Below are 57,671 nucleotides of genomic sequence, written 5' to 3'. Positions count from 1 at the left end.
TTTGGTATCCAATCATTGTGTTGCTTTTAAGCAATATATCTAAAGAACCAAAAATCATGGGATGATAGCGATCGCTTGTCAAGGTAACAATCAGACAGACCAGCAGTTTTTGAGGTTGAAAAATCTCGCTGAATGTGAAGCTAGCCGGAGTGATGAGGCAAATCCTTAGGAAATGAAAAAGTACAAAGTAGTCTTCAAAATCATACTTGCAATAGGCATGGTAGTTGTTGGTGCTTTGCATTTTACCCAACCAGGGGGATTTGAGAAAATTGCACCAAATCAGCTATTTTTATAGATGCAGATACTAATGCACCTTACCGCTTGCATTTTTTTGAAGTTCAGGTAGCGGGACAGCATCGCCAAGGTAAGGATATCGTTATCAAAGCCCAACTATGTACCCTTAAAGAAACAGCAACTGGGGAACTTGCACTCGTCTCCTCAGATTCCTTGCACGATCTAGCACCTTGCTTGGAATCACTACCAGCCCTTGCCATTCAACCACCCACACCCCAAGAACAACAACAGGTAGAAGACTGGCTGAAGGTCAAAGTTCAGTTTCCCTTAATAAAGCAAGAGCAGCAAAATCGGCAAAGAGAATTGCAGATCCGGCAGGATAATCTGAAACTTGCCCTGGAATCAAAGATTCGGGAAGAACAAAGCAAACAAATGAAGCTTGCAGCAAAGGTTGCAGCAGGAGATGAAACCTATCGAGTTGCTAGCTCAGACACGCTTGGATATCCTCGACACATATTTTCTGAAAAATAGTGACTTTTTATACAATTTTTATAACCAAAACAGCAATTGTGAATTCTTATTTCACCAAAACGCCAATATTTAAAATAAGATTTTAAAATTAAAGCCTTATTTCAGCAAAATGAAATAAGGCTTCGCTCCATTTGGTTATATTATGCGAACTGGTAAATACATAAAACAAGTTGAAGGGTACAGCGCATTTATTCCAGCCCCCTTGCCTCCCGATCCGCCTATAGAAATGGATACGGAGCTTTGGCGTATACTATCTGAGGCTGACCGGGCTTTAGGGAGACTTGATGGTGCTGCCTCCACTCTACCCAATCCTAACTTATTTGTAGCAATGTACGTTCGGCAACAAGCTGTACTTAGTTCTCAGATAGTAGAACAATTTGTGGAACTGGGTCTTTTACAAGAAATTACAGGTTGGCAACGCAACCGTATATATCGTTATGAACCATACTTAGCCCTTTTTACGCCACTTCAACCAGCTACTATAGATGAAGTTCAGAGGAACCATTAGTACGTCAAACTTGGCTGTGTAAAAAGAAAGGTAAATACGTTGCACTGAAGGCAATTCCCAATCATAAAACTAAGCAAGTTGAATTTGAAGTGGTGGAAGCTACAACGGAACAAGGTTGAGGTTTCGCTCCTGCTGTTGGTAGTTCACGGGTAAATTAATTCTGTCTGTCGACATTATCGTACAACAGTTGATGTTAACTATGTGAAAAAAGAAGGTGTAGCAGGTCGTATTCATCAGCAATTGATGTCAATTGTCTGTAAAACTCCTAGTAGAGAAGGCAACAATTATTTGACTGGAGAACAATATTCTCACTATATCCCCAATGAGACTAAGATAAAAAACAGTATACAAAAGCTATGTGAAGAATTGAAATTAACAACTCCAAATGAGCCTTTACCAAATGATGGTGTTCTTGGTTTTCGTGTACTACAGCCAACTTACGACCATCACTATAGTTCCTTTGATAAGATATTTCAATGATTACAATTGCCTACCTCTATACCAGATTGGATTCTATTAAAAAATAGAATTTTGTTGCTAGGAAATCTTTCAAAAATCTTAGAGACGCTGAAGGAGCGTTGGAGAAACAACGCTAATACAAACGGACTTGATATAAGTGAAAAGCCTTGATGATAGATTGCTCAGCCAACAGGGAAAACTGTTGATATGGTCACGCGCAGTTTGCTCTGAAAACGAAAAATGACGAACGAAACAATCTACTTACCGGGGTATCATATCACCGAGCAACTCTATGTTGGTTCTCGAACAATAGTCTATCGGGGAGTGCGAGAGTCAGATCGGCGTCCGGTTGTCCTCAAGTTGCTGCGAAATGAGTATCCCAGTTTTGGAGAGTTGGTGCAGTTTCGCAATCAGTATGTAATTGCCAAAAATCTGGAAATATCTGGAGTTATCCAACCTCTTGCTTTAGAAGTTAATTGCAATGGATACGTCCTAGTTATGGAGGACATTGGGGGAATTGCTTTGGCAAACTATTTGAAAGGACTAAGCACGAGTTGCTTGCCGATAACTGATTTCTTAGAAATCGCCCTCCAACTTACCAACATTCTAAGTAGATTGTATCGCGATCGCGTCATTCACAAAGACCTCAAGCCTGCCAACATTCTCATCTGCCCAAACACAAAACAAGTAAAGCTGATTGACTTTAGCATTGCTTCCCTCTTACCAAGAGAAACCCAAGAGATTCAAAATCCCAATTTCCTAGAAGGTACCCTTGCCTACATTTCGCCAGAACAGACTGGGCGGATGAACCGAGGCATTGATTACCGCACTGATTTCTATGCCCTAGGTGTCACCTTCTATCAGCTGCTGACCGGACAACTCCCGTTCCCAGTCGATGACCCTATGGAATTGCTGCATTGCCACCTTGCCAAACAACCAAATCTACCGCACCAAATCAATTCAGAAATTCCACCTATTCTCTCTCAGCTTGTCCTAAAACTGATGGCGAAGAATGCTGAAGACCGCTATCAAAGTGCATTAGGCTTGAAGCACGATCTAGAGCAATGCTTGCATCAGTGGACGCAGAAAGGAAAGATTGAGTGCTTTGAGTTAGGACAACAAGACATTACAGACCGCTTCTTGATTCCCGAAAAACTTTATGGTCGTCAAGCAGAAGTGCTGTTACTACTAGAAGCTTTCCATCGTGTCACCACCGGTAGTACTGAGATGATGCTAGTTGCGGGTTTTTCTGGTATTGGCAAAACAGCGGTAGTCAATGAAGTGCATAAGCCAATTGTTCGGCAGAGAGGTTATTTCATCAAGGGCAAATACGATCAGTTTCAGCGCAATATTCCATTTGTTGCATTTGTTCAAGCTTTCCGTGACCTGATGGGACAACTGCTAAGTGAAAGCGATGCACAACTGACAGAGTGGAAACACAAAATTTTAAAAGCTTTAGGGGAAAACGGACAGGTTATTGTTGAGGTCATTCCAGAACTAGAGCGCATCATTGGACAACAACCACCTGTACTTGAATTGTCAGGAAGTGCGGCACAGAATCGCTTTAATTTATTATTTCAGAAGTTTGTGCGAGTCTTTGCAAGCGCAGAACATCCATTGGTAGTGTTTTTGGATGATTTGCAATGGGCGGACTCTGCTTCTTTGAAGTTGCTACAGGTATTGATGACCGATACCAGATATTTACTGATAATTGGAGCTTATCGCGATAATGAAGTAGAGACGAGAGGTGGCGCTGCTCTACATCCCTTTGTATTGACGGTGGATGAACTGCAAAAAGCAGGGGTAAAAGTTCAGACAATCACATTAAAGCCGCTGCTTCAATCACATATTAACCAATTGGTAGCAGATACTCTAAGTTGTCATGAAAATGTAGCTCAACCACTAACAGAGTTATTATATCAAAAAACAAAAGGTAATCCCTTCTTCACCACCCAATTTCTCAAATTGCTCTATGAAAATGGCTCAATTTTCTTTGATTATGAGGTCAGGCAGTGGCAGTGCGATCTCTCCAAAGTGCGATCGCTTGCTCTTACCGATGATGTGGTTGATTTTATGGCAATACAACTCCAGAAACTACCACTCAAAACTCAACAAATGTTGAAATTAGCAGCGTGTATTGGCGCTCATTTTGATTTGAAGACACTAGCAATTGTCAGCAAGCAATCGCCTGAAGAAACAGCATCTGCTCTATGGAAAGCATTACAGGAAGGTTTCATTCTACCAACTAGTAAAATTTACAAGTTCTTTCAAAAGGAGTCTAGATTCAACACTCAAGAATATTTGGAGACTGAACTGAGGGCTTTAGACTCTGGGTTATTAGCTATTAATTATAAGTTTTTGCACGATCGCGTCCAACAAGCTGCCTATTTCCTGATTCCAGAAACCGAAAAAAGAAGCACTCATTTTCAAATTGGGCAACTGTTGCTGCAAAATCTTTTACCTGAAGCACAAGAAGAGCACATTTTTGAATTGGTCAATCAGTTGAACTGGGGAACAACATTGATAACGGAGCAATCAGAAAGGGATGAACTGGCTCGACTCAATCTTCTTGCTAGCCGTAAAGCAAAAAATGAAACTGCTTACAGTGTAGCTGGTGACTATGCTGCTCTTGGAATTCAACTCTTAGGAACAGATGGTTGGCACCGACATTATGAAATGATGCTAAACCTGCATGATTTGGCAGCCGAGGTAGCCTATTTATGTGGTGATTTGGAACGGATGAAACAGTTTATTGATGCAGTTATTCAGTTTGCCAATAATTTATTCGATCGCGTCAAGGTTTATGAAATTCAACTTCTGGCTTATGCATCTCAAAATCAATTTTTAGAAGCGATCGCAACTGCTTGTCAGACCTTACAGATGTTTGGGGTAGAACTTCCTCAAGAACCGAAATCTGAAGATATCCAACAGGCGCTTCTAGAAGTAACCGAACTCATTCAAGACAAAAAAATTGAGGAGTTAATTCATCTGCCTGTGATGACAGATGCAGAAGCCCTCATTATTATGCAAATTGCAGCCAGTACAATTCCTGCCGTTTATTTGTCAGGTTCTCCCCTATTTGCTTTAATTGTTGCCTTACAAATTAAGCTATCAATTCAGTATGGTAACACCCCACTTTCTGCCTACAGTTATGCTTGCTATGGTATACTTGTAAATAATATCCTGAAAGATACTCCATCAGCCGCTCAATTTGGTCAATTAGCATTGAAAACAATTGCCAAATTTGATGATAAAAGCATCAAGCCAGAGACATTTGTTACACTAGGAACTGGTATCATCCATTGTACATTTCATCTCCAAGAAGCAGTATCTCTTTTACAGGAAGGCTACCAAACTGCTATAGAAACAGGCAATTTAGATTATGCAGGATACAACGGACATATGTTGTGTCTCTGTTCTTATTGGTTGGGGCAGCCACTAGACGCATTAGAGCCAAAATTCCGCTTTTATTCTAAGGAATTGCTAAATCTTAAGCAAGTGACAACATCAAATTATTGTCGTATTTATTGGCAGACAGCATTAAACTTGCTAAATCGGAGAGAAGCTCCTTTCTCTCTATCAGGAGAAGCCTTAAATGAAGCAACCTTCCTGCCCCAACTGTTAGCTTCTAAAGATTTTTTTGGTTTACATTTCTTTTATCTCCACAAACTTCATCTTTGTATTTTGTTAGGAGATATTGTTCAAGCCTTGGAAAATGCAGAACAGGCAAAGCAGTATTTAATGGCAGGTGGAGGAACTATTGGCGAACCAACACTGTACTTTTACGAGTCTTTGGCGATTTTGGCAAACGAGCAACTTCAGTGTGTAGAAGAAAATCAAGCCAAGCTAGAGCGATGGGCGCACCAAGCACCAATGAATTTTTTACACAAGTACTGTTTGGTTGAGGCGGAACGACATCGCGTTTTGGGAAATAAAGCTGCAGCAATTGACTACTACGATCGCGCTATTGCACTTGCCAAAAAAAACAATTATCTCAATGAAGAAGCCCTTGCTAACGAACTTACTGCCAAGTTTTACTTAAATTGGAGTAAAGAAAAAGTTGCTCGGTCATACATGATTGAAGCTTACTATTGCTATGCTCGCTGGGGAGCTAAAGCCAAAGTTATGGATTTGGAAAAACATTATCCTCAACTCCTAGCACCCATCCTGCAAAAACCCTTGGCTTTACTCACTACAACGGAATCCTGGAGTAAATCTCTCCAAACGCTGACCTCTATCACCCATATATTAGAAAGTACTAGCGCCAATACTAGCGTTTCCGACTTGCTGGATTTGGCATCCGTTATCAAAGCCGCCCAAACTCTCTACAGCGAAATTCAACTGGAACGATTGCTAGAGACATTAATGCAATTGGTGATTGAAAATGCTGGCGCTGACAAAGCCGCTTTGATTTTTAATACAGACGGTGAACTGAAAATTGCAGCACAATACGTTGATGGTTCTGCTTGTAGCCCCAGTGCTACTTCGATCAACGAGTGTCAGGATTTACCTCTCAGCATAATTTATTTTGTGAAGAACACACAAGAAACAGTAATTTCAACTCCGAGTTCTGACCCTTACCTGGAGGAACATCAACCTCAGAGTTTTTTATGTACGCCAATTCTCAATCAAGGCAAGTTGATAGGAATATTATACTTAGAAAATTCAGTAATTCATGGCGCTTTTACCAGCGATCGCGTCGAACTTCTCAAGCTTTTGTGTTCTCAAGCTGCCATTTCTCTAGAAAACGCTCACCTTTACCAACAATCTCAGAACTATGCCCAGCAGCTTGAAGTGACTCTAGAAGAACTCAAACAAGCTCAACTACAAACAATTCAAAGCGAGAAAATGTCTGCGTTGGGGAACTTAGTTGCTGGTGTCGCTCACGAAATTAATAATCCGATTGGCTTTTTGGCTGGTAATATTCAACCCGCTCAAGACGGGCTGAGGGACTTGTTTGGTTTAATCGATCTTTATCAGCAGGAGTATCCCAATCCCAGTACAATTATTCAGGATGAAATTGAGGCAATTGACTTGGGGTATCTGCGGGAAGACTTACCCAAACTCTTTGATTCCATGAAAGAAGGGGTCAACCGCATTCGCTATATCAGTCACAGTCTGCGAACATTCTCACGTGCTGATAGCGATCGCCCTACTGCCTTTAATATTCATGAAGGGCTTGATAGTACTATTATGATTCTCAAGCATCGCCTTAAAGCCAACGAGTCTCGACCCGCAATTGAAGTCGTTAAAAACTACGGTCAGCTTCCGCAAGTGGAGTGCTATGCGGGACAACTCAATCAGGTGTTTATGAACCTGCTAGCAAATGCCATTGATGCTCTCGAAGAAGCCAATCAAGGGCTAAGTTTTGATGAGATTAAAGCAAATCCGAATCGCATTATTGTAATTACTGAATTATCAAGCGATGGTCAACAGGTACGGGTGCGGATTCAAGATAATGGTATTGGCATGAGCGACCTGGTAAAGGAAAAAATCTTTGACCGCTTGTACACAACCAAAGGTGTAGGCAAAGGAACGGGATTGGGATTGGCAATCGCCCGTCAAATCATTGTTGAAAAACATAATGGAACTATTCATGTCAACTCGTCTCCAAAACGGGGAGCAGAGTTTGCGATCGCAATTCCGATTAAGGCGAGTTAAGGGAAAACTTCTTAAGTCTGAGAATACGCAGCATGAATAAACCGAAAAAACTGCTGATAGCCGTTGCTATCCATAAGTCATGGGCGATAGCTTTTGAACGATCCATTGCCCAACCTCCTACTATTGGACCCACAAAATAGCCGATTGACCAACATTGATAGCCAATCGCAAGATAAACTGCTCGCAATGATTTTGGCGCTAACTCAGCTATCAGTGCTGGAGCAAAGGGTTTGTAAATGACACTCGCGATGGACAATACAGAGAATGCTGCAATCGTTCCGGCGAGCGCAATTGATGGCATCAGATGAGTTGCCCAGACTAAAATGAATCCAGCACACCAAAATAACATGGAGATTGTCAGAACCCGAACATTCAAAAGTGAAGCTAACAGTTGTACTAGCGGTAACTGCAACACCGAACCGATGCCCACATAGCACCATGTAAACAAATTTGCAACACTCACCAATGAAGAGCCTGTATCTGAAGTTGATTGTGAAATTCCGGTTAAAACAAAGTTTGTAAAATACAGCGGTAATGTACTGCTAACCAAAGCAATATAGGTTGTAAAAAGAACATTAGTTAACATAAAGACTTGCAGCGAGCTGTCTTTCAATGCCAAATTAAATCCCTCTAGCGGATTGGAATGTTCCGGGGCTTCTTGATGAGAGTCGGCGATCGCAAATTGGACTATGACTAAAAACATTAACAGAATCAGCCCTGCGATTGGAAAGAGCATTTGTGGTTGCGTGACTAAAGAAAGTAGGATTCCACCACCCATGATTCCCAGCCCACTGCCAAGACTATCTGCCAGTACCAGAACGGCAAATGCTTTTTGGTGTTCTTTTGGAGGCGTGACATCGATAACCGCAGCATCAGCGGCTGTCCAGTAACACCCAGCACTCAACCCCATGACCAAATTTGCGACAATCAGCATTGGTAAATTGGGGAGGAATGCTAATGCGATCGCAGCTATAATTGATAGACCAGCTGAAAATAACAGTGTTCGTTTGCGACCGTACCTGGGAGAATCAGCTAAATAACCTCCCAAGAAATGTCCCACGACTCCAGCAAGGGAGCCACAGCCCATCGCAATTCCAACCACCGTAGCCGAAAATTGCAATTGATTGACAAAAATTAATGGAATAAAGAATTGGATAGTTCCATATCCAGCTTGATAGAGAAATCGAGCAATTGCCTGCGCCCAAACCTGATAACTTGATGGTTGGAGCAAGAAGGGTTTAGGATTTGCAAGACTTTGATTTTCCACAGAGACCTCATAAATAACGAGTGTGGCTGAATCGGTATGTAAAGACTGGCTGTTTGAAGCGTCTCTACATTATCAATTTTTATCATCCTTTTCGTAAAATGATATAACTACTAACTTGAAGCTTGAGGATTCAAACCAATGGTAATGCAAGCTAACGAGAAAAAAAACTATACAAGCGAAGAATATTTAGAATTAGAGATTAACTCAGAACAACGTCATGAATACATTAACGGTGAAATTATTCCTATGACTGGTGGGACACCAAATCACAATCAAATTGCGCTTAACTTTTCTGCTGCACTAAATTTTGCTCTCAAACGTCAACCCTATCGAGTTTTTGTCACCGACCAACGGTTGTGGATTCCTAAAAAACGAATTTACACCTATCCTGATGTTATGGTAGTTCAGGGCGAATTGCAATTACAAGAAGGGAGACGAGATACTATTACTAATCCATTAATCATTGCTGAAGTCCTATCAGCCGCAACTAGAGGTTATGACAAAGATGAGAAATTTTTAGCTTATCGGACTATTCCAACTTTTCAGGAATATTTGTTAATTGACCAATATAAAGTACATATAGAACATTTTTTTAAAACAGATAATAAACGCTGGTCTTTTCTTGAATATGATGAAATTCATGAAACATTATCTCTCAATTCTATTTCTTTTGAAATCAGCCTTACAGATATTTATGACAAAGTTGACTTTGAAATTCTATAGCAATTCTAAATTATTCATAAAAATTTAGCTCCCCGATTTCTCAAAGAAGTCCGGTATATGGACAATCCTCCCTTTGCACTTTAAAATTACCAATTTTTGTAGGGTGGGCACTGCCCACCATCATCGAACTAAGCTTTTAGATAATCCTCTGGCAAGAAGGCAGTATGAAGTAAAAGCCTGCTTAGTGGAAGGAGTTTTGAAACAGCAATTTCAGCAATGAGACTGTAAATTTATTTGATTTCTACACAATCAAAATAGTCATGAAAAAGAGATAATTAGTAGCAGGGTGCAATTAAATAGAATACTTTCTGTAGTTCTCCTGGATAAGAGAAACGGTGACAAGTTGGAGTTCTATGTTCAGTGTAATTCTTAAAGAAACAAACCTGGGTCCACGTGAAAAAACTCTCCCAAAGCATTCGCTTGAGCTTTACTGATTTCTCGCTTTCCATTTACGACTTCAGACACTACGCCTTTAGAACCAATCACCCCCACCAAATCAGCTTGTTTTATTCCTTGCTGCTCCATCAAAAAACTTAATATAGAATGAGGGGTTGAGCCTTCTTCAGGTGAGTAATATTCTCGCTCAAACTTTTCAATTAAAACAATCAGCATCTCATAAATTTCATCCTCTTCCAAGGTTCGATTCGGACAATGCATTAATTCTTCAACAACTTTCAGAGCTTTTTCATTCTCTTCTTCAGTTCTGATAATTTTAGGTTGATATTTGTTTAATAAATTTCTATATTTTTCCGGATCAAAAGTAAGGGTCATTTTTCCAGTTCTCCTTGTCATACTCTGCATATGTTAAAATATATTTTATATAAATTAATTGCTTTTCATAATCCACGCTCACGATTAACCGATATCTATTCCCCTTAATATTAAAGACGGTAAAGTTGTTTACTGCTTCAGCTGTTGGAAAAACTGATTGAACCTCTACCAAGTTCGACCAAGTCGCCTTATTTGCAACCTTGTACCAATCATTGACAGCGTCACGGCAATCAGCGTGTTTTTCTGCGAATTCCCGCAAACGTCTATAGCTAATGATATGCATTAAAAAAATCTATATTTTGAACTCGACTGTGGTTCTCATTTTGAGAACTATGATAGCACATCACAATTACGCTTTCAAAGCAAGCGGATGAGACAATAATTGCCCACCCTACCCTCTAAAATTTTAGAATTGAAAAATCAATTGAAGAATTACACAGTTGACCATGACCGTAAACCTTGCGATCGCACAAGATATCACGGCTTTTCGTCAAGTTCAGGAGAAATTGGGCTTAACGCTCACTGAGGATAGCCAGTTTTTTACAGAATGGATGACTGATTTACCTGTACTGAGCGAGGTAGAGTCTGCAAGGTTAGAGCAAGTACGGCAAAACTATCTCTACCAAATTTCTGAAGGAATTCTTATGGAAGAAACTATAAAAATGGTAGTGCTTTCGCCGTTACTTGAGTTAGCAGGTTTTTATCAAGCACCTTATAAGTTTCAAATAGAAGTGTCCGTTAAGATTGAAGCCCAAGGTGATAACGATGAAGTTCTCAGTGGACGGATCGATGCATTGGTATTGCAAGGTAAATTATGGATTGTCCTCATCGAGGCAAAAAAAACAACTTTTGATTTAGAGGTCGCCATTCCCCAAACATTAGCTTACATGGCGGCTCATCCTCAAACCGAAAAACCTTTGTATGGTATGGTCACAAACAAAAGTAGTTATTTGTTTGTGAAAACTTTAGGCAATCAATACGGTATTTCTGACTTGTTTACAACTCGTTCACAGTATCGGAATAATCTTTATGAAGTTTTAAGGATTCTTAAGTATTTGGGACGAATTATTGCTTAGGTCAGTATCAAAAAATGCAAGTGAAGGTCGTCCTTAGTCATTTGTTATTCGTCATTAGTAAAGCTTGCCGACATATCTACATTTTGTAATAGACATCTGGTGGAAATTAACTATGCAATACACGAAAGTCTTGGTAGGGGCGCAAAGCCTTGCAAAAACCAAACGATGTCACAAAAAGTAAAATCTCTAAACTTGGCTCGTAGTAGCGCTTTAGCGCATGCATCGCAACTACTAATCAGTAACAAAATTTACATTAAATTACTTATTTAGATGATTACTGTTCGTCAATTGCTTTTCAAGGAGTAGCTATCAATGAGTTTACAAGGTGATCGGAAAAAGGAAATTCTAAAAGCACTCAAGTCTGCTTTTCCTAACCGTCAGGAGTTGGTGATGATGCTAAGTCTAGAACTTGATATCAAAGAATCAGAAGTCCCTGACGATTCCAGCTATAATTTTGTTGTCTTTAAATTAGTCGAACAACTTGAAAGCCAAAATCGCATCCAAGAGTTGATTGAGGGTGCTTGTAGGGCAAATCCTGGTAATCCCGCTTTGCAGCAAGTAGCTAAAACAATGAAGACTCCATCTAAAATATTACCTGAAAGTCAAGCTAACGAGAAGAATAATTCTGCTGCGCCTACTTTGAGTGGGGTTGCTGCTATCAAAAGAGATGCTTTAACAAAACGCCTAATAAATCTGCAGGAAGAATATAATGCGGTCAATAAACAAATAGATACAGAAATTGATGAGCGTAATCGTCTTATCCTAGAGAGAAGAGCATCTCATTTATTGGAAGACATGGAAAAAATCGAGAATGAAATCAGACTACTCAATTAATTAAAACAAATGATAATAATGGTATGAGATATAGAGTGACTATACAAGGGGCTAATTTAGAAACAAATATGGAGGAAGAATGGAGCCTGGTGCTATCAAAAGAGATGCTTTAATGAAACGCCTGAAAAATCTTCAGGAAGAATATAACATAGTGAATAAACAAATAGATACAGAAATTGATGAGCGTAATCGTCTTATCCTAGAGAGAAGAGCATCTAATTTATCGGAAGAAATAGATAAAATTGACCGGGAAATACGACTATTTGATAATAACACATTTGGAAATAAGAATCCAGCCACATCAACTTCTTCTCAATTGCAGGTATTCAAATTTGAAATCGTTAAGGTACAGATAGAGAACACTAACGACAGTAGCCCAGAAATTAAAATTAACCGCCGCTCAGGTCAAGCTAGATTTTTTGTCGAAAAATTGCCTTTTGATGTGAACTTGGAGATGGTAGAGATTCCTGGGGGTACATTTAGAATGGGTGCTTCTGAAACTGAAGAAGGTAGTCTTGATTATGAACGCCCTCGACATCAAGTCACAGTTCAACCCTTCTTTATGGGAAAATATGCTGTGACGCAGGAACAATGGGAAAAAGTAGCTGATTTCTTGCCTAAAGTCAATAGAGAGCTAAAACCACATCCTTCTTATTTTAAAGGAGAAAACCGACCAGTTGAGTGCGTTTCCTGGTATGATGTAGAAGAGTTTTGTGCAAGGTTGTCAAAACATACGGGAAAAGAGTATCGGCTACCGAGCGAAGCCGAGTGGGAATATGCTTGTCGGGCGGGGACAGCAACACCATTTCATTTTGGAGAGACGATAACGACTCAGTTAGCAAATTATGATGGAAATTATACTTATGGCAGTGGGCTGAAAGGAGAGTATCGAGAACAATCAACACCAGTAGGAAGTTTTCCACCCAATGCCTTTGGGTTATATGATATGCATGGCAATGTGTGGGAATGGTGTGCTGATAGTTGGCATGATAGTTATGAGGGTGCGCCAGCTGATGGAAGAGTCTGGCTAAATAATAATGATAATAATCGGCTGCTGCGCGGTGGTTCGTGGTACAACCTTCCTGTAATCTGTCGTTCTGCGTCTCGCGACAACCCCCCGAAGCTCGGCAGCAGCTACGTCATCGGGTTTCGAGTAGTTTGTGGTGTTGCGCCGAGGACTTAATTTCCCTATGCACTCGATCGCTTTTTCCCTTTTCTCTTCTTATCTTAGCACTTTTTTGCGAGCGAAGCGAGCCGATTTTTTTTCAAAAATAGGGGTGGGGATTGAGTGAGTTCTATCAAAGGTGTCTATCCACAATAACATAGAATTTTTATGATGTAAACCAATTGACTTACTAAACTGCACGCACTAACACACAACCACGCTGGCTCAAATTGGCTTTTTACTGACTTGGTAGAGAATCGGGATCGACGCCAATTGAACGTAAATACTGTGCTAACTGTTCTGCTCGTTCTTCTGCTGTTAAATAACGATCGCCTTTGTTGTCATACCAGGACAATAGTTGTTGTTGAATACCAGCAACGGTAGCTTGGTATCGTCCAATCCCCAAACCTACTTCTGGCATCCAGTAGGGTTCACCAATTTGCAATCGATAATTACCATCTATCAACTTATACACTTCAAAAGGTTGATGTTGGTCGCGTTGCCAATATTCTGGGTTGTAAATCACATAGTACAACACACCAAGTTTAGCGTAGATAGCTAGTTTCTCATCGTATTCACCCCCTGGTGTTTGGGATACTATCTCCAAAGTCAAAATGGGAACTATCTCCTTTTCTTCCCAAACTGCATAACTTCTGCGAGATTTCCCCCCCTTTTTACGTTCCACTCCCAAACTCAAAAAGCCATCAGGTACCACAGGGACTCTAGAATTGGCTCCTGTCGTGTGATATATTGCCATATCTACACCAAAAAACCAATCCAGACGCTTTGCCCAAATTGAGTTCAGCAAAAACAGTAAGACATTGGGCAAGAAATTTTGGTCTTCGTTATCCACAGGTGTATCGTCTGAGCAAGCTAGTCGATCGGTGCTTGGTAAGGCAACAGAGATTTCAGGTGACAGCATAACTGTTGTCAGGTGTGGCGTTAAGTTCTTCTATTATAGGTGGAGCGCACTATGGAGAGTGCAAAAATTCAAAACAAGTGTACTATAAAAAACAAAGCTGCTGTGTGTTAGATGACATCGAAAGGTAAGGTGCTATGCCTAAACGCCTTCTAGTGGTCGAATCCCCCGGTAAAGTTAAAAAACTCAGTCAAATCCTGGGAAGTGAATGGATTGTTCGTGCTAGTTGCGGTCACATTCGCGAACTCAGCGATGAAGGTGAGGATTCTTTGGGATTTATGATGGAAGGTAGCAGCGTGCAGTGTAAGTACGTACCCCGCAATCAACAGGCAAAGGAAACAATTCAGCAGCTCAAGACTGCGGTCAAGCAGGTAAAAGAAGTTGTCCTAGCAACAGACCCAGATCGGGAAGGAGAAACCATCGCTTGGCATCTTAAAGAAGCATTGGGACTCAAAGACCCAAAACGGGTAGTTTATACAGAGATTACGGAGTCTGCGGTTCGGTCTGCCATTGCCAATCCCAGAGACATTGATTTTAACTTGGTAGGAGCGGGATTGTGTCGAGATTGTCTGGATAAGTTAGTCGGTTACAAGGGAAGCCCGTTAGTTTGGGCGTTGAATAATGGGGCTAAGAGTGTTGGGCGAGTCCAAAGCGCAACTCTACACTTGATTTGCCAGCGCGAGAGGGAAATTGAGTCGTTTGTTCCCCAAGATTATTGGAGTGTCTGGGTGGACTATGCTGAAGGATTCCGCGCTTTCTACAAAGGAACGGTTAGCGATCGCACAGATGCTGTAGAATCGGAAACGGAAGCCCATGACGACGCAGCAAGTAACACCAAGGAATCTCCAGAGTCTACTCGCGTTCTTACGGAAGCAGAAGCAGATCGTTTGGTGGAGGAAGCACGACGTCATCCCCACCAAGTTATCCAATTTGAGGGGAAGATTGCCAGCCGCCAACCACCTCCACCCTTTATCACCTCTACCCTACAGCAAGCTGCTGGTTCAAGGTTGCGATTTACTCCTGACAGAACCATGCTTTTGGCTCAAAAGTTGTATGAGGCGGGGTTAATTACTTATATGCGGACGGACTCTGTCATGCTCAGCCCTGAGTTCTGCGCCGACGCCCGAAAGTGGTTGGAAGAACATGACCCGAAGAACGTACCGCAGAAAGTTGCCAGACACCGCAGTAACAAAACCGCTCAGGAAGCCCATGAGGCAATCCGTCCGACCAATGTGTTTCGTCCCTCAGTGGAGTTGCGGGTGGAACTGCCTGAAGATGAGTTTAACCTGTACGTGATGATTTGGAAACGGGCGATCGCATCCCAATGTCGCCCAGCCCAACTGCGTAAAACTCTGGTTATTACCCAGTCCGGTCAAATCCTTTGGCAAGCGAGAGGACAAGTCGTAGAGTTTTTAGGTTATGCTCGATATTGGCCAAACCTCAGCAAAGATACAATTCTGCCAAACTTGCAGCAGGGGCACATGTTGACTTTGGAAAATGCAGGTCATGAAAAGAAACAGACCCAGCCACCACCCCGCTACAGCGAACCCAAATTAGTCCAATTAATGGAACGCAAAGGGATTGGTCGTCCGAGTACCTATTCTCCCACCATTGCAACCTTGAAGAAACGGGGTTATGTGCAGTTAGCAAAAGACAGCCTACAGCCGACAACCTTAGGTTTGGAAGTAGATGCGTTTTTATTGAAAGCATTACCGGATTTGCTACAGACAGAATTTACCGCAAAGATGGAGGATGCTTTAGATGCAATTGCTTCCGGGAAACAGCCTTGGCAGCACTACCTCACAAATTGGAATCAGAATTACTTTGCACCAGCGCTGGCTAAAGCAAAAACTGTCGTTGTCAGTCCATCAAATGGGACAAAAGCACCTCCTGTAGCTGAAGGCAAATTCGAGACTTCCAGGACTCGTTGCCCTCAGTGCAACAACCACTTAGCTAAAATTAAGAGCAATAAAGTTAAAAAGAAATACTTTCTTAAATGTGTCAGTGGCTGTGAAAACGTGGTTCTTTTTTGGAGCGAATACAGCAAAACATGGGAAGCGCCGCGCTCAAAAGCTGCTAAAGAAGAAAGCCCCCAAAAACCTCCAGCCCAGATAACAAAATATCCCTGTCCGGTATGTCAGAAACCTTTGGAAGAGTATAGTTATATCAAGGAAGGGATGAGTAAGAAAATGCTACGCTGTTCCGATCCCAAATCCCGAAACGACCAGAAACATAAAGAAGTGGCTTATTTTACTACCCAAAAAGGTTGGTGGAGCCCTAAATTTGGAGAATTGAAGTAGGGGCGAACGGCTGTTCGCCCTTACAATAGGGGCTGTTCGCCCTTATAATAGGGTGCTCGCATTTAAAATTTGAAGAATCAGACATTAATGGGAGCGGATTTATCTTGCTTGATAATTTAATAGCCTTTGTCAATGCAATATTCACTCTTTTCTACATGGCAATAGTCAGAAAGCGTTTGTAGCAGCTGTGGTTTCCGATTGGCGATCGCTCCTTTGAGTCCCGGTACCTTATTTATGAGGGCAGCGATTAACTTTGGTAGGTGTGGAATAAAGTCCCCAGTGTTGCGGAATCTGTAAAGTGGTGTATTTAAGATTAACTCCTGAGTGCTGACTGGTGGTGAGCGATCGCTACCTTATGCGGTGAGTTTTTCAACAAATGAATATTAAATAGCTTTTGGCAGCTTAACGTATTTGGTGGCTAGCTTATTTTTAAATAATGCAAAAAGTTATAGATTATGTTATTAACGATCTACTTTATCAAGCTGAGAAAACTAACGAACTTTCAAAGATAGCAGAGAAAGCTGTAGAAATTTTAGATACAGTTCCTGGTATATCTCCGTGTCATGATAGAGACTTTAAGTGGTCTAAACCTGTATTTGTTTTAAAAGATGGAACTGTAGTAAAAACTTGCCAAAATATCATTGCGCTTAAGCACATATTTCTAGCTGATAGTTATGGAAAACTAATTTATGGTGCTTTTGCAGACTGGTTTCATACTAAAGATTTAGAACAAGCAATAAACAGGATTCGGAAAGAATTAACATAAAGCCATAGAACTCACATTTTTCAATAAAACTTGATGTAATTTAAACTTGTTGAAAAAGAACAATTATGTCGTTGTCTTATATTACTAGAACTTACGCATTGACAAATTAGACGAAAGATGATGTAGGATAAATCAGGAAAAAACAGGCGATCGCTAGTCCCTAGGGGACTGAAAAGATGGATAATTTACCCTGTCTCGATTGAGGGTATGGGGTATCAGAGCAATTACCAATGAAACAGCTTTACCAGAAGTGATATTTGAGAATTTAAAAATTGAAGATGAGCCTAGACAAGACTCTCAGCTAAAATCAAAACAAGCGATAAATATTACCTACGGATACTCACGAGATCATAGACCAGATTTAAAACAGTTTTTAATAGAATTAATATGTACAGGGGATGGTGATATCCCATTGTTCTTTAAATCTGCATCTGGAAATAGAGTGGATTCTTCGTACTTTGGAGAAATTGCAGTTGAATATAAAAAGCAGATAGAAGTAGATAGTTTAATAGTTGCAGATTGTGCTTTATATACATACAAAAGCAAATCTTCAACTTATGTCAGAGATGAAATGGTTATGTAGAGTCCCTTTAAGCTTAAAATCAGCACAATTATTAGTATCAACTTTACCAGAATCAGAATTTACTGAAAGTGCTCTAGAAGGATACTCATTTGTAGCTCAAATAAGTGACTATGGTGGAATAGAGCAGAGATGGTTAGTTGTACAAAGTCAAGAAAGAAAAGAAGCGGATTTACGAAAACTTTCTCAAAAAATTCTCAAAGCTGAAGAAAAAATATTTTCATGAAGATGATGGCTAATATTACCACATCTTGGACAAATTGCTGTCTTTTTCTCCACTTTTACGGATAAGATTAATGTTCCTTCTATTTCTTTACTATCTTCTACTATGACTCCAGGCAAATTTAATAACTTAGTCATTAAACTCTTCATCATGTATAAAACATTAGTAATTTTTAGGTTATTACTAATATTTTAGCCCACTAAGTACGGAAGAGCCACAATTTTCAAGCCACATCATTTATAAATACCTATGAAGCACCACTGTATTAATTATACCAGACATTTAAGTATAATAACGCAAGCACCGTAAAATTGTATTATAACGATACAATAATACAAATTATTGACATTTATTATTTATCCTACTTAGTTGGAACCAATTTGTACAGTGCGTAAGTCCTAATTACTTATTCTGTAGTATTAAAGTAATTAAATAGTTGCATTGTAAGAAACGGAAAGACAGGCGATCGACAACGCTGTTTGCACCTAGTTTCCATACAGTTTTTCCTGCTTGAGTTTGGATATGGTCTTAAGCAAGCTAGGACGGTGTTTGGCAACAATCATCCATTTGGGTAGGCGGCTGAACAAACTTTGGTTATGCCACCCATACTGAGGAACCGATTTTGAGCCACGCAACGAACTGGCTATATATTGTTCTAGCAGCAGTAGATGGCGATCGTTGTATGCCCACAATACGCACTGGCGATATCTAGTTTGTAAGTACAGTGGTAGTTTAAAGTAAGGATCGCGCATGGGGTCTGCATACCAATCGTATCCAACACTTTGACTTGCCCAATCTTGACTCAATCCACATCCCCTACAGACAAGACGCCGTGCTTGAAAGTACGTTGCAACGGACGAGGTGTTATCACAAACAGATGTAATATGTGCCAGCGCTTGACACCGGGGACAAACTACTAAAATTTCGTCCATCAAGTCATAGATGGTTATGTTTTTTTCTTCACGCTGTGGTTGTATGCAGTCCATAGCACAATCGGACTCTTAATTTTTATGCAAAAAATTCATATTTATTGGCAGTAAATCACAGAAACGCTTCAAACTCTCCATTACTCCGAACACAGTTGTTAAACTTTGCCTTATGGGGTGGACGATGGAAGTGGACAGACTTCCATAGCTTGAATCAAGCCGTGCTCAAAGGTGAATCGATGACCCACCTGTTCCGAGGCTTGAACTGCTCCTGCCAAGTCACGCACGACCTGATGCACCGAGACCAAAATGCGCCTGTCCTCCTCCAAGTAAAAGGTTTGCGGCTCGACATGCGGATCGATCTCGCTCCATTGCTCCGTCCAGTAAGCGCGAACTTCTTCAGGTCCACGGGCAAAACCGCCTTTGAACGCTTTCGGCCAAACCACGTCCGGAGTCATGAGGGCAAGGGCAGCATCAATGTTTCGTGCGTTGAAGGCTGCGTATGCCGCACGGAGCAGTTCGATTAGGAGTGCTCTTTGCTCTGACATTTTCTTGGTATGGTGAAGGAGATGCAGCAGAAGCTAACAATTTATTGTACCGTTAAAGCCAAGTATTGTTATCTTTAGAAAAATTGTCTGGCATCCAACGATTCAGCAATATAATATAAAGTTATATTACGCATTTGAAGTGCGATCGCATAATAAATTCATCCCACTGCTATTCCATCAAATCGCGTCGAACGGCTTCTGAAATTATCCGCCGTAAATAAGTAACTCTCTGTTCTGAAGGTAGATTCTCCAGTACGTCATGCACGTCTTGTGGCAGTTTAATACTTATTGGTTTTTTAGAAAGGGCAATGTTGCCTACTTCTCCGTAAGCGCGAAATCGCTTTTCCTTAAATTGAGTGGATTGGACTGGATTTCGATTCCCTTTAGACATACATAACAATAACTCAACATTTTCATAATGCCATAATTCCCTGTATACAGGGATAAACAATGCTTATACGTCTGCGTGGGTCTGCGGCAAAAATTTCATAGCTAATTCGTTTTTATCCCGGTATACAAGGATAAAATGAAACTATGAGAACAGTAAAACTCCTAGTTTTCATAAGGAGGTGATTGAATGACTCAAGCAAATGGCGGAAATGGACATTCATCCGATGTCAACGCCAATGATATCGACACTTACGAAAAAATCCCAAACGAAAACCCGCTCACTGAAGAACAAACTTGGCTCAAGGAAAACCTTGGAACAGGTGAACGGGAAATCGTTTTCGAGACTCCTGAACAGTTAAAGGATGAGGGTGATGAACCCAAGAAAAATTAACTTTCAGGCTAAATTTTAGTTAAAGCCCTCTACCCCAATAGGGGGCTTTTCTTGATTCTCTAGTTCAAGTTTAGCTTATGGACACCATTGTTTATCCAGATTATTACCGCATACTCGAATGTCGCGCAGGTCGCTGGTTCGTCAAAAATGCTGATGTCTTCTACCGCTCCAACAACTCTAATGTCAACTACGATGACTTTGTTGCACTGTATGGTGTGACCGAGCAACAAGTTGTTGTGGAATTATTCCGCATTAATGGTGGGAAAACGGGTTATTATCTGGTTAACTTGAGAGATAAAAAATATTACTACTGTGGTACTCAGCGAGACGATCTCAAACGCAAACTCCTTGAATTGGGTATTGGTCGGGAAGAACCGCAATGAATACTTCCTCGTGTTGTTTGCAGATCGCTTTATGAATTCTCATGCGGAAACGCGCTACTCAAAACCTATCCAAACTTAAGCATTAATGTGCTTAATGCCAGCTTCATCAGTCAAACTCAATCGCTCGTGCCATTGAGCGCCGCAAGTGATATATAAGTTTACATAGTTTGGTTTTTTCACGCCGACCTACTTAAGACTCATAAATAGTAGCAGCGATCGCCCAATCATGAGAATATATGCCGATGACACTTAAAGACTTAGAAGAACACCTTCTTGCCCTCAGCCCTAATGAAAAAGTTCGGGCTATTCAGTTACTTGCTCAAAGTCTCGGGAGCAATTGGCAAGGAATTGAGAAAACCCCTAGAGTTTGTGGTGGAGAGGTAGCTTAAAGGTTGAACAATGACCAAGGCAGGTGACAGATTCCACGTGCAAGCTGCACTACGCACTGTATGTGAAGTTGCTCAACAGCAAAGATTGACATTTGATACAGCAATAGTTCTGGCAGACCGCAGTAATTTGCTGGTGCATTTGCGCCCAACCCCTGTGGTAGCAAGGGTAGCAACGACGACAGGTACAGTCCGCAAAGGTGATGCGTGGTTGAAACGAGAAATTGCGGTTGCAAGTCATCTGGCGGCGGCTGGCGCACCTGTTGTACCTCCAAGTACGGTGGTGTCACCCGGACCCTATCACCATAACGGTTTGGTGTTGAGTTTTTGGGAGTTTGTGCAAGAATTAGATGCGCCAGTAGACCCAATTGCTGCGGGTTGGGCGTTGCGCCAGTGCCATGAAGCACTTGTTGACTTCAAGGATGAGCTTCCTGTCCTTGATGCACTATCGGAGTCCGAGAGGATTTTCTGCCAACTCCAAAGCGAAAGAGTCTTCAGCCCTGCAGATGCAGATATGCTGCAACAAGTGCAGGAACGAATAAAAACAAAGTTCCAGCAACTAGAGTTACCAATGCAACCCGTTCACGGCGACTCAAACCTATCGAATGTCTTAAATACCACACGCGGGGTGCTATGGGCGGACTGGGAGGATACGTTTATCGCCCCCACCCTTTGGGATATTGCGTGTCTTGCTGCTTCATCACGTGTCTTTGGTAGCGATACGGAGAGAGTCAATGCGGCACTCAAAGGTTACGGTTTGAGGATTGATGATGAAATATTGGATTTGTTTATTGAAGCACGAACTTTTCAAACAGTTCTCTGGAACTATATTATTGGGCAGCAGCACCCCGACCATCTAGAACGGTTTGAGGGTCGTTTGCAATGGTTTCGCCAGCGTGAAGGTACAGTATAAGCGATTGCTAATTTCGCAAGTCCATCACCTTTAACTTGCATCTCAGTAATTATCCAGTAGCACCTTATATTTTTTTGTGCTACATTAAGTAGTAAGGTAGTAATACACGAGTAAAGCAATGGTTGGGGTTCTGTATGCCCGACTGGTGCGCCAACCTCTGGATTGAGCGTATACCGCTTTGTGTGACTACTTACTGTTTGATTAGCTCAGTCTGCTAGAGCAACCGAAGTCATCGGTAGGACGTAGGTTGAAATCCTACATCAAACTCCCCTCGAATGAAAGTTAGCTCACTGGTAGAGCGATCGACTGTTAATCGATTGGTTGCAGGTTCGATTCCTGTACTTTCCACCAAAGAATGTCCGGGTCAAAGGACACTACCCTCCACGGTAGCCAATTTAACTCATAGTAGTAAAAGCTCTGCAATGTGGGTGCTGACTGTTGTTCATCACCTGATGATGCACAGTAGTCACAGTAAAGGAGCCTGCGCGATTGCCTTCCTCCCTTATTGGAGTATGTCACGAAGGTTTTCCGCATCCAGTTTCTCTAAGAGAATTCTGGATTGCCAAACCCAACGACATATCTGAGAACTGTTTTCTTTTCCTGTATTGCCCTTGGGTAGTCAACGGAGAAGTAGCAGTAATCTTAATCCAGTTTTGGAGATGCAATTCGCCCGCAACTGAACTGTAAACACCTACATTTGCAGAGTTTAAAAACCGTTTGTAGTATATGTAATATACTAGGTTATATAAATTATCAATGTTTCTATCAAACCTTCTGCGCTGGGTAAGAATGCTCAAGTTACCCATTCAATTTTCTATGTGGAAAACTTTTTATATCAAACCTAACGAAATCGGAATCTTATATCACCGTAGTGATTTTAAGAAAATTTTACAGCCCGGTACATACACCTATTTTGGTTGGCATTGGGAAGTCAAAACCTATGACCTCAACCAACCTGAAGCAAAGATTGAGAACCTGGAACTCTTGCTGAGAAATCACAGTTCCGAGTTACAACAACATCTCTTAGTCGTGCGAACAGCATTCAACCAAGCCGCTTTAGTACGCTTGGGTCGAAGTTGGGTAAGCATTCTACCAAACCAACTGCGGGCTTTTTGGCGCGGTTTTATTGAGGTAGAATCCCATCTCTTCAACTTGGAAGAAAGCTTGGAGTTACCTGCAGAATTCGTGCAGCAAGTACGGGGAGTTACCTTGAATGGACTGAAAAAGTTCCAAATCTCCGAGTATGAGATTGGTTTGCTGTACGTGCAAAATAACTTTGTCCGACCCCTAGAACCGGGCGAGTACGCTTTCTGGTCAGTAGACAGGGATGTTTCGCTCCGGACTCTCAGCCGTATTATACCTAATCCAGGCTTTCCCCTCGAAGATGTATTGATTGAAAAACATCCCGACTTTGTTGCGGCTTACTGCGAAACAGTACAATTATTGAACGAACAAGTAGCAATTGTGCGGTATCAAGGTAAAGTTATTTCCATCCTACCACCCTGCAGTCGCAAGCTATTTTGGAAAGGTGTAGAGGTAGAGGTTGTTGACATCAGCACTGATGCCAAGTTGCCATCTCGCTTAATGGCTGAATTAGTTTCGGGTTTGCCAGAGGCTATAACTAGGTTGGGGAGCCACTGCGTTGTGGGGGTTCCCCCCATTGAAGCAAGTGGCGTTTGAGGAACGAAACCCAACACAATCAGTTATTTATTAGGTTAAGCGACTTAATTCGTTGTTAATCCTCAAGTAGCAAAGTAACCCGCACAATAGTTTTTTGACTTGGGATACTTTCGATAGTTAAATGCCCTTCATATAGCTCAGCCAACCGTTTAGCTATGACCAGCCCCAATCCCGAACCTTGTTGCTCGTAAAGCTTGCGCTCGAATTGCATATAGGCTCCAAGTTTAGCAATTTGCTCGCATGTCATACCTCTTCCGTTATCGGCAACAGATAGGACAAAAGTATTATCTTGCACTTCAGTACTAACAACTACAGGAGTTCCCGGCTGGGAGAACTTAAAAGCATTATCGAGGATTTCAAGGAGAATTTTATGCAAACTAGATGGTGAAATTTTAGCGCTGCTTTCTTGTAGATCTAAACGCAAATCTGCTTCCCGATTTACTTTGCTAGCCTCGTGGAGAGCAATGTCTGAAATTGTGGTTTTGGTATAGTTCATCATCCACTCACCACGCAATTTCCGAGCTCGTTCTGAACTAGTTGTTGCTAGCTCGAGTTCGGCAAATAATAAAAAGTTACGGGTTAATCTGTGTAATCTATTACCAGAGGAATGGATGATCCGCAGCATTTCCAGCGCTTCATCTTGCTCAAGCTCGCCGTAGCTTTCTATAAGGAATTGGGCAAAGCCAATAATGCCATTGAGAGGGGTATGCAATTCGTGAGGCAGTGCCATAGATATATTATCACGCAACTCATCCAGTTTCTGTTGAGATTGCTTCTCAATCTCAGACTGCTTCTTCAACCGTGCGGTAATTGCTCCCAACAATTCGTCACGAGTAAATGGTTTGGTCAAATAATCATCTGCTCCTAATTCCATCCCTTGACGTATAGAAACTTTAGCGGCTTTAGCCGTGAGGAAAATAAAGGGAGTGGTTTGCGTGGATGGATTCTGGCGCAACTCGTTGAGAACGCCATACCCATCCAGTTGTGGCATCATGACATCGCAGATAACGAGATCGGGCTTGTCCTGCTGTGCTAAATCCACCCCCATGCGACCATCTTCTGCTTCAATCACCTCAAAATTTTCGGCACTAAGCATAACGCTGATAATTTCGCGGATTTGTTCTTCGTCTTCAATCACTAAAACTTTTGTCATTTGTTTATCTCTCATTTAAAGGAATAGTTACTGTAAATGTTGCACCCATATTAACTTTGCTACGTACTGTAATCGTTCCTCCTTGTAACTCCACTGCCTTTTTCACAATGGCTAAGCCCAAACCAGTACCGGGAATATTGCCTACATTCGTACCGCGATGGAAGGACTCAAATAGCCTGAGTTGGTCTTCTTCAGAAATACCAATGCCCGAATCTTGAATTTGAAACTGTATCATCTCATCTGTACAAACCAGTTCAAAGCAAATAGTGCTGCCTGCAGGTGAATATTTAATAGCGTTTGAGAACAAATTATCCAAGATATGCCTGAGCAGTTTTTCATCCACATAAGCAAGGGCGGACGGGCTGTTGGCAGTAAACTCTAGCTGGTGTTTGCTAGCAGTACTCAGTTTTAACTCATCCGCTAAACTTTGACAAAGTTGTACTATATCCAGTGTTTCTGGTTGCAAGTTTAATTTTCCAGCTTCTGCTTTTCCCAACAGCAGTACGTCATCCAACATCTGGGTTAGATGATTGACATTGTTGTGAATGCGTTGTAAGTATGCGAGCTTTTTCTCTTCTGTCAAGTTATGGCTGTAGTGTGTGAGTAATTCATTAGTGCCAAGAATAGTCGTCAGGGGAGTGCGAAACTCGTGGGAAATCATAGAGACAAAACGAGATTTAAGTTCGTTGAGTTCTTTTTCCTTTTCTAAAGCTTCACAAAGGCTTTCTTCTGCCTGCTTGCGCTGAGTAATATCAAAGCGGATAGCTAAATATTGATAAGGTTTCCCTTGGCTATCTAAAAACGGAACTATTGTCGTGTCTACCCAATAAAAGTAACCATCCTTAGCTTTGTTTTTAATTTCACCTTTCCAAACCTGACCTGTGGCAATAGTTACCCAAAGTTCTTGAAAGAATTGTTTGGAATGAAATCCCGATTTGATTAAGCTGTGAGGTTTGCCAATGAGTTCTTGCCTGGAGTATTTGGAAATTTCACAGAATTTATCATTTGCATAAGTAATCATGCCCCGAGCATCAGTAATCGCTACAATCGCGGATTGATCTAGAGCAAACTTTTGAAATTCCAACTCCTGGAGAGCACGGTACAAGGAGCTTTTTGCCTGCTGGCGCTTGGTAATATCACGAAATACCAGTACAGAACCTTGCAACAAGCGATCGGGAGTAAGAATCGGTGCAAGAGTGGTATCAATCGGTATTTCATTGCCATTTTGTGCAACCAAGACTAAGTTATCAACCAATTCAACAACTTTACGCTCTTGCAATACCCGTTCAATCAGACTTGTAGCCGATTGCGGTCTCTGCTGGTGGATAATACAAAAAACTTCATCAATTTTTCTTCCTAAAGCATTTTGGACAGACCATCCAGTCAGAGCTTGTGCGACAGGATTCATGAAAGTAATCTTTGCAGCTTTGTCAGTAGCAATTACTGCATCACCGATGCTATTCAGTACAACTTCTAGCCATTGTCTCTGTATTTGCAGTGCGTCTTCTGCCTGCTTGCGGTCGGTAATATTGCGAAAAATACCTCTGGTTGTTTGGGGTTGACCTGCTTCAAAACGGCAGTTAACGTTGCCTTCAAGTGCAATCACTCTGCCATCTTTGGTGACAAAAAGAGTTTCAACGCGATCGCATGACCTTCCCGACAGCACGTTCTCTATCGTTTCCTGGCATTTTTCCTTGCTGGTGGGATGGATGGTATCAAATATTGATAGCTGCTTCACCTCTTCTAAGGTATAACCCATAGTTTCCTGCCAAGCCCGATTGACATACAACAGCTTTCCTTCTGGTGAAAAGCTTTGAATCAAATCGTGAGCACTATCCAGAAAATCTCGCAATTCTAACTCGCTTTCTCGTAATGCCGCCTCTGCCTGTTTGCGTTCGGTGATGTCTATTATGGAACCGACGATTTCTAAGGGATTACCCAAAGCATCGCGTATTAACTTTGATTCATCCCGTATCCAACGATAGCTACCATCAATATGGAGAAAACGGTATTCATTGATTTGCTTACCAGTCTTCAACAGCAATGGTATTTTATCAAGCATATAGGCTGCATCATTTGGATGAATATAGTTTATCCAGAACTTTGGATCGCCCTTAATCTGTTGTACTGTATAGCCCAACTTCTCAGTAATGTTGTCACTGACAAAGGTTGTGGCAAAATCATCAAATGCCTTGTAGCAGTAAATAATTGCTGGATTGTGGAACAGTAGATACTGGAGCCGTTGTTGATTGAATAAAAGAGCCTCTTGTGCCTGCTGACGCTGAATGACTTCGTTTCTCAGCTGTAGATTTGTCAGTTTTAGGAGATCGTGTTGTTGTTTAATCTTTTGTGTTTGCCAGAATAGTTCGACAAACTCTTGTACTTTTGATATTAGTATCTCAGGCTCAATTGGCTTAACTAAATAATCTACAGCTCCATAGCTATACCCCTGCAAAATTTGATGTAAGTTGTTATAAAAAGCCGTTATAAAAATAATTGGAGTGTGCTGAGACCTTGAACACTGCCGAATCAATTTTGCTGTTTCAAATCCATTGAATTCTGGCATTTGGATATCAAGTATTATGAGAGCAAAATCTTGGTAAAAAATTTTCTCTAAAGCCTCTTTCCCTGATTCAGCCGTCACTAAGTTATGTCCTAAATTACCCAAAATTGCTTCTAAAAGGAACAGATTTGTGGGAGAGTCATCAACCAGTAGAATATTGATTTCATCTTTATGTTCCATAATATAAGTGTAAAAACAAAAATTTTAATTACTATGCCCATTCAGAATTACAAATGACGAATGACAAATGACAACCTTAAAGAACTATCTTTATTTATCTCGGTCTACTCAGTTGTGTGTCTTCCTCATAAAATCCAAACCAAAACATCTTTGGATTACAACATTTAACAAATTTAGTTGATATCAGTCTATTGTTAGGAAACATAAAGTGTGTTAGCATGATGCACTCTCCCAAGAGGAAAATTCTAGTTTTGACTTAAAAATCTTAATTTTTGTAAAATTTCAATATTGCAACTATAATAAATTATTATCAATAAATTCTTTCAGAGCAATTCGGAAAACACTGAGATTATAATATTCTTCTATAAAGAATATTAGCTAAGCCATTTTTAAACGCAAGGTAGCGTCACAATAAACGTTGTCCCTTGATTCACAAAGCTTTCTACACTAATACTACCTTGGTGTAAGTCCACGCACTTTTTAGCAACGGCTAACCCTATACCAGTACCACCGATATTACCTACATTACTGCCTCGGTAGAAAAACTCAAATATATGACCGATATCTGCTTCTGGAATACCAATTCCAAAATCCCGAACTAAAAATTGGGCACTTCCATTAGTACATTCGACCTTAAAACTTACTGCACCTCCCTGGTGGGAATATTTAATAGCATTTGAAAGTAGGTTAAGCAGCATGGGTTGTAACAGTTCTTTATCCAAGCAAACACGCTCGCAAGTTCCGAAGATACTGAAATCAATATTAATCTTACTTGATACAAAGCTAGAATTTTTTTCTACCAATTCTTTGCATAATTCTATTAAATTTACTGAAGATGGATTATAAGTTAATTGATTCAACTCTGCTTGGTTGATGAACAACATATCATTCACCAAGTTAGCCATGTGCTTGGCACTTGTTTGAATGCTTCTTAACTGTCTATTTTTTTGTTCTTCAGTCAATTTTTGTTCGTACTTTTGTAATAATTCTGCACCAGATAGAATGATAGTTAGGGGAGTACGGTATTCGTGGGAGACTGTAGTAATAATTTGAGATTTGAGATGATTAAGTTCTCTTTCGCTTGCCAACACTTTGTATAATTCCTGTTGTGTTTTCAGGAGTTGCTCTTGAAAATCCAATAATTTCTTATTCATTTGAGTTAATTCAACTGTACGCTCCATAATTTTGGTTTCTAATTCTTCATTACTAGCAGCAAGTGTTTTTTGTGCTTCACGGCGATCTCTTATCTCTCTAAGAGTAGCTTGAACGATCGCGTAAAATAAGACTACAGTGAGACACGTTCCAGACAAAGAAGCAATCGTTTCTATTTGATGAGCTACTACCTCCTGTTGTAACCGTTGTTTCAATAGTTTTTTTTCCACCTCCTCTATCTCGCTCTCAAGCAGGGAAATGCTGTCGATATCATTTTTTTGCCTAATTATCTTAAATACTTCAATACCAGTTGATAATCCCTTTTCTTTACGCATATCAACTGTTTCTTTAAAAGCAATCGTCTTTTCTGAAACCAGATTTTCTACCTTGCTAATTATCTGTTGGTGTATTAGTCGATCTGTCGTTAATTTTCTAAGTTCCTGAATGTTTTTATCTATTTGAACAATTGTAGTGTTGTAACTTTCTAAATCATTTTCTTTTCCTGTAATTAAATAGATATAGTGTCTGGTTTCAGCATCTTTAAGGGATGAAATAACTTTTTCTATGCTATGCAAAGCTTGGTGAGTATTAACCACTCCATTTGAAATCTCTCTGTGGTTTTTTGCTGCTATAAAGGAAAATAAATCGACAGAAACCATAACTATCGAAACACACAGCAATCCAACTATAGTTTTTTTCTCAATAGACCATTTCACAAATCAATCTTCTCCAGGATCATATCTATAATTTTCCCTAAATACAGGCTTGTTGATACTTAAATTATTTGCTGGTTTCAAGTGTAACAATATCAAAAATGAATTAATAAAGATAATGTAAAGCTTAATCTACTGTATTTCCAACAGTAATTACACTAATCCTTTGATGTGGCAATTACGGTCGTAAATGTTCAAGTTCAATATTACAATCCTAAGTAAAAAGTCAAAATTACTTACACGGTTTGGTTATTAGAATACTTCTTGATTGCTTGCAATATACGGTATTTCTTAGGTAAATGAAGTATATCGTTAGGAACACAATGCTTTGTTCCCTGACAACTCAAAAAGGGGATGGTGGGCAGTACCCAGCCTACAAAACTAAGAAACAACAAGCTTTTTAGGCTTTAATTTTTGCTTGGGAGTTGATGGTGCAAGATAAAAGATATTTGATTTACAGCCATTTTTAAGTAAATAGACCACAGTCGGAGGGGCGCAAGGTCGCCGCGCCTTACAAAGGGTGTGATTCATTTAGGTGAAAACTGCTGTAAATGAAAACCCTTATAGTACAATGGCTAGTACACCTTGACGACAATCAGGCTACTATTGCACGCTCGTAGTAAAGTTTGCAGTATAAGCCTGTTAATTTCATCCTTGAGCCTTTTTGTATTATTAGCATCTTCAGCTTCAAAAACTGGCTAATTACTTTCAAACCGCTCTAAAATTACCAATTATTGTAGATAGATTTTTATATGGTGGGGATGTCCCACCCATGTTGAGACTCATTCTCGGAAACGCGTCTTTACACAGATAAAATTCTCACCTATAAACCTCTGTCTTGCGTTTAACACTTTACTTACTTTGGTTTAGTAGGTTAAATTTTTGAAGAATCTTGGCATTTTCTGGAGTCAGTAATGTCTGTAAATTCTCAATCTCATTCAAAAGCTTGATTTCGCGATCGCACTCTTGTTGCAAAATACTTATGTAACGCTGGCGTTCACCATCTGACTTAGCTGCTTGCAGCATGCGAATTGCCATATTGATATTGGAGAGAGGATTGCGTAAGTCTTGAGAGAGTTTATGTAAAACATCCTGGCGCATATCTGCTAACCGTTGGCTGTCTTGAAGCTTTTGCTGATTTACCTGTATCTCCTGTTTCAGCTGAGCATTGTGTTGGCGTTCTTGTTCGTACTTTTGCTTAATTTGAGTAGGTTTTTCTGCACGAGTCAGTCTAACCTCAACCGCCTTCAAAAGTTCTTCAGGAGTAAAAGGTTTTGTGATATAGTCATCTACCCCTAATTCCATAGCTTGACGTAGGTCACCACGATCTGCTTTTGCAGTTAGAAAAATGATTGGTATAGATTCAGTCGCTAAATTTTGCTGTAATGATTTCAACACCCCATAGCCGTCTAGCTCAGGCATCATAATGTCACAGATAATCAAGTTTGGGAGTTCCGATTTAGCCAATTGTAAGCCTACGGAGCCATTTTCCGCAACAATCGTCTTGTAGTCACAATCAGATAATTCCAAAACGAGTTGTATGTTTTCTCGTACTTGAGGTTCATCTTCTATCACTAGAATCTTTTTCATTGTGAGTTTATCTAGTTATGTTGGCAGCTTAGACCCAATTTGCCTTGGACTTCGCAGATTTATAATGCCCAGAAACGCTCCATAGGTAACATGGTGTCAAGTAATAAGCACTTCTACCCAATGGCAGCATACTTCCCATTCCCATCATTGACAACTATAGAATCACCAACAGAATACTCCCTTGTATCTATAACGTCCATAGCAAGCGGTTTAGCAATAGTATTTTCCTCCCCATCCTCAGTCTTAAACACTGCAACAGAATTTTGCAATTCTCGTGCCACATCTACAGTTTGTTCCAAAGAACTGGACACCAAACGGGAGAATTCACTTGTATGGAGTGAATCGCGAGCAACCTGATTCATTAATAACGCCACCAGTCGGGAAGTTTCTGCTTGAGATACTGTTGCAGTGGAAATTGACTGCACCAACTCATCAATTTGACGGGATACTTCTAAAATCTCTGCAAGTTGTACTTTGGCATCCTTAACTAAATCTGTACCTTCCACCACCTGTATCATTCCCTCTTCGACAGCTTTAACCACTTCGCTGGTTTCAAACTGGATATTTTCCACAATCTGTTCAATTTCGCGAATTGCTTGTGCCGACTGGGCAGCTAATTCACCAATTTCTTCTGCCACCACTCCAAAAGCCCGACCTTCCTCACCTGCCTTGGCTGCTTCAATACTGGTGTTAATAGCAATAATATTAGTTTGCAGGGCAATTTGGTTAATCAAAGACATAACCTGATAAATTTGTTGGGAAGATTCACCCAAACGCTTCACTTTCTTGGCTGCCTCTGCCATAGTTAAACGCAAATTTATGATGCTATCAACGGTTCGATCCATTGTAGCTTTGCCAGCTTCAGCAGTTGTAGAGGCAGTGCGAGCCATTTTTGCTGCTTGATAAGCGCTATTTGCTACAGATTGAATTGAAAACGCCATTGCGTCTAAGGACTCTAAGGTATTGGTGATTTCTTCTGCTTGCTTGAGTGCATCATCCGCCAACAGGCGCATCGCTTCTGAGTTTTCCCCAACATAAACACTGACTTGTTGCGAAGTGTGTTTTACTTGAATAACAATTTGTCGCAAGCTTTCAATAATGGCATTGAAAAAGTCAGCAATAACTCCAATTTCACCCATTGTCATGTCCGCTCGCACGGTCAAGTTGCCTTTAGATGCTTCTTGAACATCATTTAGCAGTGCGACCACTTGACGTTGCAAAGTTTCTTGACTGCAACGCAAAAGTTCTTGTGCTTGTGCCTGTTCCGTAATATCAGCTTGTACCCCTATAAAGTTGATAACTTGCCCAAAGGCGTCTCGTACTGGTGAAATAGTTAATTGATTCCAAAAGGGGGTTCCATCTTTACGATAATTCTGAATAACAACCTGGCAGTCACGCTCTTCCCGCACGGCGTTGTGTATCTCTCTCACAGTAGCCGGATCTGTGTCTGGTCCTTGTAAGAAGCGGCAATTGCGACCAAGGACTTCTTCTTGTAAGTAGCCAGTCATCTTTTCAAATGCTGGGTTACAAAAAATAATGGGGTTATCTGCTTGACGCGGAGCGGTGATAATGATTCCATTGCTAACAGAGGCAATAGCGCGATCTCGCAACCGCAAAACTTCTTGTGCCTGCTGCAATTCGTTTAAGAGATTCGCTTGTTCTAAAGCAATACCAATTTGAATTGCCAGTTGCCGGAATAACTCAATTTCCGTCTGTTGCCAAGTCCGAAAATTAGAACATTGATGGACAAACACTAACCCCTGAAGCTGATTGTTATTGAGAATAGGGGCAGCCATATAAGCTTTAACCTGAAAGCGTTCTAGAATCTCCAGACGATCTGCCGCAAAACCTTCGTCATAAATGTTATTAGTAACCCAAACTCGACCATTGTTATAAGTTTTGATATAACGTTCCCAAAAACAATCGTTGACTGTATACCCTACAGTCTGAGCCCAACCCCGTGCAACTGACTCAGCAATGATAGTACCGCTCCAGTCTGGATTCAACCGATAGATAATAACACGGTCTGTACCTAATGCTTGCTGCACCTCATTGACAGCAGTATTGAGAACATCTTCTAACTTGAGAGACTGTCGAATTCGCAAAGTTATTTCTGTAAATTGAGTAGATCGCAAAGCTTCAGTTTCCTGCTGTTTGAAGAGTATCATTTGATCTATCATGCGCCGATCCACAAATGATGTGAGCAGTGCAAAACCCAAAATAACAAGCGTCGCAATCCCAATGCCAATACCCAACAAGGTCAGGGAAGATTTTGCATGATTTGTCAACACCGAACTCACAGTCTTTGTAGGAGTGAAAGAAGCTGCTGCCATCCCCGTGTAGTGCATTCCGGATATCGCCGCCCCCATAAGCAATGCACTTAAAATTCTAGATAACTCTCCTGTTCTACTACTTCGTATGCGTAGGTGAAACGCAATCCACAGTGCTGCAATGGAAGCCCCAATTGCAATAACAACCGACAGCACCAACAATAATGGATCGTAGTGGGTGTGCGCTTCCATCCGCATTGCCGCCATACCAATATAGTGCATCGCAGCAATGCCCATACCCATTAACACACCACCAATTAACAATCGCCGCATACCCAAGAATCGGCGGCTCGAAAGGAAAAGTGCGCCTCCTGAAGCGACAATTGCAGGCAGTGTCGAACACAACACTGTCTTTAGGTCGTAAGCAATCGGTATCGGCAAACTAAAAGCTAACATGGCGACAAAGTGCATTGACCAGATGCCAATTCCCATCGCGATCGCACCACCAATTAACCAAGCAAGCCTGACCCTTTTCTCTGCTGCCGTCACTCGTCCTGCAAGGTCTAAAGCTGTGTAGGATGCAACTGCCGCGATCGCGATCGATAGCGCTACTAAACCCTGGTCATAGGTGCTACTCATCATTGCCGCATCTCCCTGGTGTTCTGAAAAAATCTTTTGAAAATACTTAACAAAAATTACGTACTTTATATCACTAACAACTTTTAAGTATAAAGAGACATATCAATAAATTAGTAGAGCTTTCAGTGGGCAACCATTCCTTTTCATAAAAGTCATTCTTGCATAAAATATTTTTTAGGAAAATATTTCTGGATACAAAATGCAAAAATCTAAAAAATAAAAGCCGCAAGGCAGAATTTGTCCTGCTTACGGCTGAACCGCTATTATCCCCATTTGAACTCTCTATACTTTTTATTTTAAACCATAAAAACCCAAATTTTGTACGGTAGGAAAAGTAGGTTTTATAACATCTTTCTAAAATCCTTTTTAAGACGGAAAAGTAGGAAAAGAATTTCAATTAAAATGACTTTTAAATATGATTAATCTTTAATAAAAATTATTTTTCTATACTAGAAGCATAGATTTTTATACCATTGACATCTCCCTAAGGTGATGTTTTTTAAGTAAATTAGCGGTAATCAAATCAGTTAATGTTAAGTAATATAAAACTAGCTATACCCTTTACAAAAGACAAATGACGAATGATAAAGGATAACCCGAACAAATAAACCTTTATTCATACCGATCTACTTGATTCTAAAATTCCTATTTTTCTCCGAGCCTCACTAAAAAATCAGGATGGCTTTCCGACCCATCCTATAGACAGAAAATTATAAATTTGTGGGATAGGGGGGACACGAAACACCCTTGTCCTCCTTGTCTCCCAAGTCCCTCAACGCAAAACCTTTTCCGTTTTAAACACACCAACCGAAGCCTGCAACTCCTGTGCCACTTCCACAGTTTGTTGTAAAGAAACAGAAACGTGACGGGATAAATCACTTGTGTGTAACGAAGCTTCGGCAATCTCTTTCATTAAACACGCTATCGCCTGAGAACCTGCTGCTTGCGAGACTGTTGCATCGGAAATTGACTGCAACAGCTCGTTAATCTGTTGAGTCACGTGTAAAATTTCTCCAAGTTGGAGTTTCGCGTCTTTAACACAATCTGTTCCCTCTACCACTTGTGTCATTCCCTGCTCGACAGCTTTAATTGCTTCCCTTGCTTCGTGCTGGATATTTTCCACAATTTGTTCAATATTTTCCGTTGCTTGGGATGCCCGAGCAGCTAATTCACTAATTTCTTCCGCCACCACTGCAAAAGCCTGACCTTCTACACCTACCTTTGCTGCCTCAATACTCGTGTTAATAGAAAGTACGTTGGTTTGTAAGGCAATTTGATTAATCAAAGACACAACTTTGGAAATCTCTTGAGATGCTTCACCCAGACGCTTGACTTTTTTGGCTGTCTCTGCTATTATCGAGCGCAAGTTCATAATACTATTAACAGTGCGTTCCATAGAAGTTCTTCCAGCCTCAGCAGATATTGACGCAGTCCCAGCCATATATGTTGCTTGGCGAGCACGATCTGCTACTGCTTGAATTGAGAGTGCCATCGAATCAAGTGATTCTAGAACACAGTTAATTTCTTCAGCTTGTTGGAGTGCTTCATCTGCTAAAGAATGCATCGCCTCTGAGTTTTCTCCGACAGAAATATTCACTTGTTGGGTAGTATTTTTGACGGAAATGACAATTTGCTGTAAGCTTTGAATGATGAGATTAAAAAAGTCAGCCACAACCCCTATTTCACCCATCGTAATTTCAGCACGCACAGTCAAGTCACCTTTAGACGCTTCTTGAACATCATTCAGCAGTTCTACCACTTGGCGCTGTAAGATTTCTTTGCTGTATTGCAATTGTTCTTGTGTTTGCATCCGTTCTGTAATATCTGCTTGTACCCCAATAAAATTACTGACTTGCCCGGAACCGTCTCGCACAGGAGAAACAGTCAATTGATTCCAGAATGGGGTACCATCTTTACGGTAATTTTTAATCACAACCTGGCAACCACGTCCCTCTCGCAACGCATTGCGTATTTCTTGAACAGTGGCTGGATCTGTGTCTTGTCCTTGCAAGAGGCGACAGTTGCGCCCAAGGACTTCTTGTGGGGAATAGCCAGTGATAGTTTTAAAAGCTGGATTGCAAAAGATGATAGGGTTGTCTGACTGACGTGCGTCGGTAATGATAATAGCATTACTCGCAGCAGCAATGGCGCGATCGCGCAACCATAGTACCTCCTGTGCCTGCCGTAGTTTTTGTAAAAGATTTGCATGTTCTATGGCGATACTGACTTGAATTGCCAATTGCTCGAACAAATCGACTTCTGATTGCTGCCAATTCCGAAATCCAGAGCATTGATGAGCGCACAACAACCCTAAAAGTTCACTGTTAGCCACAATTGGTGCAACCACATTCGCCTTAACTTGAAGGTTTTCTAAAATCTCGCGATGACAGTTTGAAAAACCCGCTTCGTAAACATTATTGGTTGCCCTGACTCGTCCATTTTTGTACAACTCCCGACAATTTTCATCCATCGGGTCATTCAATACCTTGCCTAAAGTTCTCATCCAACCATGAGCTACTGACTCAGCAATAATGGTGCCACTCCAGTCTGGATTGAAGCGATAGATAACAACACGATCGATATCTAATGCTTGACGAATCTCATTGACAGCGGTATTGAGCACATCATCTAAACTTAACCAGCGCCGAATACGGTGAGTCATTTCTGTCAATTGAGTAGATCGTAAAGCATCTGCTTGTTGTTGTTTGAGAAGCATCGTTTGAGTCATTAAGTGCTTATCTACAAGAGATGTCAGTAGTGTAAAGCCCAGGATGATGAAAGTCGCTAGCCCAATACCAATACCAAGCAAGGTATAAGAAGCATCTATTTCTTCCGTCATGGCAACTGTCTGAACAACCTTAGTTGGTGTAAAGGAAACTGCTGCCATCCCCGTGTAGTGCGTACCGGAAATTGCAATTCCCATAGCTATCGCACTTACAATCTTGACTAAACTTCCAGCCTTTGTTGCTCGCGTATAAAAGGCTATCCACAATGCTGTTATTGATGCACCAACAGCAATTATTAAAGACAATACAAACCAAAAAGACTCGTACTGGGTAGTCGCTTCCATTCGCATCGCTCCCATACCCATGTAATGCATTGACGCGATGCCCAAACCCATAAGCACACCACCAATTAACAATCTGCCAAAACCCAGTACTGGAAGACTTGCAAGGTAAAGTGCTCCTCCTGAAGCAATAATTGCAGGCAATGTTGAAAACAAGACTGTCCTTACATCATAGGAAATGGGTATTGACAGACTGAAGGCTAACATGGCAACAAAGTGCATTGACCAAATTCCGATTCCCATCGCCATCGCGCCACCAATCAACCAGGCGAGTTTAACCTTTTTGCTAGTTGCGCTCATGTGCCCTGCAAGATTTAGCCCCGTGTAAGATGCAAAAACTGCGATCGCCATTGATAAGACCACTAAACTATGGTTGTAGGTGCTGTTCATTGCTCTGTCTCCCTGATATTTTATATTTGTTAGTAGTTAGGAGTTAGTGGATAGTGGTTAGTCACTCACAATTACTAGCCATATACAGGCGAATTTCGCTAAAAAATATTGTCATTTAATAAAAATTGATGAAAAGCTTTGCCCTTACCAATCATTCATTCATATGCATTATTGTTGGCACTACCTGTTCCTTTCTTGAATCTTCCCCCTTTAGATAGAAATATTGAATAAATGAGTTTTAATAAGTTGAAAATGTGATGTTATGAGTCTTTGAAAAATCCTACTTTGGCAACAAAAATTTTATGAATAAGAGTTATTTTTACACGAATTTCTTTTCGCTTTAACCAAATTTTCTACTAATAGTCCAAAGAGCAAAAAAATAGATAGCAAATCAAAAAAATAGATAAGTAGGTTAGCTCAAACAAAGTTAACTAGTGAAGACCGTACTTTGTTCCCTGTTATAAGTGTTATTTACAACATAATTGATTTTTTACCTACTTAGGAATTTCCAAGGAATAAATTCTCCATCCTGCGATCTGGGCGTCCCCACCCCATCTTGTAGTACGGGCGTCCCTGCCCGTCCTATGTAGCGGGCGTCCCCGCCCCACAAGAAATATTTGGAGATTGTTGATTTGGAAGTCTCTTACTTGTGTGTTGCAAAAAATCAAGTTTTTGCAAAATGACTTGTCGTTAAGTTGTAGTCGCGATTATGGTCGTTACACACTGACTTGCCATATTGCAAATCTGTGCATATGCTTTTTTATAGTATAAATGTAGTATTATTGTAACATAAAACTTGCCTTCCCAAAAAGAATGCTGCTCACTATCACAACCACACACCACCCAGCCACAGATTTGGGGTATTTACTGCACAAACACCCAGACCGATGCCAATCTTTTTCCCTTTCTTTTGGACAGGCACTTGTTTTCTATCCAGAGGTGAGCGACGAGAAATGCACGGCAGCGCTGCTTTTGGATATTGACCAAGTCAAATTGGTACGCGGGCGCGGTGCCACTTTGGCAGAATACGTCAGCGATCGCCCTTATGTCGCTTCGTCATTTTTAAGTGTGGCAATCGCCCAAGTTTTCAGCACAGCCCTTGGAGGTCGTTGCAAAGACCGACCGGAAATAGCACAAACGCCTATATCCCTCGTCGCTAAATTGAGCGTTTTACCGTGTCGTGGGGGTGAAAGTTTTTTACGGCAGTTGTTTGAACCATTAGGCTACACTGTCAGTGCTCAAAGTCACATTTTAGATGAAGAATTTCCCGCATGGGGACACAGCCAGTATTACACTGTAAAATTAGAGCACACTTTGCCTCTGAGTGAGTTACTCAGTCATCTCTACGTACTGATACCCGTCTTAGATGATGAGAAACACTACTGGGTGAGTGATGAAGAAGTCGAGAAACTATTGCGTCATGGCGAAGGGTGGTTGACAGCCCACCCAGCACGAGAAGAAATCACCAGGCGTTACCTAAAACGACAGCATCGTCTCACCCGTGCTGCACTTGCAAAATTAGCAGAGGAAGACGAACCCGATCCAGATGGCAGCCAAGAAACCCATGCTGAGGAAGAAGCAGCAGTAGAAAAACCCATCAGCTTAAATCAGCAACGCTTAAATGCTGTTGTCACAACCTTAAAAGAAAACGGTGCAAAGCGAGTCATTGATTTAGGTTGCGGTCAGGGAAGCTTAATGCGGTTGCTTCTCAAAGACAGCTTTTTTGAGCAAATCACAGGTGTTGATGTCTCCTATCGTTCTTTGGAAGTTGCACAAGAAAGATTAGACCGTCTGCGCTTACCAAGGAACCAGTGGAACCGGATGGAACTGTTTCAAAGCTCATTCACTTACCAAGACAAGCGTTTTGCAGGATTTGATGCCGCTACCATGATTGAAGCGATCGAGCACCTAGACCTGCAACGTCTTGGTGCCTTTGAGCGGGTATTGTTTGAATTTGCCCAACCAAAAATAGTTGTGGTAACAACTCCCAATATTGAATACAACATTAAATTTGAAAACTTACCCGGTGGAAAACTGCGGCACAAAGACCATCGCTTTGAATGGACGCGCCAAGAATTCCAAACCTGGGCAAATAATGTGGCAGTACACTTTGGCTACACAGTACAGTTTCAACCTATAGGAGAAGAAGACCCAGAGGTTGGTTCACCCACACAAATGGCAATCTTTAAAAAAGGATAAAGGATTAAGGATAAAGGATGAAATATAGCTTGATGAATGAGTAAAAGTCTCTAAATTGCTTGATTTGAATGAAATGTTGGGTTTTGTGACTCAACCACAAATCTACAAACAATGCATGAAATATTGGGTTTTGTGACTCAATCACAAATCTACAAACAATGCATGAAATGTTGGGTTTTGTGACTCAATCACAAATCTATAAAAAATGCATGAAATGTTGGGTTTTGTGACTCAATCACAAATCTACAAACAATGAAATATTGGGTTTTGTGACTCAATCACAAATCTACAAACAATGAATGAAATGTTGGGTTTCGTTCCTCAACCCAACCTACGAATTACAAACATGAAACTAACTATTCCTGAACTTTCTCTCGTTATTCTTATTGGTGCTTCCGGTTCTGGTAAATCGACTTTTGCCCGGAAATACTTTCAGCCCTTTGAAATTTTGTCTTCAGATTTTTGTCGGGGCTTGGTGTCAGATGATGAAAATAACCAGTCTGCTAGTCGCGATGCTTTTGAGGTACTGCATTATATTGCTGCCAAGCGACTGGCAGTAGGTAGGCTGACAGTCATAGATGCGACTAATGTTCAGCCAGAAGACCGCAAACAATTGTTAGCGTTAGCACGTCAATATCACTTTCTTCCCGTGGCAATTGTCTTGAATATGCCCGAAGAACTCTGTTACCAACGCAACCAACAACGACCAAATCGCCAGTTTGGTTCTCATGTGGTGCGCCGTCACACTCAGTTTCTCCGGCGATCGCTGCGAGGATTGGAAAAAGAGGGCTTTCGCTATGTCTACATCCTCAGTTCACTGGAGGAAATAGAAGCTGTAGAAATTGAGCGCCAACCACTATGGAACAATCGCACATCCGAGCTAGGTCCCTTTGACATTATTGGCGATATTCACGGTTGCTGCGACGAACTTGAAGCATTGCTGCAAAAGTTAGGCTACTTGAAGATGGGCTCTCCCGATTCTCTTTGGGATTTTCCTACTTACTACCACCCAGAAGGACGCAAAGCAGTTTTTTTAGGCGATTTAGTAGATAGAGGACCCCGTATCTTAGATACAGTGAAACTTGTACGCAATATGGTTGCTGCTCTTACGGCTTTTTGCGTTCCCGGTAATCATGAAAACAAGTTATTGCGAAAGTTGCGCGGTAAAAACGTTAAGGTAAATCACGGGCTAGAGCAAACTTTGGCAGAAATTGAGGCTTTGCCAGAAGATGTTTGTCAACCTTTTACAAAACAACTGTGTGAGTTCCTCGATTCCCTCATCAGTCACTACCTTTTAGATAGAGGACGCCTTGTTGTTGCCCATGCGGGATTAAAACAGGAAATGCAGGGAAGGGGATCTGGTGCTGTCCGGGAGTTCGCTCTTTATGGTGAAACAACCGGAGAAATTGATGAGTTTGGCTTACCTGTTCGTTACAATTGGGCGGCAGATTATCGGGGGGAGGCGATAGTCGTTTACGGACACACCCCTGTTCCAGAAGCGCAATGGTTGAATAATACCATTGATATTGATACGGGCTGTGTTTTTGGAGGAAAACTGACTGCACTGCGTTATCCAGAAAAGGAACTTGTGAGTGTTGCAGCTCTTCGCACTTATTGCGAACCCGCTAAACCAATTGTACTGACGCCTTATGGCGCTTCTCTACAGCAGGAATATGATGATGTGCTGAATATCGAAGACGTACTTGGTAAGCGTATCATCAATACTCAGCTGATGCCCAACATCACCATTCGCGAAGAAAATGCGATCGCAGCCCTGGAGGTGATGAGTCGTTTTGCTGCTAACCCCAAATGGCTGATTTACTTACCACCTACCATGTCTCCTGTAGAAACATCCCAAGAACCGGGTTATCTGGAACACCCAGTTCAAGCTTTTGCTTACTACCAAAACCAGGGAATCACTGAAGTTGTTTGCGAAGAAAAGCACATGGGTTCTCGGGCGATCGCGATCGTTTGCCGAGATGAGACAGCAGCTAGAAAACGGTTTGGTGTAGTGGGTGAGGGTATTGGAATTTGCTACACCCGTACTGGAAGACGATTCTTTGAGAATTGGCAACTGGAAGCAGAATTTTTGACACGGATAAAAGCTGCCCTTTCCCATAGCGGTTTTTGGGAAACCTTTAATACCGAGTGGGTTTGCCTTGATTGCGAACTGATGCCGTGGTCGGCAAAAGCCCAAGGATTACTCCAGCAACAGTACGCACCTGTTGGAACTGCATCGCGCCTTGCTTTAAGTGATGCTGTTAGCTTATTACAACAAGCGAGTCAACGGGGTGTAGATGTCAGCAGCCAACTCCGTTCCTATCAACAACGAGCAGAGATGGCACATCAGTATGTCAATGCCTACCGTCGCTACTGCTGGTTAGTAAATGATATTTCTAACCTTAAACTTGCTCCCTTCCACATATTAGCAACAGAGGGCTCTAACCACACCGATAAAGACCATTGCTGGCACATGGAACAAATTGCCAAAATCTGCCAGTCTGACCCCGATCTACTTCTAACAACAAGATACAAGGTGATAGATTTAACAGACTCCCACAGCCAAGAAGATGGGGTGCGCTGGTGGGCAGAACTCACAGGTAAGGGCGGTGAAGGTATGGTGGTGAAACCCTTGCAATTTATAGTTAAAGGAAATCGCGGTATTGTGCAGCCTGCTGTTAAGTGTCGCGGACAGGAATATCTGCGAATTATCTACGGTGCCGAATACTCAGCCCCTGAGAATTTGGAACGCTTGCGCCAGCGGGGGCTATCCCTCAAACGTTCCCTTGCCATGCGGGAATTTGCATTAGGTGCTGAAGCATTAGAGCGATTTGTTGCCCGTGCTCCCTTGCGTCGCGTGCATGAATGCGTTTTCGGTATTTTAGCATTGGAGAGCGAGCCAGTAGATCCACGTTTATAATAAAACTCACAAAATCCTCAACTTTTGTTCCTACAAATATAAATGCGGGACAAGCGAAGCATAAGTTGCTTACTGCACAGCCCTGTTAAATCGCATTATGTGTTGAGGGAACTGGATCGTGTTAGACGTGGCAGTTAATCAAAAAATAGCTCGCGCAGTCTCCAAAGAACAAGTCTTTGTATTACCTTTAAATAAAGTTGGTATTGCAAATATTTCTTTAGTGGGAGGAAAAAATGCTTCTCTCGGAGAAATGATTCACCAACTCAGGCGTAAAGGAGTCAAAGTTCCAAATGGGTTTGCGACGACAGCATATGCTTATCGTTTCTTTATCCAAATGGCAGGTTTTGAAGCAGAACTGCGTCAAATTTTGGCAAATTTAAATGTGGAGGATATTAAAAACCTGCGCCAAGTAGGTCAACAAGCGCGTTCTTTAATACTTGACACTCCCTTTCCTGCTGAATTAGAGGTAGCGATCGCTCAAGCTTACCAAACTTTGGAACAGCAGTATGGGCTGGATATTGATGTTGCTGTGGGTTCCAGTGCTATAGTAACAGGCTTACCAGATGCAAGCTTTGCTGGGCAGCAAGAAACTTACTTAAACGTTCGTGGTTTAAAAGCTTTACTGGAAGCCTGCCATAAGTGCTTTGCGTCAATTTTTACAGACCGTGCCATCACCTATCGAGCAATCCACGGCTTTGACCACTTCAATGTTGCCCTATCAGTTGGCATACAAAAAATGGTTCGCTCAGACTTAGCAGTGTCTGGTGTTATGTTCTCTATTGATACCGAGACAGGCTTCAAAGATACTGTACTGATAACGGCTGCCTATGGTTTGGGTGAGAATGTGGTGCAGGGAGCAGTTAATCCTGACAAATATTTAGTCTTTAAACCGACATTAAAACAGGGATATCGTCCAATTCTGAACAAGCGAATTGGTACAAAAGAAATCAAAATGATGTATGATGTCGGTGGTTCAAAAATAACAAAAAATGTCCCTATTGTACCGAGCGATCGCACCGCATTTGCCTTAAATGATGATGACATTTTGCAACTAGCATACTGGGCTTGCCTGATAGAAGAACACTACTCTCAAATCCACGGTACTTACACACCGATGAATATTGACTGGGCAAAAGATGGTATCACACAAGAACTGTTTGTTGTTCAAGCACGCCCGATAACATTGCAAGAAGTCACTTTAGAGAAAGTGCCTTACACTCGTACAAAAATCATGATGAACGTGGAAAATCCGGAAGAAGCTTTCGGTTTAGCATCTATCCCAAATGATGGAATTGGGTTGGCGCGGATGGAATTTATTATTACCCACAACATTAAGGCACATCCACTAGCATTAATTCATTATAACGAATTAGAAGATAAAGTTGCCAAGTCTGAAATTGCTGAGTTAACTGCCCAGTATGAAGACAAGGCAAAATTCTTTGTCGATAAGCTAGCACAAAGTATTGGCACAATTGCTGCTGCCTTTTACCCCAAGCCAGTTATTGTCCGTCTATCAGATTTTAAAAGCAATGAATACGCAAACCTTTTAGGTGGCAAACAGTTTGAGCCTAAAGAAGAAAACCCAATGATGGGTTGGCGGGGTGCTTCTCGCTATTACAATAACGGTTACCTTGAAGGTTTTGCTTTGGAATGCCAAGCAATCAAGCAGGTACGTGATGAGATGGGCTTAAGCAATGTCATTTTAATGGTTCCATTTTGCCGTACCCCAGAAGAAGGTCAGCGAGTGTTGGCAGAAATGGCAAAAAATGGGTTGGTGCGAGGACGTTCTCAAGAAACATCGTCCAAGGAGGGATTGGAAGTTTATTTGATGTGCGAGTTACCCAGTAATGTTCTACTGGCTGACGAGTTTTGTGAAGTGTTTGACGGATTTTCTATAGAATGGAATGACCTGACACGGTTAACTCTTGGATTAGACCGAGGATCTGAGTTAGTGTCACATCTGTTTGATGAGCGTAATAATGCCGTCAGGCGTACTATTCAGAATGCGATCGCAACAGTCAAACAATACGGACGTAAGATTGGCATCTGCGGTCAAGCCCTCAGTGACTACCCCGAGTTTGTCCGCTTTTTAGTGGAACAGGGAATTGACTCTATCAGCCTCAACCCAGATTCTATGCTAAAAACGCTGTCTGATGTTGCCATTTGGGAGGTAAACAGGAAGGTAGAAGAGAATAACTTATGCTCAACTAACAACTAATAACTAATAACTAAGGACTAATAACTATGTTTCACAAAATTTTAGTCGCCATTGACAATTCTGAAATTGGTCAACATATTTTTGATGAAGCTCTTAGTTTAGCAAAAGCGGTGAATGGAAATCTTATGCTACTCCATGTTCTATCTCCCTTTGATGGAACCGGATATTTAAATCCCGTATTGCTGCAACCCAGTGGTGTTTATCCAACCCTCCACACTGAAGCTGTTAATAAATATATGCAACAGTGGGAAGAACTCAAGCAAGAAAGAATAAATATGTTGTTTTCTTTTGCTCAAAAAGCAAACAATGCCGGTGTCCAAGCAGAAGTTTCACAGAATCTTGGCGATCCCGGTCGAATGATTTGTGAAGTGGCTCGTAGCTGGGATGCTGACTTAATTTTGGTGGGTCGGCGCGGTCGTAGGGGGTTAAGTGAGTTTTTCTTAGGTAGTGTTAGCAATTATGTGTTGCATAATGCTCCCTGCTCTGTTTTAACAGTCCAAGGACCCATACACGGTGTGACAGAAGTCTGTGAAATTGCTAAAACAGTTTCTTAGTTTAGCTTGATTGGTATACCTTTTCATGTTTTGGGTTGTAGTTGCGCGATCGCCACTACAGCCCAATAAACCTATACTTTAGTCTTGCCGAGCACTACGTATAGTACGGACAAGTTGCTGTTCCATTCTTTCGAGCTCTTGTTCATTCAGGTGAAAACTGCTGTAAGTAGGTAATGAAAGTGTGCTAGAAGGTAGGTCTAGGTATGAACGTACTATTTGTTGAAGATGAGTCAAAAATTGCCAATTTTGTCCGGGCTGGGTTAAAAGAGCAGGGATTTGTCGTTGACTACTGTGATAATGGTGATGAGGGATACACTCGGGCAATGGAGAATCAGTACGACGCCCTCATACTTGATATTATGGTGCCTGGTAAGGATGGACTGTCTATCCTCAAACACCTGCGACGGGCAGGGCGTAATGTACCAGTGATACTACTGACAGCTCGTAATGAACTTGATGACAGACTTGAAGGTTTGAATCTTGGGGCTGATGACTACATTGCCAAACCGTTTTTTGTTGAAGAATTGGTTGCCCGCATTCATGCTGTTATCCGACGAAGTACTGGCAACCGCCAAAACCTGCTTTGTGTTGGTCCAATCAAATTGGATCGCATCAGTAGAGAAGTCACCTGTAATGAGCAGGTTGTGGAGCTGACAACTCGCGAGTTTAATCTCTTGGAATACTTGATGCGTTCTCCGGGACGAGTTCTCACCCGCACGCAAATCCTAGAACACGTTTGGGGATATGATTTTAACCCCAATACCAATGTAGTTGATGTATGTATTCAAAGAATTCGCAAAAAAATGGACCCCATTGGTGGATCGGATTGGATTGAAAGCGTGCGGGGAGTTGGATATCGTTTTTCTAAGCCAGAGCCTTGATTGTGCAACTTCGTTCCTTTCGTCAAAGGTTTAGCTCAAAAAGATAAGCTTTCCTAATAGTTCTTCTATAATTAAGGTACTCGGATCGATGAAGGATTGAGTAGTTTGTAACGCCCGCAACAACATTGCGTTTCAACTACTGAATTTAGGCAAAAACACAAAAGGGTCGTGAAAAATCTGTTGCTATATCTCATTCTTCAAACCCTTTTTGTCGAAATTCCGAGTACTCTCTTCAGTAGGACTAAAGATACGATGAGCACCACTGTTCGGCGTCGAAAGGAATTAGAATTCTCCGATTTGTGGGATATGTTTTGCGCGTGGATTACCAGCACCGAAAATCGTATCTATATCGGCTGGTTTGACGTGCTGATGATTCCCACCTTGCTAGTTGCTAGCACTTGTTTCATTCTGGCGTTTATTGCTGCTCCTGGTGTAGACATGGATGGTATACGAGAACCGATATTAGGTTCTCTTTTGGATGGTAATAATCTCATCACAGCTGCTGTTATACCAACTTCCGCTGCAATTGGGTTGCACTTTTACCCAATTTGGGAGGCAATTTCCCTTGATGAATGGCTCTATAACGGGGGTCCCTATCAATTAATTGTCCTACACTTCCTGATTGGCACTTGGTGCTACCTGGGACGGCTTTGGGAATTGAGTTATCGTTTGGGGAATCGTCCTTGGGTTGCTGTTGCTTTTTCTGCACCTGCAATGTCAGCAACAGCAGTTTTGCTAATTTATCCAATTGGACAGGGCAGCTTTTCCGATGGTCTACCTTTAGGCATTGCAGGCACTTTCCATTTTATGTTGGCATTCCAGGCAGACCACAACATCTTAATGCATCCTTGCCATATGTTAGGGGTTGCTGGAGTTTTCGGCGGTGCGCTCTTAAGTGCATTACATGGTTCGTTAGTTACCTCTACTCTCTTTCTCAAGACGAATGGAAATGAACCCGTTGAAGCAGGTTACAGATTTGGTCAGCCTCATACAACTTACCATTTTGTGGCAGGTCACTATGGTTTGTTGGGTCGCTTGCTTATTCCTTCTTTAGGAAGTAAAAATCACCGTGCTTTCCACCTCTTAACAGCAGCTTTACCGACAATTGGTGTATGGTTTGCTGCTTTAGGTATATGTGTGATGGCGTTTAATCTCAATGGATTTAACTTTCATCACTCTATTTTGGATAGTCAAGGTGCAGTGATTCCGACGGAAGCAGATTTGCTCAATCGAGCCAATCTCGGGCTTCAAGCTATGCACGCTCTTAATACCCATCATTTCCCCATAGTATTGTCTGGCGGGCAACCACTTCAAGTTATGTAAACAAAATTCTGTCGGGGTAAAGGTTTCCATTCCTGGTTCTCCTTTACCCTTACTGACCTACTTATGAGTTGACATTAAAAAGAGGTTTGATAAAATTTAGGCAACCTTTTCGAGCGATAAGTATTTCCAACACTTGTTTGACTCAAATTATTTATCGAAAGGAGCCACAATTTCGCTCTCCGTTTTTTTGAGCTTTTTTCTAATGTGCTCTTTTCAATAGCTTTTGCTATATCCACAATTTCCACGACACTAATGTTGACAGTAAAATAACTATAGTAATTATGAGAATGGGATAAAATTATATAAGATTTTTCCAAAAAAAGTAAACATTTAATTTTAATTTAAAAAAAATTATGTTTTTTGAAAAATTTCTTTAAAAAAAATATTAAAAATTGACAAAACAAACACCATTACAGAAATTAAGTGAAAAATTGTGTCATATTAGCGATCGATACTTACACTCAGGCTCAAACTCTACAATTGACAAAATTTACCAGAAAAGCCTTTTTTCTAGGCGGAAACTTTAAAGCAGTATATCTTGAGGTTTGTATTTTTTATACAGCGTACTGTGTAGAGTAGCCCATAACTTCTTTTACGAGGCAAAACAAAATGGTGATAAGAAAAATATATGGCTGAAAAATACGTGTATATTTGCATCACTGGATTTAAAACAATATCATCATTCACTAACAGGGATTCTCCTACATGGCAAAGATCCGTTACCTAGCTACAATAAAATGAGTGCCTTAAGGTTAAGCATATTGGCTAAGTCATCAGGATGCGGTTTTGTGCTGAAGCTGAAATCTATAGAAGGTTTACAGAAAAAAGATGGAAAAAAAGGGATAAAGTATAGAATAAGGATGACATACTTTATTTTTTGCCTACTACTTATGTCTTTTATCCTTAAAGTATGCTGCACTATCTGAGAAACTCATAAAAATTAAAATCAAGAGGAATCAATGAATATTGCCACTTTTAACAAAGAAAAAAATCAAGATAAATTTCTCAAGGAAAAGACAAATTTGCATGGCGATCGCCACCCAGACAAAAGTGAAAACATAAACCTTACAGATATGCAATTTGATAAATATATTTTTGGTAACTCAGATCGCGGTCGAGTCGCTATTTTTATTGATGGAGCCAACTTGTTTCATGCTGGATTACAACTTGGTATTGAAATTGATTATGCGAAAATGCTCTGTTGTTTCACAGAAAATGCAAGGCTTTTGCGTGCTTTCTTCTACACAGGAGTCGATTCTAAGAATGATAAGCAACAGGGCTTTTTGCTTTGGATGCGTCGCAATGGTTATCGTGTTGTTACCAAAGATTTAATCCAGCTTCCAGACGGTTCCAAAAAAGCTAATCTAGATGTAGAAATTGCTGTGGATATGATAAATTTAGCTCCTTATTATGATACCGCAGTATTAGTCAGTGGTGATGGAGACCTGGCTTACGCTGTTAATGCTCTTACCTACCAAGGCGTTCGAGTTGAAGTCGTGAGCATACGGTCAATGACAAGTGACAGCTTGATTGATGTTGCTGACTATTTTGTTGACTTGGATCATCTCAAACAATACATTCAGAAAGATTCTAATTCTTGCTACAGCTATCGACCGTTGTCAAATTCTGGTTTATAAAGAACGACAGACCCCCAAAACGCGATTAAAGGCAGATTGGGCTAGATTGGGACATCCTCTGGTAATAACACAGTCGGTTTTCTCTGGTTAACAGGTAACCACATGTTTTAAGGCAAAGGCTTGTCCACTAACCCCATGCTTCCAGGTTGTGAAAAAATTAGTTCGATGGCTACTAAAAGCCCACACTGTACCCCAAGGTCAGCGTGGGTAGTTTACTAGATGAATAGTAGGGGGTTGTTGCTTTTTCAGTAAATACTCCCAATTAACTTTTCACGCAAGCTGCTATTTTACTTTTGTTTGGAATAAACTAGAGCGGTGACTAAAGTTAGGAGAAAAATACAGTAGGAATCATTACCAACACTCGAACCCTGACAGGTTACTGATAAGCGTTTTTATACTTCCAACTGTTGGTGTATTTCTAAAGGATGTAAAGTTTACTTCTATTTTACTTATGACGTATGATTTTTTTCTAAAAAATTTTTAATCTTTAAAAAAGAACAAAGGTGAGATAGCTATAATGAACCAAAATAGCTTTTTATGAAGAAAAATTAAGAAATTAAGAAATTAAGATAACTAGGATAAATCAGTAGAATCCCTGAAAGCTACTAAATGAAACAAAAATAAGTACAACTACGGTTTTATATGTTTCAAGTAATATATTAATATTTACAGGAATATTAAATGAATGGTTGACATCAAAGTTGAAGGAACAGCCTTTGTTGTACCGACCTCCAAGTACTGATAGATGTCTGTAATCAACGAGATCGTGTCTTTATTTGTGAATTTTAAATAACACAAGGAGTGTCTACAGTGAACAAGTTACAATTCGCAATGCTTGCTAGTTACCTTTTGATGACCAGCTATTTTTTTATAAATTGGCTAAAATTTAATCTTCGCCATCCAACTTCTTCCCCAGAAGATAAATTCTTATCTTTTATAATGTTTGCGATCGCAACTTTTCTGTGGCCTGTAGTAATTCCTTTTTCTTGCTTAAAAATGATCGAGGTCAGGAAGCTAGAGTTCAGTACAGTCATTCCTGTTATAGTTGTGATTTCTGCGTTTAGCCTTGTTTTTTATATGAATTAGCTAGTACAAGTGCAGAAATTCTACTACAAGTATCTGTTCAGCCTTTGTTGAGTTATAACTTTTTGAAACTGAAGCGCCGTATTTTGCATCTACCACTGTATAGCTATTAATGCATAGACTGTAAGTAAAATTGTCGTGGAATCTAAAAGCGGTATAACGTAGTTTCTCTTGAGAAAACGTAATAATTCTGTGAAGGTCAGCTAATTTAAGAAGGTAGAAGTACGCGCTATAAATAAACTTTGTATTTTTTACTTGGCTTATCAGGTTGGTTAAGATACAACACCTTTAGTTAAGGTTAATGTGTAGAGACGCTTCAGATAGTGCGTCTCTACATTGTTACTAATTAAAGGTTTGACAGGCTAAAACTTGTAACTTAACAGTTGAATTGCACTATTTTCAGGAAGATTGCCAGGGCTAATCGCGATCGTGTCACTATTGCTGCGACGTACTGTTACCCCATCCATCAGTTTCAAAAATTCATCTAATGGGGAAATATCACACGCAGAAGAATCCGCAGCTTGTGTACGGAAATGAGTAGGAATGACTATTTTAGGATTGATAACTTGAATTGCTTGCTTGGCTTCTTCAGGATTATAAGCTTTTGGTCCACCTCCAACGGGAACTAAAGCAACATCAGGACGCCCAATCAGGATTTTTTGCTCAATAGAAATGGCTGCTGCTGCTCCTCCAAGGTGGAGAATGCTAATACCGCCTTGCTTCCACAGCCAAGCGGTGTTGATACCAAATTGCTTTCCACCTTTGCGATCGTGATTTATGGCAATTCCTTGAAATTTAATGCTATTGAATTCATAAACTCCCGGTTCATAAATTAATTTTGGATTTCCGGGAAGGTCTTCTACAGCACCCTCGTCTAACAGTTGACTGCTGATCGATACTAAATCTGCCTGGACTTTAGGGGGACGATATCCTGCGGTACAACCAATAGCCCGGAAAGGATTTGCAAGAATTCTTGTTCCGCCACCAGTAAACAGAAAGCAGGTATGACCCAACCACTGAATTGATAATGAACTGCCTGGTTGAGCCTTTGATTGAGCATTAGCTTGAAATTCAGATCCCAAGGTAGTCCCTAATGCTGTCACTATTCCCGCCCCAGCATAGCTCATTAACTGTCGTCGTTTCATGAAGAATTTTGCTCTCTAGACTGCAATTGTTCCAGAAAGTTTCGCAGTAACTGCTTTCCTGAATTTGTCAGGACACTCTCTGGGTGAAATTGGACGCCTTCAATGTGAGGATAGTTCCGATGTCGAATTCCCATAATTGTTCCATCCTCAACCCAAGCGGTGATTTCCAACACCTCTGGGCAAGAGTCGCGCTCAATCACTAAACTATGATACCGGGTTGCGGTCATTGGACTTTCTAATTTTCGGAAAACACCCACTCCCGTATGATAAACCGGAGAAGTTTTGCCATGCATTAATTCTGGTGCGGAAACAATCCTACCGCCAAAAACTTGACCAATGCTTTGATGTCCCAAGCAAACCCCTAAAATTGGTAAGCTAGGTCCAAGTTGTTCTATTAAATCCAAAGAAATACCCGCATCCTCAGGGCGACCGGGTCCGGGTGAAATGACGATTCCATCTGCTTTTAAAGCGCGGATCTCATCTAAGGATATTTTGTCATTCCGAAAAACCCTGATGTCTGTGGCAACTGGAAATTCTACCGCCAACTCACCCAGATATTGCACTAGATTATAGGTAAAACTGTCGTAATTATCAATAACTATAATCACAAGTTATAACTCCTGATATATACCAATCATCTTACTCGGATCGATTTCCATCAGAAGATTTTAGTTGTTATTGCCGTTACTTTGACACAGACACGAGAAAAAATTGCGCCTGAATTGAAACAAGATTAAAAATGTTCAGCTAAAGCACATTTAATTTGCATAAACAACTTTTTTAATTCCTGGTGGGATGGTAGAGAAGTGCTCTACGGTGCTTCCAAGTCTTGTGGCTACTACGGGGCGACAAGAACCATCCAGATTATGTAACTTAAATGCACGTTAGCTTATCAGACTTTAGCACTAAGAGAGCTAGATCTACATTAGCGACAAGATTAACGTGTACAAAGGTGGTAATAACAGCATTGCAGCTACTAGTAGTGCTACAATAGCAGACACAAGTACAGCTCCTGCAGCACAATCTTTGGCTATTTTTGCCAGTTCGTGATACGTTTGCTTAACTGTTAGGTCTACAATCGACTCTACCGCTGTGTTTAGTAACTCTAACGCTAAAACTAAACCACTTGTGATCGCAATGACCGCTATTTCCACTCCTTTAAGTTGTAAAAAAACGCTCAAGCCGATTGCAAGCGCACAAACAGCAACGTGAATGCGAAAATTGCGTTGACTTTGAAAAGCGTAGGTGATTCCACACCAAGCATATTTAAAACTGACAAACAAATTGGAAGCAACTTTCCATGAGAATTCTCGCTGTTTGGTAACAACTGTGTCTAGACAGTTTGGTGTTGTTGGTGGTGCGGAAACTTTTGGGGGTGATGAAACTTGTTGGGACATAGGCATAAGCATAAAACGGTATAGTGGTTGTAAGATTTTCTGCGTATTTTAATCTGTTGATGGCCTGATGAGGAAATTTTTTTACAAAAGTCTGTTGTCAGACAATTACAGAATAACACTAAGATATGATTGGGCAATGGTTATTCTACGTTAATATCAATACCAATATCCTTCAGTAATATTACTTGTTGATTCAACATTCGGCTCAAGCTCTCTTCATCAGGATGATCCCAGCCCAAAAGATGGAGCAAACCATGAGCTGCCAACCAGGCTAACTCTGTAACTAAAGAATGACCCTGCTGTTGAGCTTGTCTTTGAGCTGTCTCAACAGAAATAACGATATCCCCAAGATATAAAGGTATCTCAGTGTGTACTGCTTCCGATTGAGGGAAATCTACCTCAAGTGCAGCAAAGGATAAAACGTCTGTAGGTTTATTCTGATGGCGGTACTGAACATTCATCTTTTGTATTTCGCTGTCATTTGTCAAGCGCAGCCCAACCTCATACGCGGATGCTAGCAAGGTGAGAGGGTGCAGTTTTTCCATCCACGTCTCAAACCAGTTTTCCCAAGTTTCCACAGCAATTTGACTCTGGGCGTCCCAAAAATTTACACTTGCTCCTTGGGACAACTCAATAAAACAATCCTGCACATACAGTTCGATTCTCACCAGCTACAAATTCTCCATACTACAGTTATCAGTTACCAGTTATCAGTTATCAGTCGATTCCCCGAATGAACTGATAACTTTTAACTGTACCTGATTCATCACCGGGTCAGATAAGCAAGACCTACCAAAACCGCTAAAAGCCCCACAGTCGTTAGTAGAAAATGTTTTAGTGAGGTGCCACCTTTTTGCACCATATTTCGCATGGCTAGTTTTACGTGTTTAAAACGCTTTGTTCTCTGGGAGTTAAGTCAATAGCAAAAGGTGCAGGGGATTGAGAAATTGCGCTCTTTTGCGTTAGCAGTTGTTTAATTTGGGCAATTTGATTTGCTAATTCCGTTATGTTAGGCGCTTCACCCTCTTCGGTTAGTGTAGGAGTTCGGGAAGAACGGCGTTCCAGCAAGTTCTCGACAATAGCCACTAATTCTTCTGGGTCGAAGGGTTTGGGCAGATAGGCATCAACACCCGCTTGATAACCTTGAATCCGGTCAGTCGTCATACCTTTCGCAGTTAGAAAGATTACGGGTAGTGACCGAAAACGGGGGTCATCCCGCAGTTGCTTGAGGAATTGGTAGCCATCTACCTGCGGCATCATAATATCCGAGATTACTAAATCTGGTGTATTCTGTTGCACCAATTCCCAGCCTTCTTTGGCGTTACTGGCAACTTGAACGCCGAAACCGCTCTCTTGCATATAATCCTTGACTGCTTCACGCAATCCCGGCTCATCATCTACCAGTAACAATTGTGCTGCCATCTACGGTATCCTTTGCACTACTTTTCTTCCAATTTAGCGAAATTTGGCAACGCTCAGCTACTGTTCGGAAGACATAGGCAGGCAATGAGTTGTGGTAAGACCTATTTCCTATTAATGGGTAAGTCTGAAGTTTTTGAATTTTTTCGCATCGGGAGTTTAATCCTGTATATTAATTGACTATATTTGCAATTATTTGCATAATTGTTATTATTATAACTCAGTAGAAAAGTAAGATTTTAGAAAATTTTAATAATTTTTACCACAAGCGTTGGTTTTACGCCTCCCTAACCCTCCCCTTATAAAGGTTTGGGAATTGAATTTGTTGTTTCCCCCCCTTTATAAGTTATCCATTGTCCGAATGCGGCAGATTTTTCTGAAAAATTGCATAAATTCATTCAACTCAAACGTATATATATGTGACAGGGTTTTGCTTTAGGTTGCTTCAGCCTCAACATTTGTCGCCACCAAATTCCTTGATTGCTGTTACGTGCCTATATCAAAACACTGTTTCCAGATAAACAAACCGCAGTCATACACTGCCTCATCCATCTGCTATTGGTTGTGGATCGACGTAAACGTATTTCTACAACCACTCAATAGTTCTGGCGTTTTCTGGTAACCGGGCATCTCTTTGTCCTGCGCTACGTGCCCTAGCATTGAACAACCCAATAGGAGTACTCAATATGTCTACAAGGCTAGCTTTACCAGCCAAAGCTTTTACGCTGTCCCTTGGCAGTTCCTTCAACATCCAGCGTCCCAAACGGTAGAAGTATTCTTTCGGGGGCATATCCCTCATTAACTCCACGCCATGCAGTTCGTGTAAATAGCGATTTGAACGCCCGTAGCGCCGCCATTGGCTTTCTAATTCCTTTAAAGTGCTGCGGTGACGGTGCTTCACAATTGCATTGAAAGCAAATTCCAAACGCCCAATGTTTTGCCGCAAAATACGCCAACAAATATCCGCATCTCCACCAGTTGTGAGATAAGGTCGAAATAAACCTATTTTTTCAAAGGCTTGCCGTCGAATTGCCAGGTTCGCAGTTTGACCGTAAGGACAAAAAGAATGGGCAAGGGTATGCTTTTGCGATAAAGTCTCTTGACGATCTGCGTGTTGTTCTAGTAAATTCGTTCCCGGTAATGCCACAATCTCACCAGCAACAATGACTATATCTGGGTTGACAAAAGGTGCAATGAGTGCATTTAACCATTCAGGTTGCGGACGACAATCAGCATCGGTGAAGGCGATTATTTCACCAGTGGCAGCGCGAATACCAGCGTTGCGGGCGGCGTAAGAACTTTGAATTTGAGTTTCGCTTAAAGGGCGAATTGTAATTGGACTATTTTCAGCAGATGTTTTGAGTAAACTAGCGGTGCGATCGCGACTATTATTATCTACCAGTAAATACTCTACTTGATGTTTAGGGTAAGTTTGAGCCAAAAGAGTTGAGATTAACTCTGGCAAATCCGCTTCACCATTATAAATAGGCACAACCACCGATATCTTTGGCAAAAAAGAGTTGGTGGTTGCTATCTCAACTGGTTGAATATTCATAAAAACTAAGGATTGTTAGTAGTTAGTGGTTAGTGGTTAGTAGTTAGTAGAGCAACTATCCACTATTCCACTATCCACCAACCAATTAAGAGCCTTTAAAACTTAATTACAATTTCAGATTGATAGCGCGGTTGCCTGATGATTGCAACGGCTGATTGTCCTGACTGGGTGAAGCAAGGCTGTTGCTAGACAAAACGGAGAGTGCGCGGGCATAATGAGGGTCATTTTGAGTTCCCAGCAAATCCGGATTTGCTGCCAGTTGCCGCTGTTGTGCCTCAGTCAAATCTAATTTAATATCTGGTGCAATTCCCGTGTGATTAATATCTGTTCCTTTAGGAGTGTAGTAATGAGCTATTGTGACAGCCACGCCGGAACCATCTGCCAGTTCATGAACTGACTGTACTAAAGCTTTTCCAAAAGTTTGACTGCCAACAACGACCGCCCGTTTATTATCTTTAAGTGCCCCAGTCAGAATTTCGCTAGCACTAGCTGAATTGTTATCCACCAGTACGACGAGAGGGCGTCTTGTCATAGCAGTGTGATTGGCTTTAGTTTCCTCACTACCACCCTTACGGTCTACGGTCTTAACAATCGCTCCATTATCGAGCCACATTCGAGCAATTTCAATACTCGCTTGCAACAAACCACCAGGATTGCTGCGTAAATCTAACACAAAGCCATCAACTTTTTGAGAACTTAAATCGCGGATTGCACGACGCATTTGACTTGAAGCGTGAGCGCTGAATTCGCGTAAACGAATGTAACCAACACGTCGGTTACCCTCTTGCTTCAAGGTGTAACGTACTGTTGGCACTTCAATTGTTGCCCGTGTCAGCTTCACATCAAAAGCTTGCTGACCTTCCCGTCCAAGACGTAAGCTCAGCATAGTACCGGATTTACCGCGAATTAGCTTAGAGGCGTCTTCCACTTTCATCTGTTCGGTGGATTTACCGTCAATCGCTATAATCCAATCTCCTGCTTTGATACCAGCTTTCAGTGCTGGGGAATTTTCAATAGCTTCTATAACAGTAAGTCGCTTGGTTTGTTCATTCAGTTCCATCCGAATACCAATTCCAGAGACTTCTCCAGACGTTTGGCTGGTTAGAGCTTCATATTGTTTGGGGTCCATAAAGCGAGTATAAGGATCGCCCAATTTTTCTAAAGCTTCGCGGATGGCAACATAAGCTTCTTCACGGGAGGTATAATCTTTACTCAGCAGGTTTTGCCGGACTGCTAACCAGTCCTGTCTGTTAAACGAAGAATCGACATATTCACGATTCACCAGTTGCCAGACTTCGTCTACTACCGCTTTTGGGCTATCTTGCAGTGCTGCACGTACTGAGCGGCACCACACTGAACCAAACAAAGAAAGGGAGGCAGTCGAAGCTATAGCTCCACCAATTAAGGCTACTTGGAGCGGCGAGTAACGTTTTGCAGACTGATTCATGTATATTAGCTGGAATAATTGTGTTGTTGACAGTGTAGCAATCAGGATTTTTTAGGGACTATAAATTTTTCTTGTTAACTATAATTTCTTCATTACTTTTCCTTGATGATTCTTTAAAAGTCCGGCGTCACCTCTCAACCAGCTTTTATAACATAGCTCACGTTTTCCGCAAGCTTGCTACAGTGTGGCAGTTTCATCAGTGCCATCTTGGCAAACATTATTACTTTCTTAAGATAGCACTTGGCTAGCTAGATCGGTATTACAGAATTCCCCCAAAAAAGGTAGTATCAAATACTCCATGAAACGTCCCGTCAAAAATAGTAGATTCAGCCCCAAGGAAGTGCGATGGCGGCAAAGATGGCAACTGTTTAAAAAACTAGCTCTTGGGCTAGGCCTCGTACTAAGCAGTATTCTGCTTTTTAACACTATAACCATGATTTCTGCATCTTCCAAGTCAGTAGACGCTTTTTTTGTACTTGGTGGAAGTATTAAACGAGAAATCTATGTCGCCCAGTTGGCAAGACAACACCCCCAGACTCCCA

43 protein-coding genes and 4 pseudogenes (1 of these 47 cut by a window edge) are annotated in these 57,671 nt (G+C 41.2%); 25 read left to right on the top strand and 22 right to left on the bottom strand.

Going from position 1 to position 57,671, the window contains the following annotated elements; all coding sequences use genetic code 11:
• The first annotated feature begins 172 nt into the window (after positions 1-172).
• The 5 genes from ACYRY3_RS37365 (at position 173) to ACYRY3_RS37345 (ending at position 7,393) form a co-directional block, all read left to right on the top strand.
• Positions 173-295 carry a hypothetical protein gene (locus tag ACYRY3_RS37365; protein ID WP_460206780.1) on the top strand — a complete coding sequence of 41 codons (123 nt, stop codon included), beginning with the start codon at positions 173-175 and terminating at the stop codon, positions 293-295.
• Between the two features lie 26 nt (positions 296-321).
• Positions 322-765 (top strand): hypothetical protein, encoded by a 444-nt coding sequence (locus tag ACYRY3_RS37360; protein WP_460206779.1) that lies wholly within the window; start codon positions 322-324, stop codon positions 763-765.
• A gap of 142 nt (positions 766-907) precedes the next feature.
• A complete protein-coding gene (locus ACYRY3_RS37355) occupies positions 908-1,273 on the top strand; it encodes a Fic/DOC family N-terminal domain-containing protein (protein WP_460206778.1) in 366 nt (121 codons plus the stop codon).
• Between the two features lie 201 nt (positions 1,274-1,474).
• Positions 1,475-1,753: a hypothetical protein gene (locus ACYRY3_RS37350; protein ID WP_460206777.1), complete on the top strand. Its 279-nt coding sequence runs from the start codon at positions 1,475-1,477 to the stop codon at positions 1,751-1,753.
• A 219-nt stretch (positions 1,754-1,972) separates the two neighbouring features.
• Positions 1,973-7,393 carry a trifunctional serine/threonine-protein kinase/ATP-binding protein/sensor histidine kinase gene (locus tag ACYRY3_RS37345; RefSeq protein ID WP_460206776.1) on the top strand — a complete coding sequence of 1,807 codons (5,421 nt, stop codon included), beginning with the start codon at positions 1,973-1,975 and terminating at the stop codon, positions 7,391-7,393.
• On the opposite strand, the gene ACYRY3_RS37340 is transcribed toward ACYRY3_RS37345, so the two are convergent.
• Positions 7,380-8,660 (bottom strand): MFS transporter, encoded by a 1,281-nt coding sequence (locus tag ACYRY3_RS37340; RefSeq protein ID WP_460206774.1) that lies wholly within the window; start codon positions 8,658-8,660, stop codon positions 7,380-7,382. The two genes, ACYRY3_RS37345 and ACYRY3_RS37340, sit on opposite strands and share 14 nt — an antisense overlap.
• A 138-nt stretch (positions 8,661-8,798) precedes the next feature.
• Between ACYRY3_RS37340 and ACYRY3_RS37335 the strand changes: the two genes are divergently transcribed.
• Positions 8,799-9,383, top strand: a complete 585-nt coding sequence (locus tag ACYRY3_RS37335) for a Uma2 family endonuclease (protein ID WP_460206773.1) — start codon at positions 8,799-8,801, stop codon at positions 9,381-9,383.
• 369 nt (positions 9,384-9,752) lie between these two features.
• On the opposite strand, the gene ACYRY3_RS37330 is transcribed toward ACYRY3_RS37335, so the two are convergent.
• Together ACYRY3_RS37330 and ACYRY3_RS37325 are read right to left on the bottom strand one after the other, a co-directional pair.
• Entirely contained in the window at positions 9,753-10,154 is a 402-nt protein-coding gene (locus ACYRY3_RS37330) for a helix-turn-helix domain-containing protein (protein WP_460206772.1), read from the bottom strand.
• Positions 10,138-10,437, bottom strand: coding sequence for a type II toxin-antitoxin system HigB family toxin (locus tag ACYRY3_RS37325; protein ID WP_460206771.1), 300 nt, complete (start codon positions 10,435-10,437; stop codon positions 10,138-10,140). The genes ACYRY3_RS37330 and ACYRY3_RS37325 overlap by 17 nt, the downstream gene beginning before the upstream one ends.
• A gap of 163 nt (positions 10,438-10,600) precedes the next feature.
• Between ACYRY3_RS37325 and ACYRY3_RS37320 the strand changes: the two genes are divergently transcribed.
• The 3 genes from ACYRY3_RS37320 (at position 10,601) to ACYRY3_RS37310 (ending at position 13,247) form a co-directional block, all read left to right on the top strand.
• Positions 10,601-11,230 (top strand): type I restriction endonuclease, encoded by a 630-nt coding sequence (locus ACYRY3_RS37320; protein ID WP_460206770.1) that lies wholly within the window; start codon positions 10,601-10,603, stop codon positions 11,228-11,230.
• Positions 11,231-11,542: 312 nt separating this feature from the next.
• Complete coding sequence (locus tag ACYRY3_RS37315; protein ID WP_460206769.1) at positions 11,543-12,064, top strand: effector-associated domain EAD1-containing protein; 522 nt, start codon at positions 11,543-11,545, stop codon at positions 12,062-12,064.
• Positions 12,065-12,143: 79 nt separating this feature from the next.
• Complete coding sequence (locus ACYRY3_RS37310; RefSeq protein WP_460206768.1) at positions 12,144-13,247, top strand: SUMF1/EgtB/PvdO family nonheme iron enzyme; 1,104 nt, start codon at positions 12,144-12,146, stop codon at positions 13,245-13,247.
• 220 nt (positions 13,248-13,467) lie between these two features.
• Here the strand turns inward: ACYRY3_RS37310 and ACYRY3_RS37305 are convergent, their stop codons facing one another.
• Positions 13,468-14,151: a Uma2 family endonuclease gene (locus tag ACYRY3_RS37305; RefSeq protein WP_460206767.1), complete on the bottom strand. Its 684-nt coding sequence runs from the start codon at positions 14,149-14,151 to the stop codon at positions 13,468-13,470.
• 134 nt (positions 14,152-14,285) lie between these two features.
• On the opposite strand from ACYRY3_RS37305, the gene topA reads away from it, so the two are divergent.
• The 3 genes and pseudogenes from topA to ACYRY3_RS37290 all read left to right on the top strand — a co-directional run.
• Positions 14,286-16,448: a type I DNA topoisomerase gene (gene topA / locus ACYRY3_RS37300; RefSeq protein WP_460206766.1), complete on the top strand. Its 2,163-nt coding sequence runs from the start codon at positions 14,286-14,288 to the stop codon at positions 16,446-16,448.
• A gap of 436 nt (positions 16,449-16,884) precedes the next feature.
• The gene (locus tag ACYRY3_RS37295; protein ID WP_460206765.1) at positions 16,885-17,214 is read left to right on the top strand and encodes a hypothetical protein; all 330 of its coding nucleotides are present in this window, start codon (positions 16,885-16,887) and stop codon (positions 17,212-17,214) included.
• Positions 17,215-17,524: 310 nt separating this feature from the next.
• Positions 17,525-18,011 (top strand): annotated as a pseudogene (locus ACYRY3_RS37290) (IS1634 family transposase); the annotation flags it as partial.
• A 491-nt stretch (positions 18,012-18,502) separates the two neighbouring features.
• On the opposite strand, the gene ACYRY3_RS37285 reads toward ACYRY3_RS37290, so the two are convergent.
• From ACYRY3_RS37285 to ACYRY3_RS37275, 3 genes are all read right to left on the bottom strand, one after another.
• A complete protein-coding gene (locus tag ACYRY3_RS37285; RefSeq protein ID WP_460206764.1) occupies positions 18,503-19,003 on the bottom strand; it encodes a hypothetical protein in 501 nt (166 codons plus the stop codon).
• Positions 19,004-19,113: 110 nt separating this feature from the next.
• On the bottom strand, positions 19,114-19,491 hold the full coding sequence (locus ACYRY3_RS37280) for a nuclear transport factor 2 family protein (RefSeq protein ID WP_460206763.1): 378 nt from the start codon (positions 19,489-19,491) through the stop codon (positions 19,114-19,116).
• A 169-nt stretch (positions 19,492-19,660) separates the two neighbouring features.
• Positions 19,661-19,882: a hypothetical protein gene (locus ACYRY3_RS37275; RefSeq protein WP_460206762.1), complete on the bottom strand. Its 222-nt coding sequence runs from the start codon at positions 19,880-19,882 to the stop codon at positions 19,661-19,663.
• 186 nt (positions 19,883-20,068) lie between these two features.
• On the opposite strand from ACYRY3_RS37275, the gene ACYRY3_RS37270 reads away from it, so the two are divergent.
• The 5 genes and pseudogenes from ACYRY3_RS37270 to ACYRY3_RS37250 form a co-directional block, all read left to right on the top strand.
• On the top strand, positions 20,069-20,272 hold the full coding sequence (locus ACYRY3_RS37270; RefSeq protein ID WP_460206761.1) for a hypothetical protein: 204 nt from the start codon (positions 20,069-20,071) through the stop codon (positions 20,270-20,272).
• A 77-nt stretch (positions 20,273-20,349) separates the two neighbouring features.
• On the top strand, positions 20,350-20,655 hold the full coding sequence (locus ACYRY3_RS37265; protein WP_460206760.1) for a hypothetical protein: 306 nt from the start codon (positions 20,350-20,352) through the stop codon (positions 20,653-20,655).
• A gap of 236 nt (positions 20,656-20,891) precedes the next feature.
• Positions 20,892-21,044 (top strand): hypothetical protein, encoded by a 153-nt coding sequence (locus ACYRY3_RS37260; protein WP_460206759.1) that lies wholly within the window; start codon positions 20,892-20,894, stop codon positions 21,042-21,044.
• Positions 21,045-21,054: 10 nt separating this feature from the next.
• Positions 21,055-21,954: a phosphotransferase gene (locus tag ACYRY3_RS37255; RefSeq protein WP_460206758.1), complete on the top strand. Its 900-nt coding sequence runs from the start codon at positions 21,055-21,057 to the stop codon at positions 21,952-21,954.
• Between the two features lie 816 nt (positions 21,955-22,770).
• Positions 22,771-23,598, top strand: a pseudogene (locus ACYRY3_RS37250) (slipin family protein); the annotation flags it as partial.
• Between the two features lie 91 nt (positions 23,599-23,689).
• On the opposite strand, the gene ACYRY3_RS37245 reads toward ACYRY3_RS37250, so the two are convergent.
• The 6 genes from ACYRY3_RS37245 to ACYRY3_RS37220 form a co-directional block, all read right to left on the bottom strand.
• Complete coding sequence (locus ACYRY3_RS37245; protein ID WP_460206757.1) at positions 23,690-24,787, bottom strand: hybrid sensor histidine kinase/response regulator; 1,098 nt, start codon at positions 24,785-24,787, stop codon at positions 23,690-23,692.
• 4 nt (positions 24,788-24,791) lie between these two features.
• Entirely contained in the window at positions 24,792-27,530 is a 2,739-nt protein-coding gene (locus ACYRY3_RS37240; RefSeq protein WP_460206756.1) for a hybrid sensor histidine kinase/response regulator, read from the bottom strand.
• A 389-nt stretch (positions 27,531-27,919) separates the two neighbouring features.
• Entirely contained in the window at positions 27,920-29,398 is a 1,479-nt protein-coding gene (locus ACYRY3_RS37235; protein WP_460206755.1) for a sensor histidine kinase, read from the bottom strand.
• 849 nt (positions 29,399-30,247) lie between these two features.
• Complete coding sequence (locus ACYRY3_RS37230) at positions 30,248-30,985, bottom strand: response regulator transcription factor (RefSeq protein WP_460206754.1); 738 nt, start codon at positions 30,983-30,985, stop codon at positions 30,248-30,250.
• A 113-nt stretch (positions 30,986-31,098) separates the two neighbouring features.
• On the bottom strand, positions 31,099-33,897 hold the full coding sequence (locus ACYRY3_RS37225) for an MHYT domain-containing protein (RefSeq protein WP_460206753.1): 2,799 nt from the start codon (positions 33,895-33,897) through the stop codon (positions 31,099-31,101).
• A gap of 769 nt (positions 33,898-34,666) precedes the next feature.
• Complete coding sequence (locus tag ACYRY3_RS37220) at positions 34,667-37,351, bottom strand: MHYT domain-containing protein (RefSeq protein WP_460206752.1); 2,685 nt, start codon at positions 37,349-37,351, stop codon at positions 34,667-34,669.
• 813 nt (positions 37,352-38,164) lie between these two features.
• Here ACYRY3_RS37220 and ACYRY3_RS37215 point away from each other — a divergent pair.
• From ACYRY3_RS37215 to ACYRY3_RS37185, 7 genes are all read left to right on the top strand, one after another.
• Positions 38,165-39,550, top strand: a complete 1,386-nt coding sequence (locus ACYRY3_RS37215; RefSeq protein WP_460206751.1) for a 3' terminal RNA ribose 2'-O-methyltransferase Hen1 — start codon at positions 38,165-38,167, stop codon at positions 39,548-39,550.
• Between the two features lie 346 nt (positions 39,551-39,896).
• The gene (locus tag ACYRY3_RS37210; protein ID WP_460206886.1) at positions 39,897-42,470 is read left to right on the top strand and encodes a polynucleotide kinase-phosphatase; all 2,574 of its coding nucleotides are present in this window, start codon (positions 39,897-39,899) and stop codon (positions 42,468-42,470) included.
• Positions 42,471-42,588: 118 nt separating this feature from the next.
• On the top strand, positions 42,589-44,688 hold the full coding sequence (locus ACYRY3_RS37205; RefSeq protein ID WP_460206750.1) for a phosphoenolpyruvate synthase: 2,100 nt from the start codon (positions 42,589-42,591) through the stop codon (positions 44,686-44,688).
• A gap of 26 nt (positions 44,689-44,714) precedes the next feature.
• Positions 44,715-45,242, top strand: coding sequence for a universal stress protein (locus ACYRY3_RS37200; protein WP_460206749.1), 528 nt, complete (start codon positions 44,715-44,717; stop codon positions 45,240-45,242).
• A gap of 203 nt (positions 45,243-45,445) precedes the next feature.
• Positions 45,446-46,123, top strand: coding sequence for a response regulator transcription factor (locus ACYRY3_RS37195; RefSeq protein WP_460206748.1), 678 nt, complete (start codon positions 45,446-45,448; stop codon positions 46,121-46,123).
• Between the two features lie 252 nt (positions 46,124-46,375).
• Entirely contained in the window at positions 46,376-47,446 is a 1,071-nt protein-coding gene (locus ACYRY3_RS37190) for a Photosystem Q(B) protein 1 (protein WP_460206747.1), read from the top strand.
• A gap of 959 nt (positions 47,447-48,405) precedes the next feature.
• Positions 48,406-49,083, top strand: a complete 678-nt coding sequence (locus ACYRY3_RS37185; protein ID WP_460206746.1) for a LabA-like NYN domain-containing protein — start codon at positions 48,406-48,408, stop codon at positions 49,081-49,083.
• An 860-nt stretch (positions 49,084-49,943) separates the two neighbouring features.
• Here ACYRY3_RS37185 and ACYRY3_RS37180 read toward each other — a convergent pair.
• The 9 genes and pseudogenes from ACYRY3_RS37180 to ctpB all read right to left on the bottom strand — a co-directional run bounded on the left by ACYRY3_RS37180 (position 49,944) and on the right by ctpB (position 57,129).
• Positions 49,944-50,117, bottom strand: a complete 174-nt coding sequence (locus ACYRY3_RS37180; protein WP_460206745.1) for a hypothetical protein — start codon at positions 50,115-50,117, stop codon at positions 49,944-49,946.
• A 411-nt stretch (positions 50,118-50,528) separates the two neighbouring features.
• Positions 50,529-51,311 (bottom strand): MBL fold metallo-hydrolase, encoded by a 783-nt coding sequence (locus ACYRY3_RS37175; protein WP_460206744.1) that lies wholly within the window; start codon positions 51,309-51,311, stop codon positions 50,529-50,531.
• Positions 51,308-51,919, bottom strand: a complete 612-nt coding sequence (locus ACYRY3_RS37170; RefSeq protein ID WP_460206743.1) for an anthranilate synthase component II — start codon at positions 51,917-51,919, stop codon at positions 51,308-51,310. Before ACYRY3_RS37170 ends, ACYRY3_RS37175 begins: the two co-directional genes overlap by 4 nt.
• A 312-nt stretch (positions 51,920-52,231) precedes the next feature.
• A complete protein-coding gene (locus ACYRY3_RS37165) occupies positions 52,232-52,708 on the bottom strand; it encodes a diacylglycerol kinase family protein (protein ID WP_460206742.1) in 477 nt (158 codons plus the stop codon).
• Between the two features lie 140 nt (positions 52,709-52,848).
• Positions 52,849-53,376 (bottom strand): rRNA maturation RNase YbeY, encoded by a 528-nt coding sequence (gene ybeY / locus ACYRY3_RS37160; RefSeq protein ID WP_460206741.1) that lies wholly within the window; start codon positions 53,374-53,376, stop codon positions 52,849-52,851.
• A 98-nt stretch (positions 53,377-53,474) separates the two neighbouring features.
• Positions 53,475-53,594: pseudogene (locus tag ACYRY3_RS37155) on the bottom strand (DUF3285 domain-containing protein); the annotation flags it as partial.
• Positions 53,594-54,130 (bottom strand): annotated as a pseudogene (locus tag ACYRY3_RS37150) (response regulator); the annotation flags it as partial. The pseudogenes ACYRY3_RS37150 and ACYRY3_RS37155, both read right to left, overlap by 1 nt.
• A 583-nt stretch (positions 54,131-54,713) precedes the next feature.
• A complete protein-coding gene (locus ACYRY3_RS37145) occupies positions 54,714-55,682 on the bottom strand; it encodes a glycosyltransferase family 2 protein (protein WP_460206740.1) in 969 nt (322 codons plus the stop codon).
• Positions 55,683-55,788: 106 nt separating this feature from the next.
• Positions 55,789-57,129 carry a carboxyl-terminal processing protease CtpB gene (gene ctpB / locus ACYRY3_RS37140; RefSeq protein WP_460206739.1) on the bottom strand — a complete coding sequence of 447 codons (1,341 nt, stop codon included), beginning with the start codon at positions 57,127-57,129 and terminating at the stop codon, positions 55,789-55,791.
• Positions 57,130-57,427: 298 nt separating this feature from the next.
• Here ctpB and ACYRY3_RS37135 point away from each other — a divergent pair, with 298 nt between their 5' ends.
• Positions 57,428-57,671, top strand: the 5' end (the start) of a protein-coding gene (locus tag ACYRY3_RS37135; RefSeq protein ID WP_460206738.1) for a YdcF family protein. It continues 467 nt past the right edge of the window; 244 of the gene's 711 nt are visible here — the first part of the coding sequence; its start codon is at positions 57,428-57,430; its stop codon lies beyond the right edge, outside the window.

This window comes from Scytonema sp. NUACC21 (genome assembly GCF_054684315.1).
This window is presented reverse-complemented; position numbering and strand designations above follow the sequence as displayed.

What these genes read in the sequence shown, in the direction of transcription:
- ACYRY3_RS37200 (WP_460206749.1), top strand. Translation starts at nt 44,715, where the DNA reads ATGTTTCACAAAATTTTAGTCGCCATTGACAATTCTGAAATTGGTCAA.
- ACYRY3_RS37365 (WP_460206780.1), top strand. Translation starts at nt 173, where the DNA reads ATGAAAAAGTACAAAGTAGTCTTCAAAATCATACTTGCAATAGGCATG.
- ACYRY3_RS37180 (WP_460206745.1), bottom strand. Translation starts at nt 50,117, where the DNA reads ATGACTGTACTGAACTCTAGCTTCCTGACCTCGATCATTTTTAAGCAA.
- ACYRY3_RS37345 (WP_460206776.1), top strand. Translation starts at nt 1,973, where the DNA reads ATGACGAACGAAACAATCTACTTACCGGGGTATCATATCACCGAGCAA.
- ACYRY3_RS37315 (WP_460206769.1), top strand. Translation starts at nt 11,543, where the DNA reads ATGAGTTTACAAGGTGATCGGAAAAAGGAAATTCTAAAAGCACTCAAG.
- ACYRY3_RS37285 (WP_460206764.1), bottom strand. Translation starts at nt 19,003, where the DNA reads ATGGACTGCATACAACCACAGCGTGAAGAAAAAAACATAACCATCTAT.
- ACYRY3_RS37260 (WP_460206759.1), top strand. Translation starts at nt 20,892, where the DNA reads ATGCCGATGACACTTAAAGACTTAGAAGAACACCTTCTTGCCCTCAGC.
- ACYRY3_RS37195 (WP_460206748.1), top strand. Translation starts at nt 45,446, where the DNA reads ATGAACGTACTATTTGTTGAAGATGAGTCAAAAATTGCCAATTTTGTC.
- topA (WP_460206766.1), top strand. Translation starts at nt 14,286, where the DNA reads ATGCCTAAACGCCTTCTAGTGGTCGAATCCCCCGGTAAAGTTAAAAAA.
- ACYRY3_RS37175 (WP_460206744.1), bottom strand. Translation starts at nt 51,311, where the DNA reads ATGAAACGACGACAGTTAATGAGCTATGCTGGGGCGGGAATAGTGACA.
- ACYRY3_RS37190 (WP_460206747.1), top strand. Translation starts at nt 46,376, where the DNA reads ATGAGCACCACTGTTCGGCGTCGAAAGGAATTAGAATTCTCCGATTTG.
- ACYRY3_RS37210 (WP_460206886.1), top strand. Translation starts at nt 39,897, where the DNA reads ATGAAACTAACTATTCCTGAACTTTCTCTCGTTATTCTTATTGGTGCT.
- ACYRY3_RS37265 (WP_460206760.1), top strand. Translation starts at nt 20,350, where the DNA reads ATGGACACCATTGTTTATCCAGATTATTACCGCATACTCGAATGTCGC.
- ACYRY3_RS37330 (WP_460206772.1), bottom strand. Translation starts at nt 10,154, where the DNA reads ATGACCCTTACTTTTGATCCGGAAAAATATAGAAATTTATTAAACAAA.
- ACYRY3_RS37355 (WP_460206778.1), top strand. Translation starts at nt 908, where the DNA reads ATGCGAACTGGTAAATACATAAAACAAGTTGAAGGGTACAGCGCATTT.
- ACYRY3_RS37185 (WP_460206746.1), top strand. Translation starts at nt 48,406, where the DNA reads ATGAATATTGCCACTTTTAACAAAGAAAAAAATCAAGATAAATTTCTC.
- ACYRY3_RS37255 (WP_460206758.1), top strand. Translation starts at nt 21,055, where the DNA reads ATGACCAAGGCAGGTGACAGATTCCACGTGCAAGCTGCACTACGCACT.
- ACYRY3_RS37335 (WP_460206773.1), top strand. Translation starts at nt 8,799, where the DNA reads ATGGTAATGCAAGCTAACGAGAAAAAAAACTATACAAGCGAAGAATAT.
- ACYRY3_RS37310 (WP_460206768.1), top strand. Translation starts at nt 12,144, where the DNA reads ATGGAGCCTGGTGCTATCAAAAGAGATGCTTTAATGAAACGCCTGAAA.
- ACYRY3_RS37225 (WP_460206753.1), bottom strand. Translation starts at nt 33,897, where the DNA reads ATGATGAGTAGCACCTATGACCAGGGTTTAGTAGCGCTATCGATCGCG.
- ACYRY3_RS37325 (WP_460206771.1), bottom strand. Translation starts at nt 10,437, where the DNA reads ATGCATATCATTAGCTATAGACGTTTGCGGGAATTCGCAGAAAAACAC.
- ACYRY3_RS37245 (WP_460206757.1), bottom strand. Translation starts at nt 24,787, where the DNA reads ATGACAAAAGTTTTAGTGATTGAAGACGAAGAACAAATCCGCGAAATT.
- ACYRY3_RS37270 (WP_460206761.1), top strand. Translation starts at nt 20,069, where the DNA reads ATGACTCAAGCAAATGGCGGAAATGGACATTCATCCGATGTCAACGCC.
- ACYRY3_RS37220 (WP_460206752.1), bottom strand. Translation starts at nt 37,351, where the DNA reads ATGAACAGCACCTACAACCATAGTTTAGTGGTCTTATCAATGGCGATC.
- ACYRY3_RS37295 (WP_460206765.1), top strand. Translation starts at nt 16,885, where the DNA reads ATGCAAAAAGTTATAGATTATGTTATTAACGATCTACTTTATCAAGCT.
- ACYRY3_RS37275 (WP_460206762.1), bottom strand. Translation starts at nt 19,882, where the DNA reads ATGTCTAAAGGGAATCGAAATCCAGTCCAATCCACTCAATTTAAGGAA.
- ACYRY3_RS37145 (WP_460206740.1), bottom strand. Translation starts at nt 55,682, where the DNA reads ATGAATATTCAACCAGTTGAGATAGCAACCACCAACTCTTTTTTGCCA.
- ACYRY3_RS37230 (WP_460206754.1), bottom strand. Translation starts at nt 30,985, where the DNA reads ATGAAAAAGATTCTAGTGATAGAAGATGAACCTCAAGTACGAGAAAAC.
- ACYRY3_RS37215 (WP_460206751.1), top strand. Translation starts at nt 38,165, where the DNA reads ATGCTGCTCACTATCACAACCACACACCACCCAGCCACAGATTTGGGG.
- ctpB (WP_460206739.1), bottom strand. Translation starts at nt 57,129, where the DNA reads ATGAATCAGTCTGCAAAACGTTACTCGCCGCTCCAAGTAGCCTTAATT.
- ACYRY3_RS37165 (WP_460206742.1), bottom strand. Translation starts at nt 52,708, where the DNA reads ATGTCCCAACAAGTTTCATCACCCCCAAAAGTTTCCGCACCACCAACA.
- ACYRY3_RS37280 (WP_460206763.1), bottom strand. Translation starts at nt 19,491, where the DNA reads ATGTCAGAGCAAAGAGCACTCCTAATCGAACTGCTCCGTGCGGCATAC.
- ACYRY3_RS37240 (WP_460206756.1), bottom strand. Translation starts at nt 27,530, where the DNA reads ATGGAACATAAAGATGAAATCAATATTCTACTGGTTGATGACTCTCCC.
- ACYRY3_RS37320 (WP_460206770.1), top strand. Translation starts at nt 10,601, where the DNA reads ATGACCGTAAACCTTGCGATCGCACAAGATATCACGGCTTTTCGTCAA.
- ACYRY3_RS37305 (WP_460206767.1), bottom strand. Translation starts at nt 14,151, where the DNA reads ATGCTGTCACCTGAAATCTCTGTTGCCTTACCAAGCACCGATCGACTA.